The following is a 57671-nucleotide window of genomic DNA, read 5'->3' as shown; positions in this document are numbered from 1 at the left end:
CGCCACTCCTTTTCTTTTTCTATCTTAAAGTGTGATCTGCCTCGAATATCTTAACACAGATTGTAAGTATGACACAATCAATATTTTCAGGATATTATACAGTCTCTTTGAAGAAATGTGACATACTCATTTGCCTTTAACGACATAAATAACATGTACATCCAGGAAAGGAGAACAACTAATGGAGATTACTGTTCAGCACATTAAAGGCATGCACTTTCAAGGAGAAGGCGGTTCCAAGGTGATGACTCATATTGACCAAAGTGTCAAAGCTGGCGGCTCCGGCATAGGTGCCAGTCCGATGGAAATGGTTTTAATGGCTATTGCAGGGTGTAGTGGAATGGATATTGTTTCAATCCTAGAAAAAATGAGAGTGAAATTCGACCGCTTTATTATTTCCGTACAAGGGGAAAGAGCTGCCGACCATCCCAAAGTATTTACGGACATTGAAGTGGTGTATAAGTTTTGGGGTAAATCCTTGCCTGAGGATAAGCTCCAGCGTGCAGTATCCCTTTCTATGGAAAAATACTGCAGTGTCGCCAATATGATAGATAAATCTGCCAACATAACCTACAGTATCTTAGTCAATCCTAGTTAAATATGGGACTCTTAACCAAACACTAGTTAGACAAATAATGTTGATACAAGATTGAGGATTTGTTATACTTAAAGCGTTGACAGATCCTAAAAAGAGCGGCCGCACATATGAAGATATGCGGCCTTGTTTTATGCTCTACAAATTATTAATTTTTAAGGAGAAAAGTTATGTCCAAAAAAAGATTTAAACCAAAAAGTGTTCTGCTTTTTTTAGTGTTGAATGTTATACTTTCTATTTTATTGGCACCGTTTGTTCTTTTCTGGGGACCGTTCGAGTCCTTAAAAGTGGTTGCTGTAGGGGCGGTGGAGACCTCGCGCCATCCCCAGGTTGTGCGCTTTTTTCTCTCTCAGGACAAGATTAATGCTATCATTCATAGCAATGACTCCCAGGGAGTCATTTCAGGGTTGAATATTGGACGGGAGCAAGTAATATCGAATGACGGAATAACCATTGAAGATATTAAAGGGGCCAGCTTCAAGGGGAAAGTCATGCTTGTCCGTGACCCCAAAAGGGTAAAAGTTGCGATTACCAAAGATTTGGGGGTTCAGGGACAAAGGCTAACAGACATGGTTAAAGACGCCGGAGCAATCGCCGGCGTAAACGGCGGAGGCTTTTATGACCCGGATGGCAAAGGGAACGGCGGTTTTCCTTTTGGCTTGACTGTGCATAATGGAAAACTTGTGCATAACAATGTCGCTAACCAGAAAGTAGGGCTGGTAGCTCTTAATGACCAGGGAAAATTAGTTATCAAAGAGATGAGTGCCGATGAGCTCTCTAAAAATAATATTAAAGAAGCCGTGAGCTTCGGACCTAACCTGATCGAAGACGGGAAACCACTTGTGATAGGGGACGGCGGCTGGGGCTGGGCACCACGCTCAGCAATTGGACAAGCTGCGGATGGTACGATTATCTTTGTGGTCATTGACGGTCGCCAGCCGACCTGGAGTGTCGGGGCATCCTTGCGCGATGTCATGAATATTTTTCAGAAATATAACGCGATCAATGCTGTTAATCTTGATGGAGGATCTTCTTCCGAAATGGTATACAACGGCAAAATTGTCAACCACCTCTGGAACATTTTCGGTGAGCGCTATATTCCTACAGCCTTCGTAGTTATGCCATAACATGTGTGACAAAGGGGTGACAAAGTGAAAAAGAAAGTACGCATCTTTATTACCTGGATAGTTATTTCCCTGTTGATTCAGTTTGCCATATATTCCTTTTTGGACAGCAAGATAGCTAAGGTTCTGGCCCCGCCGTCAAATGCTCCCATTACAGCCAGTTTGACCGCTCAGATACCAGAGACTGGCTTGCAAAATCCCCAGCTTTCTTACGATAAAAAATATCTGGCATATATGGAGAACGGGATATTTAAGGTTTTTAATTTGAAAAACGAGAAACTGGTGTTTAGTAAGGCTCCTGCCCAGGGAAGCACGAAAGATATGGGGGTAATCTCCTATAAATGGCTGCCTGACCGCAACACCCTAATTTATTTTTACGCCCGGAAAAATACGGCACCAAAAAATCCTACATCTCAAACCAATTCAGTACCGTCAAAAACCACTACGCCTGCAAGTAATTCTACACCGGCGACAAGTTCTGCCACTCAGCCAAGTTCTGGCACATCAAACAATTCCGGAACAGCGAAGATTACCACGCCGCCAAGTAATACTACCCCGCCGGTTGTTAATAAAGAAGACCCTGCAGAATCCACGGTACCCACAAAACCTGCCCAGGACCCGTCCAAGCCTTCCACATCCGCGCCCAGCCAAACTCAGCCAACCAAGCCTTATAACCCGCAAATCACTGAGCTTTATACCCTGGAGTTTTTGGATGAAGAGGGAATGCAGCCGGAAGACCGCAAAAATGACGTTGAATCCTTAGACAGCTATTTTCCGGCGGGCGGAGAAATCCTACACATGGACTTCTCAACCTCCACTAATCTTATTTATCTCACTGTGAAAAGCGGAAACTCTATGAAATTGCTTGAAATCGATGTTATGAAAGATGGTAGCAACCTTACCAAAGCCGGTGAAACAATTACTAATTTAGCAGTATCAGACCAGTATGGAACATTATATATCGACAGCAAGCAGGGAACTTCGAAACAGGTACTCGCTGTTAAAGGATGGCAGCGTTATGCACTATCGAAACAAGACAATCAGTATTTACTAGGAGCAGGGAATGGCCTGGTTTATCTTGGGGAAGTAAAAGATAACAATCTGGTAAAAATTCTGACAGTCAAAGACAGCTCCGATCTCAAAAATATCAGCGGAAGCATTGAGACCTATTGGGAAGGATCTATCCTTTATAAAAACAGTAAAACTGTGATTGGTGCCCATGGGCAAGTTATCATTTACAATCAGGCTCAAGCGTATGTAATTAGAGACGGGAAAGTTAAAAATCTTGAGTTAGCAGGGGAACAAGGGGAAACTACCTTTATTACCGGTGATGGAGCGGAATTATTTCAACTTCGCCCTGTGGGAAACTCCACAGTTGTTGAATTAAAGCCTCTAGATCAGTGAGCCTGCTCGAATTCTGCTGCGGCCCAGCGCGAAATTAACTTGTGCTAACCCAAAAAGAGAGTGACTCCCAATGGGGAGTCACTCTACTCGATAGCGGTGGCCACTCTCTTTCCTCTAAATCGTACCTATGCTCCCTCTGTGGCAGGCATAAAGCACTGTATACGCCCTTTAGTACATGCGTTTGGCTCCAATATAGGCGTTAGTCCAATAAGGATTAAATGAGTAAATAGTTACTCCTTTGCTGGTAGTGGCACTTATGAACTGATTGTTGCCGAGATAGATGCCAACGTGACTGATTTCGCGGCTGGCAGTAAAGGTGAAAAATACTAAATCCCCGGCTTGCAGTTGGGAAAACTCTACACTTGTACCTATCTTATACTGATCTCTGCTCACTCGGGGCAAAGAGATACCATGGGCGGCAAACACATATTGAGTATAACCAGAACAGTCAAAACCAGAAGTTGTACTTCCACCCCATTGATACGGCACCCGTAATAAGCTTTTAGCAGTAGAGAGTATCCCTTGTGTCTTCTGTGCGCGTACCAGAGCGCCACTTGTTAATGGTCCAACCATTCCATCAGGTTTAAGATTCATCTTAGTCTGAAAAGCTTGCACAGCGGCTTTTGTCCGTGAACCGAATATCCCGTCCGCCGGGCCTGGATCATAGCCCAGTTGTTTTAGATCTACCTGCAGGGCTTGAACCTCGCTGCCGGAAGAACCATATTTGAGAATAGTCGATGCTTGGGCCAATGGTGCTGAGACCAGAAGGGAGACTAAAACAAATACTAAAATCATGGATATTTTTGTGCGCACCACTCGTTCTCCTTTCTCTTTTGTGTATTTTGTAGCAAGCTTAGTAAAAGTATAATGCCTGACCACTCGAAAAAACAGGACAAGTTGTTTCCAAGTATGGGAGAACATGAAAGATGAGCGAATCATAGGTCATTAATACCTGTGACTCGCTCACAGCATCATCTTATAAATTTTACTAAGTTATCTTAATTAAATTAAGTTAAGTTAAAGCCCAAGTTTGGCGTAAGAAATTTCCAGTACTAGGCGCAGCAAGGCTTTGAGCCATACCTAAATAATATTTTTGTCACTACAACGTATTTCCCAAGGATTTTGTTATCTGTTTTAATGCCTTTGGTTTTAATAAGTTTTCACAGTTGAAGAGTTTTGTCCATTCTAATTGTTGCTCTGTCATTTCTGTTACGGTAAGAGAATAACCGGGTGAGCCTTTGATACCTACTTGATTTAACTGGCAGCTTTGCACTTGTTTCAAAACGTCTATGGGGGATATTGAATGTCCAGCCTTCTTTAGCATCATCTCCATCGTATTTACCAGTAAGTAGGCCAAAATGCAAACACTGACATGGGCCTTGACTCGGTCGGGACGCGTTAAATGAATCGGCCTCAGGGCCAACTGGGACTTCATTTCCCGAAATGCCTCTTCTATTTTGTTCTTTTCTCTGTATCTCTGAATGATCTCGGCTTGAGGAATCGTTACATCATTGGTGATAAAACAAGTCATACCATCCAATCGTCTAAGTTCCGTTTCCCTAGTCTTATCAATCATCGCAGATAACTGGAAAGAATGGGCTATTCGTATCGAGCCATCCTTTTTAGTGACTTTTACCTCGATAGGCGTAACGGTTACCTTCATCAATGACTTGAGTCTTCGTTTGGAGATTATTTTTTGCACATCTCGCTCGACAGCTTCCTTCTGGCGAGATTTCTTAGCTACAGCTAATTTTGCATTTTGTTCGGCAATCCAAGCCATGGTTTTCGTGATCCGTCTCTCTCGTGTAGCAATATCTTCAAAAAACCGGGTCACGTCAAATGAGAAAATAAACCGTCGTTGTCCCACCCGGCCTTCCCGGGTATAAAAAAACTGATGATCGTCGGTGGGTACGAATTCATGAAGAGCCAGGATCTGCTCATAATCCTCTTTTAGGGCAGGCTCCGGAACAAACTCCTGAAACAACGGATGGCAGGCCATTTCATCCTTGTCCATAGCAGACAGATAGGTAAGTCCCTGTGCTTCAAGTAAATCCAGATGATCGCTGGATACCATCCCGCGATCAAACACAAGATGACACGTTTTTAAGCCGAATCGCGCTTTAAGATCGTTAACCACGCCAGGTAAGGTGGTGATGTCCTGAGTTTTGCCTTCAAGCACTTTCCAATAAAATGGCGAACCCTGTGGGGTAACCATAAGAGCAATTACAATTTGCTCAAGGTCGGGGCGGTGGTCACGGGAATACCCCAGTTTAGCAATCACGCATTGACTGCCTTCCATGTACGTAGAAGTAATGTCATAGAAAAATCCTTCTCCAACACTAGGATCAAGACGCGTAAGCTGAGTATAGAGATGGGTTTGTAAAGCGTTTTCCTGTTTGTTCAGGAAATCCAATTCCCGGTATACAGCGTAATCATCCGGTAACCGGGAAGAACCAGACAGTGCCGGTAGCACAGTACCCTGCATCCATTCTACAACGTGGATTTTACTCAGGGGTTCAATACAGCGATTAAGTACCATAGCTTCTACCAATAAGCCATCCGGGAAAAACCGATGTAACTGAAAGGTTTCCCAAAGAGCATGCAACAGAATGATGGGTAGAAACAGCCAATGCTTTATGACTACAATATCGGAACTTTTTGCCAATACCAGATCCGGATCTTGTTGTGCTTTAAGGATTAACCTCATTCGTTCGGCATCAGCTTCAGACAAGACACCGAGGTTCTGGATGAGGCGGTGCTTGGGTTTTCCGTCTTTATCCCTATAAGAAGCGACTATTTTATAGTAATTGTAGGTCTTACCTTCTTGCTTGATGGTGACTTTTTTCAGAAACATTGTAGCCCTCCAATTCGAATGTATTAGGACTACAATAAGTATACCACACAACACGTTTAATTCATAGGATTCTTGGTATATTTTATCCATTTATTTAGGTCTACAATATCGGGGTTGGTGCCCTGGAAGCCTTGGTATATAAGGATTTGGCAAAATATGTCGCCAAACTTGGGTTAAAGATTAATTAACTTGACTCAGCGGGATTGGCTTGCAAAGATTTTACCTGGGATTCGAGGCTGTCTAAGAGGGTGCGCACCTGCTCGATTTGTTCGATGATAGAGTCAACATTTCCTTGAGTCGTTGGAACTGAAGGAGCAGGGAGAGATGGAGACGGAGCAGGTGCATTTTGCGCGGGAGTTGTAGATTGAAGCACATCTTCCCCAAACACCTGAGTAAGAGCCAAACTCAGGTTCTCAGCCATTATCAGCCGATCCTGATAGGCGACTACGACCCGCTTCATTTCCGGAATGCTTCCGCCCTTATCTGACTGGAGATAAATCGGCTCCACATACAAGAAGTTCCCTCCGACTGGGAGAGCCAGGAGATTACCTCTGATCACGCTTGAACCTTTTTGGTTCCAGAGTGAAAGTTGTTTGGAGATCTCCGTATCCTGGTCAATGCGGGATTCTATCTGCAGGGGGCCATCAACCTCGATGTTTTTAGGCATTTTATAAACTAATAGTTGTCCGTAATTTCCTTTGTCCATGCGCGCAGCCAACCAGGCAACCATGTTGTTGCGGGTGTTGGTCGCGCTTGAGGCTGGAGTAAAAGGGAGCATCAGGACGAACTCTTCCTTGGAACTGCCGGGGATTTTCATAACGGTGTAATAGGGATCAACATTTTGCGGTTTGGCCTCATACAGTTCTTTTGCAATGTCCCAGGCATCCTCTTTATTATAAAAAACAGCTGGATTTGTCATGTGGAAAGTTTTTAACATTTCACTCTGCATACTAAACAGGGTTTCGGGATAGCGTAAGTGAGCCTGCAGCCCGGGTGGCATAAGGCTGAAATCTTTGAAGACACCAGGAAATATCTTGCGGTAAGTCTGAAGGATAGGATCCTCATTATCAACGGCATAAAAATCCACATTACCATTGTAAGCATCTACAATTACTTTCACCGAGTTGCGAATATAGTTAAAATCCTGTTCAGGGAAGGTGTTGGCATAGGGTAATGAGTCCGAGAAGGTGTAAGAATCAATTATCCAGTATAAGCGTCCACCGTCAACGACTAAATAAGGATCATTATCGAATCTTAGGAAAGGTGCCAGCTTTTCTACACGTTCCTTAATGTTGCGGTGTAAAAGCATGCGGCTTTGGCTTGTTATTTCGTTATTCAGATAGAGGCGTGCAGTACCGTGATGAAGAGAAAGCATCAGCTTATTAAATGCACTCAAAGAGATGCCTTTCTCCCCTTCGTAAGCGTTTTCTGCATTGGCACTTCCTTGAGGATAATCAAATTCCTTGAGTTTGGTGTTAACAATGACCCAATCGTTAGTTAGTTCCCCATAATAAATCCGCGGCTCTGTTAATTTAAATTCTGCAAAATCAGTGGCTGGGGGGACATCTTTAACTGCAAAAGAGGGCAACCCTTCTGTTGTGACAGCATTGGCAAAAGAGGCAGCTATCCCGAAACCGTGGGTATATTTGAAACGGGTGTTAATAAAAGTTTTAGCCTTGGGATCTAAATCCGGGGTGGATATTTCGCGGGGGGCAAGCAACACTTGGCGGTATTCTCCATTAACAGTGTAACGGTCAACATCGATATCGTGGAATTTATAATATAGTCTAATACCCTGTTTTTGAGTGTAAGTTTGTAAGAGTGGGCGCGTATCGTTAAGCCTGATATTATTGAGAGTGGCTTGTTCAGCCTTTAACACTGCAGGAGTAAGGGGGGTGTTGCCAGGATAATCAAGTTCCTGGATACGGTCAAGACCGTACCCAAAGCGCGTAAGTTTTATTTCGTTTGTAATATACGGGGCTTCCTTGTCAAGTTCATTCGGAACAACAATGAGAGACTGGATCAGAGCTGGGAAAAGAGCGTAAAAAACAGTGCTGAAAAGAAAGAGTCCCGTTACCGGCAACGTAAGGAAACGCGTCTCACGCATAAAAAGTGCCATTAGCGCAGCCATAAAACCAAGAATACTGATGACTGTCAATACTTTCAGCACGGGCAGAGTGGCCTGCAAGTCTGTATAACCGGCACCAACAACATGTCCATGCTGCGAATATAATAGTTGATAGATATCAAGGTAATAGCCAAAAGCCTTGAAGGCGAAAAGAAAGCCGACCAACAAGGCTAAATGGCGGCGGGCCGCGCTGTTAATATCCACAGCCCCACGACGCCATAATCTGAGGGAATTAAAACGCAATACCCCTGTGATCGTGTAGAAAACTGCGGTAAAGAATGTAAGGAGGAAGATCGGCCCAAAAAAGGCATTATATAAAGTTTGCATAAAGGGCAAACGGAAGAAATAAAATGAGAGATCTTGCCCGAAGACAGGGTCAACTTGCCCAAAAGAAGTAGGGTTCATGAAAGCGAGCACTTCAAGCCACCCGGTAAAGCCGGCCACAAAACTGATTGTAAAACTGATAATCGCAGAGGCCAGAAGGAGCCAGAGCGTAACCCGGCGCTGGCTAAAACTAAAAACAGATCCATCCATCTCCTGCACAAGCCTTAGCCGCCGACGCAGACGTTCATTAATAAAAGTGAGAATGGCGTGGCGGACTGACAATAAGGTTCCAGCGATAAAGATAAAAAGAATCGTTCCGTTTACCGCCTGTATCAGCCATTTACTTAAGAGAGGAGTCCAAAAAAGGGTAAGATACCCCAAATCTTTATACCAAAGATAATCTACATAAAGTCCGCTCATCCCTGCCAAGATGGCAATAAGTATAATCATTACGATCAAAGGTTTTAGTATACGGCGCAAAGCAATTTCCTCCTTAGCTAGGTTACCAAAGTATTCCGCATTATATATTCTTTCCAAATGGGAAAAATACCTGCACATATTTTTTCTAGCCGCGAAGAAAAGTTTCTTTATTTACAGAGCGGATATGCTATACTATATTTGAATACCCTTAAGGGGTATCCCATTTAATAAAGTGAGGTGTTTATTTTATGTATGATGTAATTATTGTCGGCGCAGGGCCCGCCGGTCTAACTGCCGGAATATACGCGGCACGGGGAGGGCTTAAGACTGCTATTGTGGAGATGGGAATGCCTGGCGGGCAGGCCGCTTCCACGGAAAAAATCGAAAATTTTCCTGGCTTTAGTGAGGGAATCGGCGGCTATGAGTTAATGAACGCTTTTCATCAACAAGCCGTGTCTTTCGGGGCCGAGTTTATCTTTGAGCAAGTTCAAAAACTTCATCTCAAGGGTGAGATAAAAAAAGTTGAAACTGACGGCCAGACTTTAGAGGGAAAAACAGTGATCATTGCGGCAGGATCAAAACCACGCCCTTTGGCTGTGCCTGGCGAAGATATTTTTCATGGACGGGGCGTATCATACTGTGCAACGTGTGACGGAGCCTTTTTCCGCGGCAGGAAAGTGGTGGTCGTAGGGGGAGGAGATGCAGCCCTTGAGGAAGGTACATACTTGACCAAATTTGCGGATCAAGTTATTATCGTGCACCGCCGCCAAGGATTCCGGGCTGCGCAAATAGCAATCAAGCGTGCCCAGGATAATTCCAAGATCAGTTTTGAGCTTGATGCGGTGGTGGAAGAGATTCACGGTTCTGATCATGTTGAAGGCGTCCGGATCAAAAATGTCAAAAACGGAGAAGAGAGAAAAATACCCGTAGACGGAGTTTTTGTCTATGTCGGTACTGAGCCAAATGCTCAGTTTCTCGATGGGGATCTCGACACGGATGAACGCGGCTATATTAAGACTGATGCTTTGCTAAGGACTAATATCCCTGGTGTTTATGCTGCCGGTGACATCCGCACCACTCCTCTGCGCCAAGTAGCTACGGCAGTTGGAGACGGGGCGTTGGCCGCAGTAGAAGTTGAGAAATTCTTAACAGACCTGGAACATATGCACTAATACAAATGAACTTTTAAGGGCATGCACGTAGGGGCATGCCTATTTGCTTATTGACTTTGCATGCAGTACGAATTAGCATCTTGATTAAGAGATAGAAGCTATATATAGAATCTATAAATAGAAAATATTCTTACTGTATAAATCGAAAGTATTCTTCTTTTTCTTGTAATTTATAGATGTTTGTACTATCATGTACATGTGTGTGACTATGCTTAGGGTGGCAATATAAGTAACTTACTAATAGAGGAGGGAATCCATTGTGCATTTCTTGGTCTGTTTAAAGCAAGTTCCGGATACTTCAGAAGTCCGGATTGACCCAGCGACCAATACACTCATGCGGGAAGGAGTGCCATCCATCATAAACCCGTATGATGCTCACGCTTTGGAAGAAGCGATTCGCCTGAAAGAGAAGGTTGGCGGCAAGGTAACAATTATCAGCATGGGACCCCCGCAAGCCAAAGAAGCTTTGAAAAAGGCCATGTCTTTTGGTGCTGACAGGGCTATCCTTTTGAGTGACCGCGCGTTTGCCGGTTCGGATTCTTTGGCCACAGCGTATGTCTTAACAGTGGCCATTCAAAAAGTTCATGAAAGTGATCCCGTTGACCTTGTCTTCACGGGCAAGGAAGCAATTGACGGGGACACTGCTCAAACCGGCCCCGGAATTGCTCAGCGTCTTGGTTTTCCCCAACTAACTTATGCCATTAAAGTTCGCGATTTGAATGATGGCTGGGTCACGGTGGAGCGTAAAACAGAGGCTGGCCGGGAGGTTGCTAAGGCTATGTTGCCTGCACTCATTACTGTTGAAAAAGAACTTAACGAATTGAGCTATGCCTCGCTCCCGAACATGATGAAAGCAGCCAAATACGAACCTGAATTTTGGGATGTTAAAAGCCTTCCATACGATTCTACCTTCCTTGGACTTAAAGGTTCCCCGACCAGCGTGGTTCGGATTTTCCCACCCCCGGCACGCGGAGGCGGAGATAAAGTTGATGGCACCAAAGATCCTGCAGGTGCTGCCGCCAATTTAGTTGAAAAAATGTTCCAGCAAAACATTATCATGACACATCCCCTGGCGAAGGGAGGAAAACACTAATGTCAGTGGTTGTAGATAAAGCCAAGTGTATAGGCTGTGGCGCTTGTGTTGTGGAATGCCCGGTTGAAGCCCTTGACCTTGTTGACGGTTTAGCTGTGGTTGATCCCAACAAGTGTACAAATTGCGGCAGTTGTGTGACAGTGTGCCCGGCCAATGCTCTTTCTTTGCCGGAAGGAGCAGTTAGTACCACCACCAAGAACAGTGAAGCAGACAAAGGGGAAGCAACGGAATTCAATAAATCAGAGCCCCTCCCTGACACAGTTAAAGATTATGCGAAAACAGCTGTCAAGAGAGAGCCGGTAGTAGCCGGCGGAGATGTCTGGAGCGGTGTTTGGGTTATTATTGAGTACAAGCACGGGGAAGTTGCTCCAGTTTCCTGGGAGTTGCTGGGTGAGGGCCGAAAGCTGGCTGACGCCATTGGGTGTGGACTGTGCGGTGTTATCGTCGGGCACGAAGTAGAACCTGTGATAGCGGAAGCTTTTGCTTACGGCGCAGAAAAAGTCTATATCGTAGACGACCCGGTTCTTAAATACTTCCGCACAGAGCCTTATGCCGAGGCCATGACAGATCTAATCCGCAAATACCAACCGGAAATCGTGCTCATGGGCGCTACCGCTATGGGACGGGATGTGTTCCCTGCAGTGGCCACCAGGATGCAGACCGGCCTTACCGCTGACTGCACTGTCCTAAGCGTTGACCCGGAAACCAAACTCCTCCTGCAAACCCGTCCTGCATTTGGCGGTAATATTATGGCCACCATTCAGTGCAAAAAACAGCGTCCGCAAATGTCTACCGTAAGACCGCGCGTGATGGCTATGCCTGAGCGCGTAGAAGGACGCCAGGGAGAAGTTATTCGCCAAGAGCTTGGCATCACTGAAGATCAAGTCCGCACTAAGGTTGTGGAATTTATTAAAGGAGATGCCAAGAGTATCTTCCTCGATAAAGCGGAAATCATTGTGGCGGTAGGTTTAGGAATCGGTTCTAAGAAAAATATGGAGATAGCCCAAGAACTGGCTGATGCTCTCGGCGCTACGATAGCCGGTACCCGGGGTGCGGTAGAAGCCGGCTGGCTTTCTCATGACCAGCAGGTAGGGCAAACCGGTGTCACCGTGCGCCCAAAAGTGTATATAGCACTTGGAATTTCCGGTGCCATTCAGCACTTGGTAGGTATGGAGACATCTGACTTCATTATCGCCGTTAATAATGACCCAGATGCTGGAATTTTTCGGGTTGCCAACTATGGAATTGTCGGCGATCTCTTCCAGATCGTTCCGGCCATGACTCAGGAATTTAAGAAACGTCTTCAGCACGGCGTGGCCAAGTAAGGAGGGACAAAAGTGGAAAACTTTGATGTGATCGTCGTTGGCGGCGGTCCGGCCGGCTTGGCTGCCGCAATCAGTGCTGCCAGAGCAGGCATGAAAACGGTTGTTATCGAGCGTGGAGAATATCCTGGAACTAAAAACGTCATGGGCGGTGTCCTCTATAGCAGAGCTACTGAAGCTATCATTCCCGAGTTCTGGAAAGAAGCTCCGGTAGAGCGTCCGGTGATTGAACAGCGCTATGGTTTCTTAAGCGGAGATGAGATCTTTGCCGCAGCCTATCGCGACCCTGCCTGGGGTGAACCACCTTATAACGCCCATACTGTGCTTAGGGTTAAGTTCGACAAGTGGCTTGGTCAGCAAGCAGAAAAAGCCGGTGTGATGATCATCACCGAAACCGTCGTGGAAGACCTCCTCTACAAAGGGGATAATGTGGTCGGCGTGCGCACCGGTCGGGCTGAAGGGGATTTGGGAGCGAAGGTTGTAATTTTGGCCGAAGGCGTTAATGCTTTCATTGCCAAAAAAGCCGGGTTGGCTCCCCAAATGCGCCCTGATACTGTAGCCATAGCAGTCAAAGAGATTATCCAACTCCCGCAAGAGAAACTCGAAGACCGTTTCTGTCTTGAACCCGGACAAGGCGCGACAATTGAACTTTTTGGGGATTCTACGGACGGTATGTTGGGAACGGCTTTTATCTATACCAATAAGGACTCTTTGTCTGTGGGTGTTGGAGCTTTGCTTGAACCCCTTACCCGCAAAAAATGGACTCCCAACGACCTGTTAGAGTCTTTCAAAGCTAAACCATACGTCAAACGCCTCATTCAAGGCGGAGAAACAAAAGAGTACCTAGGGCACTTGATTCCTGAGGGCGGCTATAACGCAATGCCAAAGCTTCACCGCCAAGGGGTTATGGTAGTCGGGGATACAGCTATGCTCGTTAATGGCCTCCACCGCGAAGGGTCAAACTTAGCTATGACTTCCGGTAAGATTGCCGGGGAAGTGGCAGCTCAGGCGATTCAAGCAGGAGATGTGAGCGCTCAGGCTATGAGCGTGTACGACACTCGTCTGCGCGATTCCTTTGTCGTGAAAGACCTGCACAAGTATCGCAAGGTTACCGGCTTTTTTGAGGACAATCCGCACTTCTTCAAAGTGTATCCGGAAGTCATGATGAATGCGGCCAGAATGTTCTTCACTGCAGATGAAACATCGAAGAAAGAGCGTCAAAAACAAATCATGAAGATGGTCTTTGAGCATCGCTCCAAGAGTGCGTTAATTGGAGACCTCTTCGGGGCATGGAGGGCGCTGAAATGAAATTAGATGATAAATTATATTTAGTCCGGTTTAACACAGACAAGTTAAACCACATTAAAATTGCTGATCCGGAGGTCTGCCTCAAGCAATGTCAGGATAAGCCTTGCACCCGCATCTGTCCGGCTCATGTCTATGACTGGGATGAAGAAGAAAAACGCATCGCTGTCGGATATGAGGGCTGTTTGGAATGTGGCACCTGCCGTATCGGCTGTCCGTTTGGCAACATTTTATGGGGATATCCACGGGGGGGCTTCGGAGTCTCCTGGAAAAACGGTTAATTCAACCGCATTGAACTTAATTGGAAATTACACTAAGGGACAGGGCTTAGGCTCTGTCTCTTCTCGTCTACCTTGAAACATATTAATCATCCCACCGATTAAATCCATGTTGGTGACGCATTCATGCTGCATGGGGTATACTGGATTTTGACTGTGTGCTTTTGTTTGGGTAGAATGGTGCTATACTTGAGAGGAAGTGGGCAGAGTGCAAGCTGATAAAGCTGATATCACAGCGGCTTTGGGTAAAGAGAAAAAACTTATTGAAATCTTAAAGAGCTTGGGCAAAGTCGCAGTTGCCTATTCCGGAGGAGTGGATTCAACTTATTTGATGGCAGTTGCCAAAGAAACCTTAGGAGAGAACTCTTTAGCTCTTTTTGTCAAAGGAGCAATGCTGGCGGCAGCAGAGGAAAAAGAGGCGCAGGAATTTGCAGCCGGGCTGGACTTTGCGTTTAGGGTTCTGGAATTTGATATTTTTGCTGAAAACGATTTTGTGGAAAACTCACCCCAGCGCTGCTACTACTGTAAACGCGCATTATTCTCTCTCCTTAAAGGTAAAGCAGACAGGCTCGGCTACCGCATTGTGGAAGGTTCAAATATGTCAGACCAGGGAGATTTTCGCCCTGGCTTACAAGCGTTGCGTGAACTTGGAGTTACCAGCCCAATGCTGGCGGTAGGCTTAACTAAAGATGAAATCAGGCTATTGGCACACAGACGTGGTTTACCTAATTGGGACAAACCTGCCCAAGCCTGTCTGGCTTCCAGAGTTCCTTTCGGGGACAGAATTACTCCGGAAATTCTGACAAAAGTGGCTGTGGCTGAACAAGTTCTTACTCTCCTTGGTTTTACAGAGCGCCGGGTGCGCTTTCATGGTAATGTTGCCCGTATTGAAATCCCGTCTGCACAGTTTGCTCTACTATTGGAACACAGAGAAGAAATAGTTAAGGAACTAAACAAACTGGGTTTGCGCTATATTACCCTGGACTTGGAGAGTATCCGGTCAGGCAGTTTAAACCCATAGGAAGGGTGTTTTATGAACGAAGAGAGGCTCGCAGAAATTCTAATTTCAGTGCAGCAGGGAGTAGATTCGATCGAAGATGCCTTAGCCAAGCTCAAGGATTTTCCCGCTGAAAATATTGGCTTTGCCCGGCTTGATCACCACCGGACCCTGCGGACCGGCCAGCCTGAAGTGATCTTTTGCCAGGGGAAAACCCCTGCCCAGATAGTAAGTATTATTGAACGCTTAGGAGCAGCTGCTCCGAATGTCCTGGCTACCAGACTGGATCCCGCCAAAGCGGAAGTTGTACTCGCTCATTTCCCGGAAGGTTATTATGACCCTATGGCCCGTTGTTTTCTGCTCCATCCACCTTCAGACCCTATGCACAACGGTAAGATACTTGTGATTACAGCCGGTACCGCCGATTTGCCGGTGGCACAAGAGGCTGTCCTGACTGCCCGGTATCTGGGATTTAAGGTTTCAACTCTGTTCGATGTTGGGGTTGCAGGTTTGCACAGAATTCTTGATACCAGGGATCAATTACATGAAGCAGATGTCATTATAGTAGTCGCGGGTATGGAAGGGGCTTTGGCCAGTGTTGTCGGAGGGCTGGTGGAACAGCCGGTAGTAGCAGTACCTACAAGTGTCGGTTACGGCGCTAATTTTCAAGGCCTGGCTGCTCTGTTAAGCATGCTAAACAGTTGTGCTTCCGGAATCGGCGTGGTGAATATTGACAATGGTTTTGGCGCTGCTTCCCTGGCCGCAGCAATCCTGAGACGTCTCAATCTTTATTACAGGAAGGGGAAATAACTTTTGCGCGTATTATATTGGGATGCTTTTGCAGGGATGAGCGGGGATATGGCTCTTGGCTCCCTACTGGCCTTAGGAGTTGATCCCGGAGAATTGCAAGACAAACTAGCATCATGCGGGCTGTCCGGTTTTGAGCTTAAGACAGAGAGGGTAGAGGTGGAAGGGATTGATTCTGTACACCTTGAGGTCAAGGTTACAGAAGATGTCAGCCACCGCCACCTCGTTGATATTGAACACATGATTGTTAAAGGAGCTTTAAGCGACAAGGTGAAGGAAACCTCTGTAAGTGTTTTCCGGGCTCTGGCTGAGGCTGAGGCCTGTGTCCACGGGATTACGAGGGAAGAAGTACATTTCCATGAAGTCGGTGCTGTGGATTCGATAATTGATATTGTCGGCACTTGCATCGCACTAGACAGCTTAGAAATTGAACAAATCGTCGTACCGGTCCTGCCCTGGTCGCGCGGTTTTGTGAAATGTGCCCACGGAATCCTGCCTGTACCTGCGCCGGCTGCTCTAGAACTTTTATCCGGCTTTGAATTTATGGATTCTGGGATTACCGGAGAATTAATAACCCCAACCGGGGCTGCTCTGATTAAAGTCTTAACCAAACAGGGTTCTTTCCCCGCGATGAAGCTTTTGGCAACAGGGTATGGAGCAGGGAGCAATTTCTACGGGCTTCCGAATATTTTGCGTTCCGTGTTGGGGGAGATTAAGAAAAATTACTAAAATACGGATCGTACAGGCACGATCATCCTTATTTTCCATAATTTGATATCAGAAAAGGGATCTTCTACCTTGCACTAGAGATCAATGTCTTATGGAGTTAAGGAGGAATAAAGATATGTTTTTCGGAAAGCGCCAGCCAGTTAATGCTTTTGCTGCTCACGCTTTTATGCCGCAACAGATGCCACAAGGCCAAATGATGCCGGAAGGCCAAATGATGATGCAGGGACCGGCTGCCGGTGAGGCTGCAGGTTATGTCCCGACACCTGGGCATTTTATGCACGTTGGACCGACAATGCCTGGTTTTGAAGTAAGCGGTTACGCTGGCCCTGGCATGGCTGAAACGATTCATGCTACCAGAACAGAATATGGGGCTCCCTTCATGCCCGGCCATTTTGAGCAAACTGAATTTGATGTAGACATCGAGCCCCGGCCCCGGCGTATGGTTCACGTTGTCCGCAAAGGAGAAACCGTGTATAAAATTGCAAAATGTCATGGCCTTGACTGGAGAGAATTAGCCGGTTATAACCGCTTAGGTAATCCTAATCTTATTTATCCCGGACAACGTTTGGAAATTCCACCCCGTTACTAAGGCATCTTCATCTTAATCTTCTCTTAATCTTATGAGTGCTTGACATCTCGAAATCTTAAGATACAAATGATTAACAGTATTTTAGAGAAAAGCTGCAGCATCCCTGTGGCTTTTCCATTTTTACATAAAAATACATTAAAATGAACTGCATGCTTTTAGAGTGACAGGAAATAATAAGAGTAAACCCACGTATTTCTTAGCAAGGTGGCTCAACAAGTGCCATCGATAGTTAAGAAAAACGTGGGTTCATAATTTAGTTACTATGTAGATCCTGCTTAGTTCTTACTCATTGGTCTTTTGCACCGAGCGGTGAATTTCTATGAAAAACTCACTTACTTCTTTAGAAGTAGGCACATGCTGCTCTACATGACCCAACTCCTTGGTAATGACTGCAAATGCATGAAGCCAGGCAATGGTTATGCGGGTAGCGATTTCCTGAGGAGTATTCATCTTTGTCACCTCCTTCTTGCATACCAATTTATGAAGCTTAAGTGCAAAAGGTGACCTAACGGATGCCTGTCCATTCATGTACTGAAGATGTTATAATAAGATGAACGTCCATAAGGAAGAAGGGTCGATTTGAAGAGTAGCGGGATACAAGGGAGTTTTTCCAAGGAGTACTTGGTTTACATAGTGTTATTCGTGATTGCGCTCATAGTGCTGGGAAGACTGTTCTGGCTGCAGGTTGTTCAGTCTTCTGATCTAAAGATGCTTGGGGTTGAGCGTAGAACTTCAGCCAAAAGTATTCTCCCCCAGAGGGGGGCAATTCTTGATGCCCAAGGGAATGTTCTGGCTCAAAGTATACCTGTTAAACTTGTTTTTGCCGATCCGAATATGCTTACAGAATTAGCAAGTAAGAATCAACTTAATAATGCCAAAGGGGAACCTTCTTCGAAAGCAGAAATAGCTAAGGAATTGGGGGAAATCTTAAACCTTGACCCGAATGAAGTCTTAGTTAAGTTAAATAAAAATCTCTCCTGGGTAAGCCTGGCGCGCCAGGTAGACGTAGCTAAAGCTGAGGAAATCGCTCTACTTAAAATCCCCGGTGTTGGTTTTGAAGATGAGGAACAAAGAGTTTATCCGATGGATAGTTTAGGCGCTTCCGTTTTAGGAATTGTAAATATGACCGGCCATGGGGTTGAAGGACTTGAGTCTTATTATGATACCGAGCTTTTTGGCAAACCCGGTTATCTGGCTCAGGAGCAGGCGGTAAGTTCAAATGCAAATGTTTCCCAGCCGAACAAGCCTGCGCTGGCGGGCAACAGTCTCGTGCTAACCCTTGATTCAACAATCCAACATTTAATTGAACAACAGTTAGACGACTTAATGCAAACGACCAAAGCTAAAAGTGTCACTATCTTGGCTATGGATCCTATGAGCGGAAAAATCTTAGGCATGGGCTCCCGTCCTACCTTTAACCCGAATACTTACACTGAAAGCAATCCTGAAGACAGGCGCCCTTTAGGTATCAGCTTAGTTTACGAGCCCGGCTCAACTTTCAAAAGTATTACCGGTGCTGCCGCTCTGGAAGAAGGTGTAATCAACCCGGATGATCTCTTTGATGATCCGGGATATCTCAAGATAAAAAACCGCATAATTATGAACTGGGACTCAGATCTAAAACCGCATGGCAGTGTTACTTTCACCGAAGGCATGAAGCTTTCCTCCAATGTGGTATTGGCTCAAGTAGGTATGAAACTGGGTCTTGATAATTTTTACACCTTCCTTAAAGCTTTCGGCTTTGGAACTAAAACCGGGGTCGACATTACCGGGGAAGAAAGCGGTCTGCTTCTGCCCAGGGATCGGGCGCGTGACATTGATCTGGCAACAATGTCTTTCGGACAAACAAATCTTGTGACCCCGATACAATTGTTGAACGCAGTCGGAGCCATTGCCAACGGCGGTACTCTTTATAAACCGTATATTGTAGAAAAAATACTTTCCCCGATGAACTCCGTTGTTCAACAGAACAAGCCCCAAGTTGTAAGACAGGCTGTTTCCAAAGCCACGGCTGAGCAAATGAATGAAATCATGACCAAAGTAGTGGATGAGGGCACAGGCGGCTTAGCTAAGATCCCCGGAGTTAAAGTGGCGGGTAAGACCGGGACTGCGCAAAAGGTCGATCCGCAAACCGGGGAGTATTCCAAAACAGATTTTGTGGCATCCTTTGTCGCTTTTGCCCCTGCAGACAATCCTAAGATTTCTGTGCTCATAGTAATTGATACCCCTAAGGGAGAAGTGCACCAAGGAGGAACCTTAGCAGGACCCCGGGCGCAAAAAATACTGGAAGGCGCCCTCCAGTATTATGGAATTCCTGTCGCCAAAGACACTCCCAGCACCGTTAATCTTTCCCCCACAGATCCTCCTGTCAGGACAACACCCGAACTTGCAGTTCCCGAGCGGCCTCCTGCCGCAAATGAAGTTGTAGTGCCGAATCTAACAGGGGTTACCGTCAGGCAGGCAGGAGAGATGTTAGGCAAACTCGAATTGCGCTTTGAGTTTGAGGGCAGTGGTTTAGCTGTAAAACAAAGCCTGACCCCCGGTAAAGTTGTAAACAAGGGTTCAACCGTAAAGGTTACTTTTGTCCCGCCTTAAATAATTACAACTTAGGGAGCTAAGTTGGGTATGCTAGGATAGATAAGCTTATAAAATTAAGGAATGGATGTGTAAGGATTTTCTTAGAAAATGTTTTTAGCACAAGGAGGGAAGAATTCATGCGTTTGCAGCGGGAAATTGATCTTCTCCAGAGCGACCTCGTTCAGGCTGTTCAGGCATGCATTAGAATTCAAAGCGTTAAAGACCGGGCCGAAACAGGAGCGCCTTTTGGTTTAGGAATTAAACAAGCTTTGGCTTGGACTTTGTCCTTAGGGCACGATTTAGGGTTTAAGGTCAAAAACATCGACGGTTATGCCGGACATATTGAGCTGGGACACGGGGAAGAGATAATAGGAATTCTCGGACACCTTGACGTAGTTCCGGCAGGGGAAGGCTGGACTTTCCCTCCTTACGGCGGAAACCTGCACGAAGGCCGCATTTATGGGAGGGGAGCTCTGGACGACAAAGGTCCTACTTTAGCTGCCCTTTTCGCCATGAAGGCCATACTTGATTCTAAGTATTCCCTAAGGAAAAAAGTCCGTTTAATTTTAGGCACGAGCGAAGAATCTGGCGAATGGGAAGACCTTAAGCACTACGAAGCGCAAGAAGGGCTGCCGCAAGCCGGATTCGCCCCTGACGCTGAATTTCCGCTGATTCATGCTGAGAAAGGGATCTTGCATCTCGAATTGAGCAAACCTGCTCCTGAACTAAAGTACATACAAGAAATGCGTGGGGGAGAGCGGCCTAATATCGTCCCTGACTCCTGTAAAGTGAATTTACAAGGAATTCCGTTAAATATAATTGAAGAAAAGATTAACAGTTACAGTTTTCCGGAGGAAGTGTCAGCTAGTGCCCAAGAGACAGCCGGAGAGATTCAATTAACAGTACGCGGAATCGGTGCCCATGGCAGTCTGCCCCAGAAAGGGAAAAACGCAGTTAACTATGCCCTACAGTTTTTAAGAACTATGCCCTTGGAGTCTTCAGAGCAGGAGTTGATACGCTGGCTCCTTGAACACCCCGGTAAGTCTTTCTATGGGGAAGGGTTGGACCTAGCCCTTGAAGATGAAATTTCGGGGAAGCTAACCCTCAATCTCGGTATCTTTGAGCTATCCCCTGCCGGAATGCGTGTTGTGCTTGATATTCGCTACCCTGTGAGCACAAACGGAGAGGAATTAATTAAATTTGTTAAGACTAAAATAGAGAGTGCGGGCTTGAGTCTAAGGGTTTTAAGCCATCAAAAAGCACATCATGTTCCTAAGGACAGCCCGCTTGTTAAGTCTCTGTTAAAGGCGTATGCAGATGTAACCGGGTTCGAGCCTTATGCGTTTGCCATCGGGGGTGGTACTTATGCGAAAGCCTTAGCCCAGGGAGTTGCGTTTGGCCCTGTCTTGCCCGGGGAACCGGAATTGATTCATTGTGCCGATGAAAATATTACAGTGGACAACTTGATGTTAACAGCGCGCATTTATGCTGAAGGAATTCTTAATCTGGCGCTGTAAGGAGGGTTCGATTCATGTCCAATTCACAATTGCAGCGGACCAAAGAATTTATTAGAAAAATTTCCGAGGGGTATGGGGTTTCCGGATATGAGTTTTCCCTAGCTCCCCTTGTCATAGAAAAGTTCCGGGAATTGTCTGATGAAGTACGCTCTGATCGCTTTGGTAATGTTTATTCCTTAAAAAAGGGAACAAGCCGCCGATTTAAAGTGATGTTGTCTGCTCATATGGACGAAATCGGTCTGATGGTCAAAGAAATCGACCGTAGCGGGTTTCTGCGTTTCACCACTATCGGCGGGGTCGATCCGCGCACTCTTGTCGGGCAAGAAGTGATAATTCACGGCCAAGAAGATATCTTAGGGATAATCGGAGCCATTCCCCCGCACATTCAAACAGGCAGCAGTGAGGAAGCTTTTAAGCTCGATGATCTCGGCATTGATGTAGGGATCTCTTTCTCTAAAGCCAACAGCTTGATCCAGATAGGAGATACTGTAACATTACGCCGTCAGGGATATGATCTCTTAAATAATCTTTTTGCCGGGAAATCTCTCGATGACCGGGCAGGAGTAGCGGTAATGGCTGTCTGCCTGGAAGAACTCAACTCACTTTACCATGTGCACGATGTGATTGCTGTCACCACGGCCCAAGAGGAAGTCGGAATCCGCGGCGCTTTGACAAGTGCGTACACCATTAATCCTGACTTGGCGATCGCGATCGATGTTACACATGGCAGTACCCCGGATACGAAGGGTGTGGTTAATATTGAGCTGGGGAAAGGGCCGGCAGTGGCTCTCGGGCCTAATATTCACCCTGCAATTTACAAAGGCTTGACCGAGGCCGCTAAAGAACACCGCTTGCCCTGTCAGCCTGAGCCGGTTCCCGGCCCTTCTGGAACAGATGCTTGGGCTATTCAGGTCACACAGGCAGGGGTTCCTACCGGACTCGTTTCTATTCCGTTGCGTTATATGCACACTTCTGTTGAAACGCTGGACTTGCATGATGTCGTGAATTCCGGGAAACTCTTGGCCTATTTTATCGCAAGTTTACCGGAAGATCTGGAGGGTTACCTATGCTATTAAAGAAACTCAGTGAACTAAACGGAGCCTCTGGTGCGGAAAAAGCGGTGCGGGAAGCACTCAAAGAAATGATAAGTCCGTACGTAGATTCGGTGTTCGTTGATAAAATAGGGAACCTGATTGCCGAGAAGAAAGGCCGCTTGCAGGGGCCGCGTGTGCTCCTGGCCGCTCATATGGATGAAATTGCTTTGATGGTTACGGATATTACAGGGGACGGATTTCTCAAATTTAAGCCGGTAGGAGGAATAGACGCCCGTATTTTAGTCTCGAAGGCGGTAAAAATAAATGAAAATATAACTGGGGTTATCGGAGCCAAAGCAATACACCTTCAAAAAGCAGGGGAGCGGCACAAAGCCTTAACCTATGAACAGCTATACATAGACATCGGGGCCAAGTCCCGGGACGAGGCTTCCCAACGGGTCAACCTCGGGGATTATGCATATTTCATAACTTCGTTTGCTGCGTTTGGAGACGGGCTTTGGAAAGGGAAGGCTCTCGATGATCGAGTAGGATGCGCAGCCCTGGTTGAGATTTTGCAAAATGAGTATGATTTCCCAATTATCGCAGCTTTTACGGTGCAGGAAGAGATCGGATTAAGGGGTGCACGGGTTGCGGCTTATCACACAGAGCCGGATTTCGCCATTGTGGTCGAGACCACGGTAGCTGCTGATACCCTTGACCGACAAGAGAATGAGTGGGTGACTGAAGTGGGAAAAGGCCCAGCTTGTTCGGTTATGGACAGATCAACTTTGTATAACCCTAAATTAGTGCGCTTGGTAACTGAATTGGCCGCGCACAAAGGGATTCCGCTTCAGCTTAGGCGGGGGGGCAGTGGAGGAAATGACGCCGGTCGCATTCATCTGAGCAAATCCGGAGTAACAACGATTGCCTTGAGTGTGCCTTGCCGCTATATCCATGCTCCGGTTTCTGTGATCTCAGATAAAGACTACCAGGGATTAATATCCCTGATAGATCAGATTTTACGGGAAATTCCGGCAAATCCGTTCTTTAGGAAGCAACACTGACTTCGGTAATAACGACACTTTAGTAATATGTTAGCCGCTGGCAATCAGCAGATGATGATATCTTAGGACTAAGGACTTCGATACGAGGAGGTTATGAGGATGACAAGAACTTATGCGACGCTTGACTTTAATTTTCTTGAACGTCTAACCCAAGGATTTGGTCCTTCCGGTTCTGAGGAAGGAATTACAGAATTTATAACGGACGAGATCCGTCCATATTGTGATGAAATATTTAGTGATACCCTCGGCAACTTAATTGCCGTAAAGAATGGGACTGGCAAGAAAATCATGATTGCCGCGCATATGGATGAAATCGGGATCATGATTACTCACATCGATGAGGATGGGTTTCTTAGATTTACAACGATCGGGGGAGTACATGTCACTGAATTGCCGCACCGCCGTGTCCGATTTAAAAATGACCGTCTGGGTACGATCGGGGTGGAGAAACTCGACAAGCCTTCAGATCTTAAGCTTGAAAAGCTGTACATAGATATCGGGGCCTCTGCACGCACCAGCGCTAAAGAATGGGTCGAAGTCGGGGATACGGCAGTGTTTGCCGGGGAGTTTGAGCAATCCGGAAAAAGATTCACTTCAAAAGCCATGGATGACCGTATCGGTTGTTTCGTAGCTATTGAAGCGCTTAAACGCACGAAATCCACTTATCAGCTGGCTTTTGTCTTTACCGTGCAAGAAGAAGTGGGGTTAAGGGGTGCACAAACCGCTGCCTATGCCCTTGATCCGGATCTGGCTCTGGCAGTGGATGTGACCCTTACCGGGGATACTCCCAAGGCTCACCGGATGGAGGTAAAGCTCGGGCAAGGGGCAGCAATTAAAGTTTATGACCGTTCCATGGTTACTTCCCCCAAGATAAAACGCTGGATGGCCGAAGTGGCTGCGCGCGAGAACATCCCTTATCAATGGGAAGTCTTAGAAGCGGGCGGCACAGATTCCGGAGCAATTCACCTAACCAAAGGAGGAATCCCAGCCGGAGTTATTTCCATACCTGCTCGCTATGTCCACAGCCCAGCCGAAATGGTAGACGGGGAGGATGTCGCAGCTGCTGTCGATCTTCTGGCAGCTTTGCTGGAAGACGGCGGCCCCGAATTATTAGACAATGGAAACATCTAAAGGCGGAAAGAAGGTAAACTTGGTTAGATAATCCTGCTTAATTTAAGATTTGACTCCAAAATCCTTAAATTTAATTAAAAACAGTACTTGATCATATTAAATAAATTAGGTAAACTATATTATGTTGTTTATGTGCGCCACTAGCTCAGCTGGTAGAGCATCCGACTCTTAATCGGCAGGTCCTGGGTTCGAATCCCTGGTGGCGCACCATACAATTTGGATCCTTGTGTAGCAAGCGTTTCAGATTCCTGAGGCGCTTCTTTTAAATATAACTAATATCTGAGAAAATATATTCTAAACCAAACTCATTTATTTTCTAAATAACTATGGTTAAAAACATCTAACTCCACTTGTTGATATTTCTATTATAATAGAGATAGCGATAGAAAAACTAAAAAATCTATAAGAGCAGGAGGGAACAGTGGTGGAGGATCTCAAAAATTTAAGCCGCCAAGATTTAGAGAGACGGCTAAACGCCCTGGAAGAAGAATTAGAGGAACTTGAAGAAGAAAAGAGCTTTGTTCTCAAGCAAACCGGCCTTCACGTTGGCGGTGGTAAAGTAAAGCAGTATGAAGCTCAAACACAGGCTCTGCAACAGTCAATTTCCGAACTTAAGTCTGAACTTGCCAAGCGTTAAGTTGAGCCTTTTTCTTACCGGGAAGAGACATTTTATTTTTAACTTTTGGCGGCTTTTAAGCCGTTTTTTTATGTTTATTTTAATAGTCAAAACAGACTTAATGGGGGTAAGTTAAATGGCTTCATTTACAGAAAAGATGTTAATCTTCAAAGGAGAGGGAATAGGGGACGGGGACCCTGGTTTAGCCCGCAAGATGATGAAAGGGTTTATTAAAAGACTAAGTAAAGAGACTGTAAAACCGAAGGCAATTTTCTTCTTAGGGGAGAGTGTCCGCCTCTTGCTCAAGGAATCCCCGGTACTGGAGTATTTGCAGGTGCTTGAACAGGAGGGAGTTGACCTTTTGGTATGCCGCGCTGCGGTCGAATGGTATGATCTTGAACAAAAACTGCAGGCCGGGCGTATCATTTCTACCGGACATTGGCTCAAATACATGCAGGAGTATGAGACTATAACTCTTTAATGTCTGTGCATTTATTCGAAATGTCGTCGGTTTGCGGACACAATTAAGCCCTTCCAAGTGGTTTGGAAGGGCTTAATTGTGTTGAATCCTTAGGGTTACTTAACTGGGTTTAAGGGGCGACGCTTGGTACATTCGCAGTCACTCAAAAAGTCCTGGTGCCTGGAAGCGTAACGGCAGACAAAATCCGTAAAGGCTTGCATTGCTTTGTTCGGCTTTTTGTCTTTATGCCAAACCATTGAAAAATGACGTTCAAGGTTGAGGTCTGTTATGTTCAAAACCGTCAAGCGGCCACACGAGACCTCCCACTCCAAAGTAAGTTTTGATACTACGCTTAACCCTACCCCGGAAGATACCAATCTTTTGATGGCTTCCGGGCTTTCTAATTCCATGAGCACATGAATGGGGATTTCCCGTTCTGTCATGGCAGAGCGGAAGATTTTACGTGTATTGGAGCCGGGTTCCCGCAGAATAAAAGGCTGTCCGGCTAAATCAGCGGTAGTCAGCTCCCGGTCCACCAAAGGGTGGGTGGGAGAAGCTATCACCACCAACTCATCGTTAAAAAACGGCATTACACTAAGTTCAGTAGTGTGGGAGACATCTCCCTCAACAATGGCCATATCTACCGTATTACGTAAAGTTTGTTCTTCAGCCCATTCCGTATTCCCCATTTTCATCGATACTTCTAACTTCGGAAATTGAAGGCGGAATTCAGATAAAAGATCCGGAACAAAATATGTTCCTAAAGTTGAGGATGCTCCGATTACAAGTTCACCCGTGTTGAGCCCCCTAAAATCATTGAGCATGTTTTCCGCTTCGCGTTCTGAGGCGAATATTCTGCCAGCATACTCCTGCAACATTTTCCCGGGTTCTGTGAGGTATAACTTCTTCCCGATCTGCTCGATTAATTCAACCCCAACTTCTTCTTCAAGTTTACGTACCTGCACAGACACAGCGGGCTGGCTGATATGCAGTTCCTCGCTTGCTTTCGAAAAACTTAGACAACGGGCAACGTGAAAGAAAACTCTAAGCTGATGTAAATTCATTATCCAAACTCCTTATCAACACTTTTCTTTATGTTTATTGTAAGATATTTTTATAGTTTTGCAAAGGGTAAGTGTGATTAGAACCACAGCTTTATGTAAAAATTTATGGGATACTAAAATGCAAGCGACTTTATGCTCAAAACTACTTTCGGGGTGATAAACAATGGAGCAACTGACAGGATACAAACTTGAACACTGCCGCCCGCATTGTACTAAAGCGGTCCGCGCTTGGAACCCACTCAAACTAAAACTGACTCAAGCATTAGATGAATTAGGCCTTGAAGAAGGATTAAACTCCAAGTTTAAGACCTTACTTTACCATCATATCCCCAAAATATGTTTAGCTGGCTGTCTCAATAGTTGTTCGCAGCCTCAAATAAAGGATTTTGCCGTCCTGGCCTACCTTGTTCCGAAGATAACTTCTGAGGCTTGCAGGGGGTGTCAGGCGTGTGTCAGAGCCTGCCTAGAAGAAGCAGTGAACTTGAATCATGCAGGTATAAGCATTGACTCTGAGCGTTGTGTACAATGCGGAGAATGCGCACGTTCCTGTCCCTCTGGGACACTGACAGCAGGGGAGAACGGCTGGGAACTTAGACTTGGAGGAAGAGTGGGAAGGCACCCCCGCTTCGCGGTCAGGGTTGGACAGACAGCTGCGGATGACGAAGTGGTAACATGGGTAACGGAGACTTTGCGTCTTTATCTTGAACAAGGGAATAACGAGGAAAGGCTTAGCAATTTCTTGGACAGAGCCTATAAATTAACCAAGTCCTAACATGCGGAAACTCATAGTGTTCTAATCGTTCAAAATCCTTAATGTTCTGAGCGCTCGTGTATCCACTGACGCAAGCGGCCAATGTCTTGTATCCATAGTTTTCTCTTTTCCATTCCAATAATACCTGTCTCTTTCAATTCTCCCAGGATTCTGCTTACAGATTCCCGCGCCAGCCCGCACATACCGGCAAGTTCTGTAGCTGACAGCGGGATTACGATCATTATATTCTCTTGTTCTTTTCGGCCATGCGCATGGGCAAGGGCAAACAGTTTGGCTCCAAGTCGCAGGCGGGCATCCCCCAGGGAAAGGTTTTTAATTTGGCGCAAGGCCCGTCGGTGGTCAAGCGCCAAGGCATGCAGAAAGTTCCAGAGCAAGGATGGATTCTCTTCTAAAAACTTAACTAAATTTTGTCGCTCAAGTGAAAGCACATCGGTTGCTTCAAGCGTCAGGGCAGAATAAGGATATGTTTTACCGTCTAAAACAATCTCAGGAAAAATAAGGGGAGGACGGAGGACACGAAATATTTTTTCCGTAAATTCACTCATAAGTATGAGCTGAACCCGTCCCTGTAACAAAAAATAAATGTTGGTTGCCTCATCTCCGGCAAAAAAAAGATATTGCTTCGGGGCGTAATGGCGGACTCTGCCGTAAGCAAGGCAAAATTCAAGAAAAGCAGGCGGTATATTTTCCCAGAAGGGAATATGGGAGAAAGCATCTCTGATAATCTTTTCCTTAGACATTTGTTGTCTCCTCTTATCCAATTAAAATAAAATAAAACCACGGTTTTTCCTGCTTATTGAATTTCGCCCTTGTATTGGTTTTCTCCTTCTATGTTGAAAATATCTTCTACATTCTAATCCTTCAAATTCAGAATAACCCACTTACCCTGGGTTATTAAACGAAAGTCTGGATTCATCAACGTCCATGGTTAGGCTATTTTCTATTGTTTATAAGATAGATACTTTCCCGGGGTATAGGGGAATTTTAAGAAAACGCTCATGTTCATTACGATAATAAAGGACTTGCTACATAATCTCAGAAAATGACTGATTTTGTCGTTGGCAATAATTTTTAAAAACCTATATTCTCACTTTGTAAGAGAAAGTTCGAACAAAGGGGGTTTATAGGGATGAGTACAATAAAAGAACGCAATGTTGCAGCCCGCCAAAAAACCTCTTCACGTGATGTGGAGTGGGTGCCAAGCATTTGTAATTTCTGTTCTACGGTCTGTAACGTTCGTGTCGGGGTTAAGAATGTAAACGGCAAGAAAACTGCTGTGAAAATTGAGGGCAACCCCAACAGTCCACTCAACCGCGGAAAAACCTGTGCCAGAGGTCAGGCGGGCTTGCGTCAAACTTATGATGCAGCTCGTTTGACAACTCCTCTGATTCGAGTTGAAGGTTCGAAAAGAGGGGAATGGAATTTCCGCCCTGCAACGTGGGATGAGGCATTCGGTTATGTTATGCAAAAACTACAGGAACATCAGGTTCAGCCTTGGGAGATGAGCATGGTCGGCGGCTGGACTTCGTGTGTGTTCTATATGCCTTTGGCCTTGTCTTTCGTTTTTTCCACCGGTATCCCGAATATTGTGGCTTCGCCAATGCAGCAGTGCGTAGCTGCCGGCCACCTAGGCAATGATATGGTTACCGGTAACTTCAATTTCCATGATGAAGTTTTGGCCGATTTTGAAAATGCCAACTATATTCTGTTTTCCATGACCAACTCCGGGGTTGCTGCTGCTTCTACGAGCCGATTAGTTCGCTTTGCTGAAGCGAAGAAGAGGGGCGCGAAAGTGGTAGTCTTAGATCCTCGTCAATCTGAGCTGGCAGCCAAAGCTGATGAGTGGCTTCCGATTAAACCAGGTACTGATTCAGCTTTCTTCTTGGCGATGATTCACGTTATGCTGCGCAAAGGTCTTTACGACAAAGATTTTGTCATTAACCATACCAATATGCCTTTCCTGGCTGTGGAACATCAAGGCATGGTCGTGCCGATGATGGAAGCGAATGAACAAGGCTATCCAACTGCCTTCTACGTTTTGGATGAGATTTCCGGAGAAGTCCGCAAATTACCCGGATTCAGCAATACCAACACCGTCGATGTTGAAGGCAAAAAGCTGAAGCCTGTCTTAGAGCTTCCCAAAGGCTTTGAGATGAACGGGCAGAAGCCCAAGACCATCTTCCAGTATATGATGGAGCAATCTGCTAAATTCACTCCGGCATGGGCCGCTGAAGAAACCGAAATTGCGGCTGAAACGATTGAACGCATTGCGACTGAATTCGGACAAACCCGGCCGGCTTTAGTTGATCCGGGCTGGCATGGTGCCCGATATGAGAATATCTTAAATACCCGCCGCGTTCAATCGATTGTACAGGCACTGGTGGGCGGTTTAGATGTACCGGGCGGCTGGTTGATGTCCGGTGAATACCGCGAAAAACTGATGCATTTCGTACAAAACATGCAGAAAGGGGAGCAGACTAAGGTACTGAATCTGCCCGGCCTGCAGTTCCCGTTAGCCGCTGCTGGCAAATTCTTTGACCCTAGCCAATGGCCACACGGTCGTCCGTCTTTTGCCATGGCTCATTCTATGGCGGAGAAGGCAGCTGGGCGTCCCGGGGTTATTTTCCCCGCGTTCTCTGATTTCGGCTTGGAAGAAGCTGTCGAAGGCAAGCTTATGTTCAACGGCGAGCCTTATCGAATCAAAGCTTTGCTTATGAATGCCGCGAATCCGGTCCGCCACTTCTATCCTGAGTCCCGTTGGAAAAAGATACTAACACATCCCAATATGGGTGTTGTAGTGGCAATCGACATTGTCCCTTCTGATACTGCAGCTTATGCGGACGTAATTTTGCCAAACCAGAACTATATTGAGAGGGAAGAGCCCTTTATCTATGGTGCCGGACCCTCAACAGACCTGGCGATTACAACCCGCTTTAGTGCTGTTGATCCGCACCCGGAGACCAAAGGCACGGCGGATATTCTTTTTGCCTTTGCCATGGGCTTTGGCACTCTTGACAAATATATGGAGACCATCGCTAGTATCACTAGCTATGACCTTAAGGATATTCAGGAAGAAGTGGGTAAGGCCGTTAAAGGGCAACAGACTTTTACTAAAGCCCTTCGCAATGTTTCCTTCAAATATCATGCTAAAGTCGTTGGCATGACTCCTGAGAAACTGGAGCAAACCCTGCGCGAGCAAGGAGTTCTGGTTATCGAGAAGGCCGAGAAACTTCTCGAACACGCGGCCATAGCCCGCCATTTACCGGTTCCGACTCCATCAGGCAGGATTGAGATTTATTCCTTGATGCTTGCTAATTTCGTGATGCAGCAAGGATACAAAGTAAACTGGGATCCAGGTCTTGTTTACTTCCCACCGGTAGTAAACCAAGAAAGAAAACCTGACGAATTTTACTTTACCTATGGTAAAGTGCCCACAGTGTCATACGCTTCCACGAACTCGAACAACCCAATTCTCATGGCCCTTTCTAAGAACAAAGAAGATGAGTTTATGGGACTTTGGATCAACCCCCAGAAAGCAACCATGTTAAATATTAAAACCGGGGATACCGTTACCGTAGAAAACTTGCAAAGTGGGCAGAAAGCACAAATCAAGGCTTTCGTTACGGACATGGTACGCCCTGACACTGTATTTATGTCTTCCTCATTTGGAACTGAAAACCCGCTGCTTAAGAATAGCGCCGGGGTAGGAACTGCACTTAACAAACTGGTGCCATACCAAGTTGAGCCTATTGTCAGCGCGTTCCGTTCGCAAGAGTTCACTGTGCGAGTAACGAAGTAAGGGAGGGAAAAACATGGCACGCTATGGAATGGTTATAGATTTGCGCTCGTGCGTAGGCTGTCAGGCCTGCAGCGCTGCCTGCGCTTTAGAAAATCAAACCCCTTATTGGTCAGATAAATGGCGGACCAAGGTAATGGATATCCAAAAAGGTGAATATCCAAACACCTCTCGTTACTTTGTCCCCACAATCTGCATGCACTGCAATGAGCCGGCATGTATGACGGTATGTCCTTCCAAAGCAACATTCAAAAATGACGAGGGTTTTGTTTTAGTCAACTATGACACCTGCTTAGGATGTAAAGCCTGTATGGCGGCTTGTCCCTACAATGCCCGTTACGTCTATGACAAAAACGATGTGCGCCAAGCTCAGGAAATTTATGGAGACAGCGCCCAACACGGTCATGTCCACATTGATAAGTGTACTTTTTGTCAAGACCGTATCGCCCGGGGAATGGAGCCTGCGTGTGTATCAACTTGCCCCACTCTTTCGCGCATAGTAGGGGATCTTGATGATCCAACAAGCGTAGTGGCCAAAGCTGTTTCCACCGGACAGGCCAAGCCTTTGCGACCGGATTTAGATACAAACCCGCGCGTATTCTACATCTACTAAGGAGGGGATTGAATTATGGCAAAACCCATGCACTTGGAACGTCAAGAAGCGTATGAATGGCCAGTTTCCGTCTATTTGCTCTTCGGCGGCTTTGGGGGAGCGCTTATGACCTTGGCCTTCGTCTTCCACTTTTTTGCGGCAACTGCGCCCATGGTTGGTCTGTCAGTCTTAAGTGGGTTAGTAATGTTCGCCATAGCCGGAGCTTTTTTAGTATTCTTCGATTTAGAACGCCCGCTTAATGCCATTTACTCTTTGAATAACGTTGCAAAATCAGGTATATCCTGGGACGTCGTCTTAATTGCACTCAACTATGTTTTCGGTATTCTCTTTGTTTTCCCTGAATATGCGGAGCTTCTTGGTTTAAGCGGCTTTGGCTCAGCCCTTGCTCCTTATCAAGTATTCTTCGGTGCCCTTGCTGCGATTGCAGGATTCTTGTTCCCCATCATTTCCGGAGGCTTGCTGGCAGCGCCTGCTGCTATTCCGCTGTGGCACACTCCTGCACTTCCGCTTCTCTTTCTGGTAACCAGTTTCGCTCTCGCCCTCTCCTATGTAGGAAGCTTATTTAGTGAGAGCGGTACAGTTTATACCGCTCTCACAGGCGGTATCTTGGCTCTCAGCCTTCTGGTTTTCGGAATTTCCCTGGCTTACTTGGAGCATACCCATAACGGCCCAGTCGAGGCCAAAGAAGGAATGCACAGGATGCTCAAGAAAGCCCGGTTCGTTCTACTCTATCCTTTAGTCGGATTAGCTTTCCCCCTTGTTTTCAGTGTATATCTCTTTTTCGCAGGGGTCAGCTTTACCTGGGGTTTACCTGCGCTGGCCGTGGCTTTCTTCCTCGGTGGCTTCGCCTTACGCAACTGTGTTGTGAACAACGGGGTTCAGATTTATCCCTGGCCGTATTAATTTGGACTGCCGATTCCTTTAACAGTTCTATGAATCTAAATTATTTCTTAACGGGCATAATGAACAGGCTGTTGGTTACATTACTACTAAAAATAGCAAGAGGGATGAAATCCCTCTTGCTTATTTTTGATTAATTGGGATAGCTTTTTGCGTTACCCTAATGACAGAAGCGCAAAATTTCGCTAAACTATTAGGAGAAGCAGGGCTTGACCCAATTCCAGTTTGCTGTCGGGTAGGGGCTGTCGATTACTGTGATATAACTGCCGAGTGTGAAGCCCCGGTAACCACCCTCGTGGTCAAGGATCGTGTTTTAGACCATAACCCGGTACAAGCACTGCGTCAACCTAGTGGTCTACTTTCAGAGTAGAAGCTCATACCGTACGCACGCAGCACAATACTCCCGAGCCCTGGCTCCTAAAGGATTGTTCCCATGGGCCACGGCCGTTTCAGCAAACTGAAACCGGGGTATGCTTAGAAATGAGTATGCCTTCCCATTTGTAAAGGAGGACAGACAATGGAAAAAATAAGAGTAGAGGACGCAGTCGGAGCAGTTCTCGTCCACGACATGACCCAGATTATTCCCGGACAGAGCAAAGGCCCCCGCTTTCGCAAGGGCCACATTGTACAGGCAGAGGATATCCCTGTGCTGTTAAGCATGGGCAAAGAACACATTTACGTGTGGGATCAAACTAAGGGGTTGGTGCATGAGGATGATGCCGCCCAGCGCCTAGCTCAAGCCGTATCAGGCTCTGGTATTGAACTCAGTTCTCCGAAAGAGGGAAAAGTGAATTTAACTGCGGCCTATGACGGACTTTTATATGCTGATCCTGAGGGGATCTTGACCCTTAACTCCTTGGAATATATAGTTCTGGCTACTCTCCACAACCACCGGCCTGTTACAGCCGGGCAAAAACTGGCCGGCACACGGGTCGTACCTTTAATGATTGAGGAGAAGATTGTGGCTGAAGCGGAACGTCTGGCTCAGACTTTTCCTGAACCCATTATCCATGTTAAAAGACTCAAAAAGTGGAAGGTTGGGGTCGTGACCACCGGAAGTGAAATTTATCACGGGCGCATCCAGGATAAATTCGGGCCGATAGTGCGCGCTAAAGTAACTAGTTGGGGCTCAGACGTGATAGGGCAGACTTTTGCTGATGATGATGTCTTTATGATTCAGGAACGCATTCGCGAGCATTTGACCTCAGGGGCCGAAATAATCCTGGTGACCGGCGGCATGTCGGTCGACCCGGATGATGTCACTCCTACTGCGGTCAAGGAAATGGGAGCAGAATTAATAACTTACGGCTCCCCTGTTTTACCCGGCTCGATGTTCCTCTTGGCTTACCTCGGCGAAGTCCCGGTACTCGGGCTTCCCGGGTGCGTAATGTATTCTAAGACTACGGTTTTTGATCTGGTGGCTCCTCGGGTTCTCACCGGAGAACGCTTAACCAGGAGCGCGATAGCCAAGCTTGGTCACGGCGGTTTATGCTTGGAGTGTGAGGTGTGCACATATCCTCATTGTTCTTTTGGAAAATAATTATTGTCCTTTGAAGAAGTCCTTCGATTCGCGTTTATTGGCCTTAATTAACACGTGGGCAGGCTCAAGCTTCTCTGTCCAAACAGTGGTAAATCCAGCTTCTGATAAAATAGACTCCCATTCAGCCTCACTTTTTCTTTCATGAAGGGACGGCCCCATGGGGGTTTCTTTCTTTTGCCACTCAACGATCCACAGTTGCCCCTCTCGCTCAAGAATCCGCTTTGCTTCATGTAGATAAGCTCCTGGATTGTGCAACTCATGCAGGACATTCGCAATTAGGGCAGCCTCAACGCAAGCATCAGGAAGGGGGATGTTTTCACCCACAGCTAAATAAGTGGTGATTTGCGCTCCTACTTGTCTCTCAGTAGCTGCGCTCTCGAGAAAGTCCAGCCTCTCTTTTTCGATATCGACAGCTTCAATTTTTCCATGCGATCCTGTCATTTCGGCGGCCCTGAGAGTAAAGTATCCGTACCCGCATCCTAAATCAGCCAGATGCTGCCCCGGGCGCAGGCCGAAACGTTCGAGAATCCATAGTGAGGGCAACATCTTTTCCCGTTCTTCAAAGTTTTTTAAGAAATTATGCTTATGAGCCATAGTTTAATCTCTCCCTTAGTTATAATTTTTGTGTATTTTGCGGCACGTATTGTGTTCGAATGGTGGTCCTAAAATATTCTGCGCGCTATCTCCCGTAGATCATCTAAAGTGCGGCAGCGGTAAACCTTGGTGCAATAGGGAAGATAATGCGGCAAGGAGTTGTCTCGTTCTGACCATTCCGCGATGTTCAAAGGATTAAGCCAAAAAATATGGCGTACACGTTCTTGCATTTGGGCTAAGTATTCCGTTTGCGGCTGCCTGAAATTATTCTTACCATCTCCCAAAATTAAAACCGTAGCCCGGGAGGAGATCTCAGGTAATACTTCGTGCGCAAAACTCCTAAAAACCTGACCATAATCGGAAAATCCCGATGTGCCGAGGCGGCCCCAGCTTTCAATTTCCTCTTTTAGCTCGTTCATATCCTTATCCCACACTTGTCCGCTAACGTCCCAAATGCTGTCAATAAAGAAGAAAAGACGGATGCGCTGGAAACGGGCATGCAAACGCCCTACTAAGTAGAGGAAGAATTCTGAATAGGGAGCAACTGAATTAGAAACATCGCATAAGACCACTAGTTCCGGGAGTCGGGGGAGTGCCCGGCGGTGTAAAAGGTGAAAAATAAACCCGTCTTGCTGGCAAGATTTTTTGACAGTCTGGGCAAAATCAAGGCTGCCGCGGCCCTTCGCACGCCAGCGCAGACCCGGACGCACCGCCAACTTCTTGCCGAGTTGGCGGATTGCTGTCTGCACCAGTGTTTTTTCCTCAGCTGCAAGCGCCTGTAACGGCTTATGCCGCCAGTACTGGCGTTTTAACGGTAGCCAACTGTTTTCTATTTCCACTTGCTTAGCCAATAAGTTCTGGCGCACATCTCGTTGCAGAGCCAACCCTTGCTGATGAAGGAAGAGGTACTCATCTTCGATAATTTCTCCCCGCTGATAAGCGAGGTCGACTGAATTAATCCAGACATAGTAATCGAGATGAGTGAGGGCTTGCTTCAAGATTTGATCAAATTCTAAGACTTCTTCTCCTGGCCCTGTGGAAGACGGGACATACGTGAAGGAAGCGAGACCTGCGAGGGACGGAACTTTGCTGATAGAACCACTTCCATGCCCATTGCTTTGTCCGCCGCTCCCATATGGGCTATTCTCAAGTGCTGCTAAAGAATCACTTGTTTGTCTTTTTGGAGGTGGAACTGCTACAAAAGTTTCCCACACCAAATCAAAGATTGAAACATCCTGAGGACGGTGAATAAGCATCGAACGCAGCATTACCCGTTCCGGGATATCTGGAAACCTGTTTAGGCAGAGAGCTGCTTCAGCCCAATCCTGACTCGATACAGGCAAGCCTGCCGCACGCAGGGCCTTTACTAATCGCACTGTCTGCCAGCCGTTCATGTTTTCGAGCTCCGTTCAAGCACAACGGTTTCGTTTTGCCATTGTTTTATTCTTTCCTCTAATTTGGCAATATCTTTAGGGTATTTCAGCAAAATGCTTAAGGTACCAAGTAAATTATTAAGTTCAAGCCTGTCCATATTCAGAGTGTGCAAAGCCCTGGCGAACTCAAGGCTCTCAGACACGCTCGGCAATTTTTTAAGTGGTATTTTCCGTATTTTCGCCACAAATCTACATACATCCTTAACCAGAGTAGCAGAAACTTCCGGAGCTTGCTGCTCAATAATTGCAATTTCTCTTTCAAGTGAAGGATAATCAAGGTTAAGATGGACACAGCGGCGTCGGAGAGCATCACTAAAGTCACGCGTATTATTGCTGGTCAAGATAACAACCGGCTTGGTGTGAGCGGAAATTGTTCCAAGTTCCGGAATCGTAACCTGAAATTCAGCTAAAAGTTCAAGTAAAAAACTTTCAAATTCCTCATCACTTTTATCCAATTCATCAATTAATAATAGAACCGGATCAGGAAAAAGTAATGCTTGTAACAGCGGTCGTGCGAGCAAAAACTCCTCTGAGAAAAGATTTATTTTAATGTCATCCCAGTTCCCGCTTTTAGCCATTTGCAAACGCAGAAGTTGTTTGGCATAATCCCAATCATAGAGAGCTTTGCTTGGATCGAGTCCTTCATAACATTGTAAACGAATCAAAGTGCGTCCACTCGCGCGCGCGAGCGCTAAGGCAAGTTGAGTCTTGCCCACTCCGGCAGGTCCTTCTAAAAGACATGGCTTTTCTAAAGCCAGTGCCAGAAAGAGGGTGATCCCGGCTTCGGGATCTAAAAGATAACCTTCTTGTTTCAATGACTCAGTTAATGAGCTAGGTGAGTTCCACATACAGCAGCCTCCGAACTATAATCAGTGTTCAAATGAATATTATATTTTCTTCGAGCAAAGTGTCCTTTTTTATTTTAACATGAATTTCCTCTTAGCCGAAACACGAAAATCAATTAACCTAGTTGACAAGTCGATTACGGTCGAGTTATAGTAAATTTGCAAACACCCCCTAGGGGTATTTTGCTTGTCGCACCTTGGGAGGGATAAATGTTGAGAAAGATTGGAATACTAAGATGTCAAAAACTCGAACCAATTTGTCCAATGGCTGATTGTCTAAATTCCTATTTTCATAAAACAGATGCTTTTGGAACTCATGCTCAAGCTGTCAGAGATGATCTGCAATTAATTGGTGTGTCTACCTGCGGAGGGTGTGTCGGCAATAAAGAGGCTGACAAGGCTTCGACCATCATCGAGCATATGGTACAGCACGGAGTAGAAACTCTCTTTCTCTCGAGCTGTCTCATTCGTCATGAGTTCTTTCCTCCCGGACTTGAGCATAAACCTTTGGATGAGGTGGAAGGAACTGTCCGCTGTTTCTTCGCCGCTGATAACCCGAATGCTGAAGCTCAGGCTCATGATGTGGCGTGCGCCCTCTGTGCAGGGAGTCTTGAAGGAGCTTGTCCCAATAAATTAGCCTTCCAAATCGTGGAGAAATATAAAGAGAAGTTAGAAATTGTCACTGGCACACATTATGAACATTTTCAGAGCCAAAATAGTGTGCCTAAGGAAACAGCCGGAAAGTAAGGAAATATTACAAATAAAGTAAAGGAGTGATACGTTTTGGCTAAAAAAATTGCTGTCCCAAGCGCCGGAGAAATTGTCAATGCCCATTTTGGAAGAAGCCAGGCTTTTACCGTTTTTAGTATTGAAAATGGAAAAGTGGTAGGGGAGGAGATTCTCGATACCAGAGGTTTGGAACACCAACATGCCGGCATCTCCCAAATGCTTCAATCCAAAGGAGTAAAGACTGTGATCGCCGGAGGGATCGGCCCTGGTGCTATTCAAGGATTAGAATTCGCAGGTCTTGAAGTGTTGAGAGGAGCGAGCGGGTTAACCCGTGAGGTAGCTGAAGCTTATGCCAACGGCACCTTTACCGGAACTGATGCGGTCTGTGATCACTCTCACGGTCATGACCATCATCACCATCACTAAGAACTCGAATAAAAGTTGAGCGTGTAAGAGATTGCTGACTTTTTGAGATTGCACAGTTTCCAGAAACGCTTTTTAGACTGCATAGCTTTTCTTTCAGAAGGAAAACTAACCTTAGCTGTTTGATTAACAGGCAATTTAGATGTTTTACCCACTGAAAGGAAGAGAGCTATGGGAAGCAGGAAAAAGGTATCTAGGCCCAAATCCCCAGTGACAGTAACAGACCCTCATTACACGGAATATGACATCCAAAAAGAACGCAATATTCAAGCCCTTAATCCACGCCCGACTAAAAAATGAAAGGAAGTGCTGCGCAAGCAGCACTTCCTTTCATTATCTTTACTATGGTTTATAACTTCTCCCGAATTATCTTCGATTTTATATAATTCCTACTGAATTCCGAGCCTTTTTAATTTTTTCCATAAGCCGGTACGCGTAATTCCCAGGTAATGAGCAAGAGCGGTTTTATTGCCGCCAAATTCTAGCAGCAGGCTTTCCATTCTATCTTTGTCAGATTCGAGCGAGCCTTTAACTGGGATATTACGGATATCCGGCGGCAAATCATTAAGATTGATGGTCAAACCCTCAACAAAAACGAAGAGCCGATTAATAACGTTTTGTAGCTGGCGTACATTGCCAGGCCAGGGGTATTTTCCCAAATACTGTTTGGCCTCAGGAGACAAGCGTTTAAGCGGGGTGCCGTGGCTTACGGAGAGATGGTTTAACATATGATCAGCCAGTTCAAAAACATCCTGGCCGCGTTCTCTTAAAGGGGGGAGTCGAACCTCAATCGCGTTCAAACGATAGAGTAGGTCTTCGCGGAATTCCCCGTTTTTCACCATTTGGTTAAGATCCCGATGTGTCGCGGAAATAAAACGCACATTAATCGGAATTGGTTTAACCGCGCCCAGCGGTTCAACTTCCTGCTCCTGAATTACGCGTAGAAGCTTGGCCTGCAAGTCAGGAGACAGCTCTCCGATCTCGTCCAAGAAAAGGGTTCCCTGGTCAGCCAATAAAATTTTACCTTTCTTCCCACCTTTGATCCCGCCGGTAAAAGCACCCTCCTGATAACCGAAGAGTTCGGATTCAAGGAGATTTGCGGGAATGGCAGCAGAGTTGACTACAATAAAGGGTCCAGGACCAGGGACACTGAACTCATGAATTGCTTTAGCGAACAATTCTTTACCCGTCCCAGTTTCTCCGGTGATTAAGATGGGAAAATTGTATTTAGAAGCAGTTGCGGCCCGGTGAATCGTATCTTTCATAATTTGAGAAGAGCCGATTATGCTATGGAATCCTCGCGGGGTTCGATCTCCCTGGGGTTGTGCCGGTTTAATCCGTAAGTGGGAGCTTGAACGCGAGATGATTTGCCCCAGCTGCTCGGACGCGGACTTAAAGATACCGGCTGTAGGGAAAGATAAGGCCTGTTCATCTGAACTCACACCTGTGAGACAGGCGATGATCCCTCCTTCATTGTTTTCGATTGGAACATACACAATCGCCGTAAACCCGCTTCCCTTAAGGCTGTCTTCCACATGCTGGTAACGAGGATCAGCCAAGTTAAAGGATACAACACTCTTGGAACGCAGCATTTCGGCTACACCGCCGGAAACATTAATGGGAATCCATTCTCCAAACCCTATCAGCTCTTTACCAGCCTCGGCAATACAAAGACGCTTTGTTTGCGGGGGGTCAATCAGAAAAACCCCGACGCGGTCAAGCTTCGAGTTTTCGCGTAGTTGATTACAGTACTCTTTTAGAAATAATTCGAGATCTGACTCGGGCATAGCGTTAATAACGGTATTCAGAAGAGCAGCAGAGGCCAGGGTTTGATATTCGTGCTGAAGGGTTATCCCTGCGTGATAAAATGGCTGAGCTATAAGTTTACTGATAAGATCAACTAACATCGCATCTTCAATTTGAAATTCGCCGGGGCAGGAACTTGCTAAAAGAATAGCACCCACAGCACCGTGATCAAACATAATCGGTACCCTGAGTATTGACTTAAATCCAGTTTGATAAAGTCTAGGATCTTCGTTCAAGAAAAAGGAATCCGGGGTTAAGTGTTCTACCAAAATAGGTGCTTCATGTTGGACAATCCAACCTAAACCGTTATTAGTAATGTTTGCATAGGCAGTATGGAGTGTGCCTACGATATCTATCCCAATCGAATATTCATAGGTATATTTACGCAGGCTGGGGTCAACGCGCAGAAGGTCAAAACGTTCAAAAGTGAGAGCACTTTGGATAAGGTCGACGATTTTTTGCGTAACTACGTAAGGGTCAGCTGTAAAATCTTCTGATTTTTCTTCAAGAGAGGCTGGAAGGGCATTTAATAATTCAGGCTCATCCGCAACCAAAATCAAGGAGTGTTTATCTCCCTCAACACAGAAAGTCTGAATAAAGAAAACCTGTCCCAGGGAGTTAACCCAAGACTTAATTGTTCCCCACTGTTTGGCTTCCCGAGTAACCTCCCAGAACCTAGAATTAACTTGAGTGAGTAAATTCTCGGCGAATTTATTCACCTGGATGACATTGTCGTCCGAATCTATCCGAATCAAGGCGTAAGGGAAACTGTCTAAAAGCTCTTTTTCCATAAATTCGCTCCTTCCTGAAAGAGAGCGGGCTAGTCTAATGTTAACTAAAACCGAGTTAACACCTAGGTTTAGTTAACACATTCATTAATAAGTTTTATGTTAACATAAAGTATACGGTTTCAGCAATTAAATTACAACTTGTTACATTAGTATTATTAGGCTTGCGCGCATTTAATACCACGGTAGCTTAAGTGAAACTTGGAACGAGAGTATATGTACAATAGTTAACGATGTTAACAGGGATATGTGAAAGTTAACACTATGTCATGTAGTAAAACCCTAATAATAGTGGGTTTTAGAGATGGCACGGTTTTTGCTATTAATTTATCTTAGTACTTCCATACTGGAAAATACAAAAGGTGCTCGTTATCCACCTTATTGTATGCCAGTGTAAATGATATCCGGGTTGCTTGAGCTTGCACTAGTAATTTTTATAACAATAGAGCAACCAGATATCAAAAAAATATTACGAGGGGGGGATAATTTAAGAAACCTAAGTTATTCAGTCATCAGGCTTATCACGTGTCTTTATTTTAACTAAAGTTTCAAAATAATATTAATAAGGAGGTTTTGTATTTATGACTGCTTATTTTGATGCAGTAAAAGCAGAATTAAAGGATTGGAAAGCGGCCCTTCTAGTAATTATCTTCACAGTAGCAAGACTGATTTATGGATGGTCATGGGTTGAAGCTGGATTTCACAAGTTAGCATGGTTTAGTGATGGTAAACTCAATTCAGCTGGACTGATTAAAGGGCTAATTGCGAATTTAGCAGGTGAAAAAGTTACTAAGTTTGATCCACTTGGTATTAACAAAGCATTTGCTTGGATCGCGGACAATATCTTTTTAACTATGCCAGGGTTGACTGATACCCTAGTCGTTATTTTGGAAATTTTAGTTGGGGTAGTAATGATTCTAGGGTTTAGAGTATTCTGGGCTGCTTTAATTGCCTTCTTTATGAATGTTCAGTTTATGGCTGCCGGATCATTTAATAACTTCGGTTATATTTGGACGAACTTAGCAATGTTAAAATTTGCAAAATATGCTGAGCTTATTGGAATAGATGGATTCCTTAGATTTAAAAAAAGTAAGCAATTATTACAGACCGGGGATAAGCAGCAAACTGTATAGTTTCCTTTAACTAATTAAATTTTTGACATAGAAAAGCCTTAGAAATGAACTATCTAAGGCTTTTCTTATATTTCTGCCGGGTTTTTTTCTTCGTCCGTGATTTTCGGTTCGACAATGTTTTCCTTCACATAAGGTTCCTTAAGGAAGGATTCTTCGCAAATACAGAGAATAAAAGGATGATGGTTAATGAACAATAGGACCAGATTTCTTGAAAATCCAAGGTAATGGGAAGGATAAACATGACAGCAAAAGATCGGCATCAATGGCGCGAGGGATATACCACCGGGAGCAGCGCAGCGGCAGCGACTAAAGCAGCATGCCTGCAGCTTCAAAGCATCCTCAGCCAAAATCTTAAGAACGCTCCGGGTACAGGAACACTCATCACTCACGTTAGTATTCCTTTACCAAACATGGCGCGCCTAACGATTCCTATTCACACGTGCCAAGGGGATGGCGTTAAAGCGCATGCGTCCGTACTTAAAGACGGCGGCGATGATCCGGATGTAACCAATGGCCTTGAAATTAAGTCGGAAGTTAAGTTCTTATCCCCACACGGACCGGTTCACATCACAGGCGGTCACGGAGTTGGAACTGTGACCAAAAAAGGATTAGCGCTGCCTGTGGGAACAAGTGCGATTAATCCGACACCGCGCCTGATGATAGAACAAGCAGTACGCGAAGTTTTTCCCACGGAAGAACTTGAAGTGGTAATCGAGGTGCCACAAGGGGAAAAAATTGCACAGCACACTCTCAATCCACGCCTAGGCATTGTGGGCGGGATCTCCATCCTTGGAACCACCGGGATCGTGAGGCCTATGTCGGAAGAAGCATTCAAATCTTCGATTCTGCCGGAGATAGATCAGGCAGTTGCTTACGGTTACCGGACAGTGGTGCTTACTCCTGGGAATTATGGGTTCCGAACGGCAGTCGAAAAGATGCAAGTTCAGCCTGAAGCGGTTATTCAGATGAGTAATTTTGTCGGCTATATTCTGGAGGAAGCTGCCTACCGGGGGATCAAACAGGTATTATTACTAGGGCATGTCGGCAAACTAATTAAGATTGCGGGTGGGATTTTTCATACCCACAACCGAGTAGCTGATGCCCGTTCTGAAATCTTACTCGCGCATAGTGCGCTGGCCGGGATCAAGCAATCTGTCTTGAGTGAACTCGTTCAAATCCCTACAGTTGAGGGAGCAGTTAAAGAACTTTTGTTGCTTGGACATCAGGGATTAGTACATAAACTGGCTGCCTTGGCCAGTTCCAGAGCGCAGGCATTTGTGCATCAGGAAATGACTGTTGGTACGGTCTTAACCCTGCTTGATGGCACGTTTGTGGGCTGGGATGAGGAAGCACGAAAGGTTGCTGCCGCTGAGAAGTGGACGTGGCCTTCTGGAACGTGAGTGATTAAATTTATTTAACGAAGCAGGATTTTAGTCTTAGATCACGAATAGTAATATACTGCATCTAATTTTGATAGACTGTATTCCATCTGTTGCGAACATTCAACGGTTGTTGGCAGATGTAATATGGATTACGGCAGTTAATTAAATTCTTAGAATAATTTTCTTAAGGTCCCTCACTGAGAGGGGTAATAGGGAAGCCGGTGTAAATCCGGCGCGGTCCCGCCACTGTGAACAGGGAGTTTCCCCAAAACGGCCACTGGCGCAAGCTGGGAAGGATGGGGAAAACGATGATCTGAAGCCAGGAGACCTACCTTAAGATATTTCCACAGACCTACGCGTGATAGGTGATGTGTCACTCAACCATTGCGAGCCGGTCTAGGCTCTTTTTATTTTTAAAATATTCCAAGGAGATTAAACTTATGATTTACGTAATTGGAACCGGCCCGGGAACAGCGGAGTGGGTAGCACCGGCGATTAAACAGACCGTTGCGCGTTGTGATGTTTTAGTAGGAAGTGAGCGCCTGCAGGTGTTATTCCCGGAGTTTAGCAGAGAGCGGCATCTTCTCTCCTCAAATCTTGGGCAAACCTATAACAGGATTGCTGATTTGCTGGCACAAAGCTTAACGATCGGGGTGCTTGTTTCCGGAGACCCAGGGTTTTACAGCATCTTGTCCGGATTAAAACGCGAATTCCCCGCTGCAGAGATTGCTGTTCTCCCGGGGATTAGTTCCCTGCAACTGGCTTTTGCTAAGGCAGGTCTGCCTTGGCAGGAAGCCTCCTTCTGCAGTGTACATGGGAGAGACCTTAACACTTTGCCCCGAGTAATTTCCAGTCCGTTAGCGGTACTAACCGGGGGGGCGAATACTCCTCAGAAAGTTGCGCAGTTGCTTTTAGACAGAGGGCAAGATCCTGAGATAGCTGTCGGCAATGCCCTTGGCTATGCGGATGAAGTCTGGGAGCTTACTCGCGCCAGCGCACTTGCTGTGTCAGAACAAGCACTGGATAACGCGATTCTCATCATATTTCCCACCGGAGATTTGGAGCGGAATCAGCAGGAACGCGCAAGTAGACAATTTTTTATGGGTATTTCTGATGATGAGTTCATTCGGGATCATGTGCCCATGACCAAAGCGGAAGTGCGCGTACAAGTCTTAGCTAAGGCCCATATATCCCTTGCAGATAGTGTAGTGGATGTGGGAGCAGGTACCGGAAGTATAAGTATAGAAGCTGCCTTGCTCGCTCAGCGTGGTATGGTTTATGCCGTGGAAAACAACTCTACGGCCCAAGAATTGATCCAGCGCAACTGTGAGCACTTTCAGGTATCAAACGTAGTTCTGGTTCCCGAAAGTGCACCGGAAGCCTTTACCCAAATCCCTGCAGTCAATGTTTGCATTATCGGCGGCAGCAAAGGGCATTTGCGGGAGATTATAACGCAGGTTCCACTGATAGCTGGTGGCAGGCTGGTGATGACCGCCGTTACTTTGGAAAATGCGGCTGAAGGGCTTGCTCTTTTGCAGGAACATAATTATTGTGAGATTGAAGCGATATCCCTGCAGGTGGTACGCTGGCAGGAAGCGGGTGATCTTCATATGGCTAATTCATTAAATCAGGTTTTTATCATTTCCGCAACGAAAGGTGGCAAAGCATGAATAAGGGTAAATTTTACGGAGTAGGTGTGGGACCGGGTGATCCCCGTCTTTTAACATTGCGGGCAGTGGAGGTATTGCAGTCCGTAGATATCGTAGCGATTCCTAAATCGCGTCATGACCGGGAAAGTGTAGCCTGGGAGATCGCGCGCAGGCATTACCGCACGCAGACGGAACTTCTGGAACTAGAAATGCCGATGACATCAGACCAGGAAGTATTGCAGGAAGCATGGCAGACCGGTGCCCAGGCAATCTTATCCCGGCTTAACTCAGGTTTGGATGTAGCTTTTATCACGATTGGTGATCCGTCGTTATACAGCACTTACAGTTATTTGCTTACTTACCTGAGTCCTCATCTCTCTCCTGAGCAAATTGAAACGGTTCCGGGAATAAGCGCGATGTCAGCGGCTGCCGCCCGTATCAATGTGCCCTTGGCACTGGGAGACGAACCACTCCTTGTTTTGCCGGGAACGGATGACATCGGGCGCTTTCTTGATCTGCCCAATCTGGTGATCTTAAAACTTTCCCGCAATCTACCGGATGTTGCACAGTCGCTTACCGGTTCTGAGCACGAAGCGGTATTATTCACGAGAATCGGACAAGATGGAGAAGAAATTCGTGCGCTTAAAGAGTTATCCGAAACGGAGAAAGTCGATTATTTGAGCCTGTTGTTAATAAAGATGGGGGGAAAACAATGAAGGGAGAAGTTATTTTTGTCGGTGCAGGTCCGGGCGATCCAGAACTGATTACAGTCAAGGGACTGAAGGCTTTGGAGAAGGCTGACCGGGTAATATTTGCCGGTTCTTTAGTTAACCCTGAACTGCTGCATAAATGTAAAGCTAACACTTCAATTCATGATAGTGCCAATCTTACACTGGAAGAGGTTCTTAAACTCATGCAGGAAGGAGTGCAACGAGGGGAATGTGTGGTTCGTTTACACACCGGGGATCCCTCTGTGTATGGGGCAATACAAGAACAAATAGATGCTCTTATTGGGCTTAATATCTCATATGCGATAATTCCGGGAGTTAGTTCTGTTTTTGCTGCGGCAGCCGCGGTTAAACGGGAGTTTACTTTGCCTGAAGTCAGTCAAACCCTTATTCTGACCCGGATGGCCGGGAGAACTCCAGTCCCGGACAAAGAGAACCTTTCAGCCCTGGCTCAACACCAGGCGAGTATGGCCATTTTTTTAAGTGTGCAGGACATTGGGTCGGTTGTTCAGGAATTGCTCACCGGCTATACACCGTCCACTCCGATTGCAGTGGTGTATAAAGCAAGCTGGCCTGAAGAACGGGTGATTTTTGGCACTTTGAAGGATATCGAGGACAAGGTGCGTCAGGCAGGCATCCGTAAAACAGCCCAGATTCTGGTGGGAGATTTTTTGTATACGGATTATGCCCGCTCTAAACTCTATGATCCCGAATTTACACACGAATACCGTCAAGGGAGCACCAAGCAGTGAGCGTAAAGATTGCTGTACTGGCCCTGACCGCTCAGGGTGTAAAAACCGCAGAGCGTATCGCCGATATTTTGGCGCGACCGACAGAGAATAATTTGATTCCAGTGGTAGAAATTTTTAGCCATAATCATTGCGAGACTGAATACCATTCATTTTCACGTCTGCAAGATTTAATGCCCCAGTTATGGAGCAAATACCCGGTCTTGATATTTGTTATGGCGACCGGAATTGTGGTGAGGCAAGTTAGCCCGATGCTTAAGCGCAAGGATCTTGACCCCGCAGTTCTGGTGATCGACGAACACGCGCAATTCGTAATCCCGCTTGTGTCCGGACATCTCGGCGGTGCGAATGCCTGGGCCCGGCATCTGTCTCCAATGTTAGGAGCCACAGCGGTAATAACGACCGCCACCGATGGACAAGGATTGATTGCGCCTGATGAGTACGCTCGGCGCTTGGGCTGGGCAATAACTCCCTTAAAAAAGCTGCCGCGTCTTAACCGCTTGCTCTTGGAACGCAAATACCTAAGAGTGTGGACTGAACACATCCTGGCACCTGATCACCTCTTAGCTGCGGATGAAAGTTATTTGTTTGTTCAGGAACGGGATCAGGCTGAATTAATTATTTCTGCTTTTCCAAGTCATGAGGATAGTCTGGAGGACAAAGTATTTCTGATCCCGCGCCTTCTGAGCTTGGGTATAGGGTGCCGCCAAGGAATTCCTGTGCAGACGGTCAGAGAGGGGATCGCCCAGGCTCTTGCGGAGATTAAAGCACCTGCCAGTGCGCTTAAAGGAATTTACAGTATTGATCTTAAAGCCCAGGAGAGCGGTCTTATCCAGGCGGCCTTGGAGCTTGGAATTCCCTTTGGAACTTTTAGCCAAGACAAAATTCAAGACGCGAACGATCAATATGGGTTAAGTAAATCAGAGTTTGTAAAAAGGAAAATAGGAGTGGATGGGGTATGCGAACCAGCGAGCCTGCTCGGAACCCGGGACGGGACTTTAATCTTGCCCAAGCTCAAGCTGAACGGAGTGAGCCTTGCGATCAGCCAGGAAAAATTTATATCATCGGCATTGGACCAGGAAATCCTGCTCACATGACAGCAAGGGTGAAAGAAGTTTGGCAGGAAGTTGATACTGTCGCAGGATATCGGACTTATATCGAACTAATTTGCCCGTTTTTAGGCAACCAGGAAGTCGTAGCAACTGCGATGCGCCAAGAAATAGAACGTTGTCAGGAAGTAGTACGTTTAGCTGTCTTGGGGCGAAAGGTAGCCCTAGTCAGCAGCGGGGATGCAGGAATCTATGGCATGGCTGGGATTTTGATTGAGTGTCTGGAACAAGCCGGACGCCTGGACATCGAAGTTGAGATCATTCCTGGGATCACGGCAGCCAATGCCGCAGCTTCTCTATTGGGCGCTCCCCTCATGCATGACTTTGCCGTTATTAGTTTAAGTGACCTCCTTACTCCTTGGGAGATTATCGAACGCCGTGTACATCTGGCAGCCGAAGGGGATTTCGTGATAGCCTTGTACAACCCCAAAAGCAAAGGGCGCACTTCCCAAATTGAGAGGGTTAGAGAAATTATCTTAGCACACCGCGAACCTAACACCCCTGTCGGGATTGTACGGGAAGCATTGCGTGGAACTGAGACCTTAATCACAATCAGTACCTTGGCGGACTTTACCAAGCAAGATATTGATATGCTGAGTACCGTGATTATTGGGAATTCCCAGACCAGAAAAATCGGACCGTACTTAGTGACTCCCAGGGGCTATCATCTATGAAACTTTTGGTTCTCGCCGGAACCCAGGATGGACGTGAATTGGGGGAAGAGCTACACAAAGCAGGGTATGAAGTCGTTCTCTCGACCTTAACGGCATACGGTGCCGAACTGGCACAGGCCCAAGGTTTGTCTGCACGCTTCGGGGCTTTCAGTAAGGAATCCTTAAGGTTGTTCCTGGAACAGGAGTCGATCAGGGCTGTAGTAGATGCCACACATCCGTACGCCCAAGTTATTCAGAAACTTGCGCACGCACTATGCACAGAACGCAGTCTTCCGTACGTGCGCTGGGAACGGCCCGGGGTTACGTTTCAAGAACACCCTCTTGTTCATTGGGCCCAAGATCTAACAGAAGCTGGTGCCATGGCTGCAGTTTTAGGCCAGAGAATTCTCCTCACCACCGGCAGCAATTCCCTGCCTGAATTCCTGAACATGCCGTGTTTGCGGGACAAAACTTTGTTTGTACGGGTTTTGCCGACGGCGAGTGTGCTCGCACGCTGTGAATCCCTGAGGTTAAAACCTAGGCAAATAATCGCAGCTCAAGGTCCTTTCTCAAAGGCTTTCAACAAAGCGCTCTTTGAACAGTTACAAGCTGAGGTAGTGATTGCTAAAGACAGCGGCCCCACCGGAGGAACCCAGGAAAAGATCGAAGCCTGTCTCGAAACTGGCATACCGATAATTTTGCTTAAACGTCCAAACCCATTTGGAGAACACGCCAATTTATTAGAATTTGTAAGTAGACTGGAGGAAAAGTTATGTCAGCTGAAATAATTCTCTTAGGGCACGGGAGCCGGCGTGAGGAAGCGAATCAGGGTTTGCTGCAGGTGGCCCGTAAAGTTAGCGCCATTGTCGGTCGGGAAGTAACGCCCGCATTTATGGGGCATGCTGAACCTAGCTTGCCTACTGCGGTTACGGATAAAATCCGGCAAGGAGCGCGTACAATTATTGTGATGCCTCTTTTCCTCTTTCGCGGTATTCATGTGAGTATTGATATTCATGAAGAATTAAAAGAAATTCGGACTGAGTACCCTGAGGTCGATATAATTTTCACGACAGAACTGGGGGCAGATGACCTGATCGCGCAATTGGCCAGTTCTCGAATTAAGGAGGCTATGGGGGGATGAATTTTATCACGAATCCCGGCCTGATTGAAAGCGAAAGTATGCGCTATATCCGAAGCATGCTGCACAAAACGTGGCATGAAACTGAGCTGCCGGTCGTTGAACGCCTAATTCATACAACCGGTGACTTGGCACTCGAATCTGATATTCTCATCCATCCTCAGGCTGTGGCAGTCGGATTGAAAGCCTTGACCGCCGGCGCATCGGTTATCACCGATGTTGAAATGGTTCGTTCCGGGGTTGCCAAACAGAGCCTGCAACTCTTGGGCGGGAAAGCACTTTGTTTCCTGAATGACCCCAGGGTTCGAGCCAAGGCCAAAGAATGGGGTCTTACCCGGACGATGACCGCTCTGCGCCTAAATAAAGAAACCTTGGCCGGTTCCATCATTGCCGTCGGAAATGCTCCCACAGCTTTGATAGAAATTTTGGAGCTCGCGCAAGACCCTTCTTGCCGCCCCGCCTTAATTGTCGGGATGCCTGTTGGCTTTGTCGGTGCCAAAGAATCAAAGGAACTGTTATGGGAAAGAAAGGAACTCATATCAATTACAGTGCGCGGAACCCGTGGCGGCAGCCCCTTGGCTGCCGCTGCAGTGAACGCCCTAATCTATACGGCTGTAGGCCGCACGCCTTAGTTTTCACAAGTTTCCTGGATATTTGCAAAGAGCAAAGAATAACACATGCACAAGAAAGTTGGGTAGAGGATGAATAATCGAGCAGCAGCCTTGATGATTCAAGGGACTTCCTCCAGTGTTGGCAAAAGTGTGTTAGCGGCAGCTTTCTGCCGCATTTTCTACCAGGAGGGATTTGTTGTCAGCCCCTTTAAGGCCCAAAACATGGCCTTAAACTCCTTTGTAACCTTGGCAGGCGGAGAAATGGGACGGGCGCAGGTAGTCCAGGCTCAGGCAGCAGGCACAGAACCTGACGTACTCATGAATCCGATTCTATTAAAACCCAGCGGACAAGCGAGTTCTCAAGTAGTAATCCTTGGTAAACCTCAGGGTAACTTATCCGCACTCCGCTATCACGGGGAATACCAGCAGAAGACATGGCCGGTCGTGCGTGCTTCCCTTACCCAGCTTATGCATGAGAATGAAATCCTCATTATTGAAGGTGCTGGCAGCCCGGCTGAAGTGAACCTTAAACAAAACGACATTGTTAACATGAGAGTGGCTCTGGAAATTCAAGCACCGGTCCTGCTGGCGGCGGATATAGACCGGGGTGGGGCGTTGGCGTCAATAGTGGGTACGCTTGAGTTGCTAGAGCCAGAAGAAAAGGCTCTGGTAAAAGGAATTATCCTCAATAAATTTCGCGGTGATTTGGCTCTCCTGCAGCCAGCCCTGGATTTCTTGGAAGAAAAGACGGGGATACCGGTCGTAGGAGTAGTACCGTATTTTTCCGATTTTAGAATTCCAGAAGAAGATTCTGTTGTTTTAGATATGGAATCTGGACAACAGGAACGTTCGGAAAGACAACTTGACATAGTTGTTATTCACTTGCCGTATATATCTAACTTTACGGACTTTGACGCTTTAAAAGATGAACCGGATGTTTCAGTAAGATACGTGGGTAAAGTATCTGAACTAGGGGAACCGGATCTAATAATCTTGCCCGGAAGCAAAAATACCCTGGGAGACCTTCAGTTTCTGCATCAAAGTGCCTTAGCGCCGCTGCTTAGAGAATGGTGGGAAAACTCCGGACCTATGATCGGGATCTGTGGGGGCTATCAGATGATGGGGAAGGTCGTACGCGACCCGCATCACACTGAATCAGACCTTGAAGAAATACCCGGACTTGGGATCTTGCCCCTGGAAACGGAGTTTTCCCTTGGCAAATATACGGTACAAACTCAGGGTGTTGTAGTCGGAAGCGGAATGTTCCTGGACCGCTGTAACGGGGCAGAAATATCCGGGTATGAAATTCACATGGGCCGTTCCGTCCCCGCTCCTGACAGTCAGCCGCTCTTCCGTCTGCAGGCAGAAAACAGAGTCTACCCGGACGGCCTTCAAGACAAAATGGCTTTTGGGACTTATCTTCACGGGATTTTTGACAACGATTCCCTGCGCCAAGCCTTGCTCGAATGGCTGTGGGAACGGCGCGGACTGGCACGACCGGTAGAAGGTTCTTCATCCCAAGCCGCCCTGCGCGAAGTTGCGTTCAACCAATTGGCGGAATTAGTGCGCCGCAGTGTTGACATGCCCAAGATCCGTGAAATCATGGGGTTATAAGAGGTATAATATGGAGCAATGTAAGATGGAGCTATTAGAATGAGTCGTGCCATTGCCGTTTTCTTAGCGTTTATTTTAGACCAGTTTATCGGAGATCCTCCGCGTCTTCCCCATCCGGTAGTATTGATGGGGAAGACAATCTCTTGGCTTGAAGCCAGACTGAATCATGGCCGACCGGAGAGGCGCAAGCTTAAAGGTGTTTTCTTGGCTCTTGGTTTAACTTCTGGCACGTTTTTTATAACCTGGGGCTTGCTTGAACTGACCGGAATGTCTTCTTTAACCGCCTCCAAGGTTATAGAAGTGTATTTAATCGCAACGACTATCGCCAGTAAATCCCTACGCGCAGCCGGGCGCTCTGTGCTCATTTCACTTGAGGCCCACAGCCTTACCAAAGCCCGCACACGCCTATCCTGGCTGGTAAGCCGCGATACTTCGAATCTAAGTTCGGCGGAGATTGTGCGTGGGACTGTGGAAACATTAGCCGAAAACTTTGTGGATGGCATTCTTTCTCCTCTTTTTTATGCGGCTATAGGCGGGGCACCGTTGGCCTTAGCGTTCAAGGCCATTAGCACGCTTGACTCGATGGTGGGATATAAGAATGACCGCTACCGGGATTTTGGCTGGTTTTCCGCCCGCAGTGATGACGTGGCCAACTATCTGCCCGCCAGGCTTTCCGTTCCCATTCTCCTTCTGGCCGGAGCACTTTTCCGCCTGCCTGTAAAACAGGCTTTTCTAATCTGGCAGCGCGATTCCGGACTCCATCCCAGTCCGAACGGCGGGAATCCGGAAAGTGTGGTTGCCGGACTGCTTAAGGTTCAACTGGGTGGGATAAATGTTTACCATGGGCAAGTTCATCACCGGGCGGAAATGGGAGATCCTGCCCGTCCGCTTGAACCTCCTGTGATCGAGGAATGCCTGAAGCTGCTGAGGGCTGCGGAATGGCTGGCGCTGGTTCCGGTTCTAGGACTGGCCTGGATGTGGAGGGCATTCGTTTAACGTACATACCGCCTAAATGTGTCCCCCACAGAGGATGAAAGGCGAGATGAATAGTCTGGTAATTTTCCAAGGGAGAGAGAACGGGAGGGAATTGACATGGATATACCCCGCATAGTCCTGGCTGGAACCCACAGCGGCGTAGGCAAGACCACTATCGCCACCGGAATAATGGCTGCTTTGCGCCAGGAGGGGACTTCTGTGCAAGGTTACAAAGTGGGACCGGACTACATTGATCCGACATATCATACTTTGGCTACCGGGAGACCTTCCCGCAACCTCGACCGCTGGCTACTTTCCTCCCACTTGCATGAGATCTTTGCCCGCAGTGCTTACGGCAATTGGGCTGTAATCGAAGGGGTCATGGGCATGTTTGACGGGATGAACGGTACTCCTGGCCTTGGTAGCACAGCGGATATAGCCAAGGAATTAAAAGTCCCGATCATTCTCGTAGTCGACGGAGGGTCTATGGCGCGCAGTGCCGCAGCCCTGGTTTACGGCTATCAGAATTTTGAACCTGGGCTGGAAGTGTCCGGGGTAATTTTCAACCGGGTTAAATCTAAGATGCAGGAAAAAATCCTGCGCGCTGCCATCAGTGAATTAGAAATTCCGGTTATAGGCTGTCTGCCTGCTGAAGCCCGCTTACAACTACCAGAGCGGCACTTGGGCTTGGTTCCGGTGGGGGAACAAAAACCCAGGGAAGATTATATAGAAGATTTAGCCGTGACCGTACGGGAATTCTTAGATCTAGATTTACTAAAGGAAATAATGCAAAAAGCGCCTGCATACTCTGGTGATAATAACGACGAAGAGATACAGGGCAGTGGCACCATTCCGTTCCGCCTAGGATACGCCTGGGACGAAGCGTTTTTGTTTTATTACCGCGATGCCCTCGAAATAATGGAAAGCCGGGGATTTGCGCTCATTCCATTTAGCCCGCTGCATGACCCGTCCCTGCCTCAGGATGTTGACGGCATTATGATCGGAGGAGGATTTCCGGAACTGTTCCTGGAACAATTAAGTCAGAACACTTCGATGCTGGCTTCCATTCGCAGATTTGCGGCTGAGGGCAAGCCTGTTTATGCAGAGTGCGGGGGCTACATGTATCTGGGAGAATCTATCACCGACTTTAACGGGAATTCCTATCCGCTTGCCGGGATAATCCCCATGTACTCGGAAATGACTTCCCGCCTGCAGGGAATTGGCTACCGCCGGGCGGAATTAGGGGCAGACTGTTTTTTAGGTGAAGAGGGTACAGCCGTTCACGGACATGAGTTTCATTACTCCAAAGTTTCTTTTAAGAGCGGGCATAAGCAAGCGTACCGCCTGGTCAAAGGAGACAGCGAGTTTTTAGAAGGTTATGTCGAGGGAAATGTTTTTGCTTCTTATTTGCATCTAAACTTTGCCGGACATCCTGAACTTGTTGATTATTGGCACAAGAGCAGACGAGGTTAAATCAATGATTACAGTCTACACCGGAAGTGGGAAAGGCAAGACCACATCCGCTCTGGGTGAGAGCTTATCAGCCTTAAGCCACGGGCAAAAAGTAGTAATAGTACAGTTTTTGAAGGGAAGCACATATTCAGGAGAACTAACGGGACTCTACCGCTTAGGTATTCACTTAGTTCAATTTGGAGTGGGCTGCGTTTGGTCTGGGATGATCCGCACCGGGTTAAAACATTGCACCGGCTGTGGGGAATGTTTCCGCCACAACCGCGATCCCAACATTGCCAAACCCCTCATCGAACAAGCAATTTCTTATCTCAAAGATTGCTTGCAGGTAAACTCCTTTGATCTCTTCATTCTCGATGAGATAAGCCATGCGCTTAACCATGAGTTCATGTCCCTTTCTGAGTTAAGGGAATTGTTGACAACTGGCAAAGCAGACTGGATTTTGACCGGGCGTAAGATGCCTGAATCACTCCGACCGTTGGTCGATTGCTGGTGGGAGTTGAACATGGAGAAACATCCATTTCAACAAGGCAAGAAAAGTCGGAGGGGGATAGAATACTAATGGAGCCAGTTGTTGGAGTAGCCCGTTGCCCGGGAACTTGCGGGGAATGGGTTCAGGGAGCTCAGAACGGGCTTCCGTTTCTAGTAGACTGTCCAATTGATCGGTATGCTGAAGTTAAAGTCACGATTAAGCAGGATACCGGGGAGTGGCAGATTCCCTCTGCCAAAGACAAGGTCGGTCGAGCCCTGGGCTTGATTCTGAAAGAACGTGGAATTGAGGCTGCCGGGGAACTTAGGTTTAATTCTCAACTCCCGGTTGGCAAAGGGATGGCTAGTTCTACTGCCGATATTGTGGCTGCTTCCGCCGCTACCTTGCTCGCCTTAGGAGAGACTCCTGAAGCTTCAGAATTGGCCCGTTGGGCTTTGCGCATCGAGCCCAGTGATAGTGTAATGTTTCCCGGAATTACTGAGATTAATCATATTCACGGCAAATATTACAAAGTACTGGGAACCTCAGTGCCTGCCCAGTTTCTTGCACTTGACTGGGGTGGAATAATTGACACTGTTGCTTTTAACGCACGCCGCGAGTTAGCAGCACATTACCGCAAGTACGAACTTAAGATACGCACAGCGCTGCACCTGGTAAGAAGCGGGATTGATTCCTCTGATTTAGAAAAGCTGGCCCAGGGAGGGACAATCAGCGCCCTCTGCAATCTTGAGCTTAACCCCAAACCGTATTTTGAAGAATTTGAGGGTTGGGTTCTTAAAAACGGCGGCCTCGGGGTTATCACTGCCCACAGCGGTACCTTGCTCGCAGGAGTTTTTGAAAGCGGGCGGTCTTTGCCTGAACTCTTAGAAGATGCCAGAGAACGGTTTCAACCTGTATATATAGATTGTTTTCAAGCCCAGGACGGGGGAGTACAATGGAAACAGTCTTAACTAAAAATGCATGAGGTGTAATAATGCACGGTGGAAATTTACGCTGGGCCCAAGAGACTTACGGGCATAAGAACTTCATAGACCTATCGGCCAACATTAATTCTTTTGGCCCGCCTGCTTCGGTCTGGACCGCTTTAACTCAAGCTCTGCCCGATATTGTAAATTATCCGGACCCTGCAAGCAAACTACTGCGCACCACGCTTGCACGCACACTAGAAGTTCCGGTGGAACAAATATTGGTAGGAAATGGAGCCGGAGAACTTATCTATACTGTGGTTAATGCCTTAAAGCCTAAGAAAGTGGCGGTTCCTGTACCTGCCTTCAGTGAATATGAACGGGCTGCCCGCGCCGTCCAGGCTGAAATAGTAAATATCCCACTGGGAGCGTACGGGTGGGGATCTCTTCCTCCTTTAAACTCGCCGCAGGAACAAGATGTTTTCGTCCGCGCGTGGCAGAATTACTTAACAGGCTGTGACCTGCTCTTTCTTTGTTCCCCCCATAATCCCACCGCCAGTGTGCTTCCACACAGGTATTTCAGCTTGCTCTTGGATATTGCCTATGAAAACGAGTGCCAAGTAATACTGGATGAATCATTTTTAGATTTTGTCCCTGATTCCATAAGGTGGTCCGGGCGTACCGAATTAAACCGCTATCCTAACCTGATAATTCTCTACTCCTTAACTAAATTTTACAGCCTTCCCGGCTTGCGCTTAGGTATCCTAATGGCAAAAGAGAATTACGTTTCATTATTCAAAGAACAGCGTGATCCGTGGTCAGTGAATGTATTGGCGCAAAAGGCAGGGGGTGCCGCGCTTGAGGAGGCAGACTTTGCAGCTGAAACCAGGGAAAAAGTTGCGCAAGCCAGGGCATATTTGTACTCAGAATTCGCACGCCAAGTATTCCCGTCCCTAGAGATTCTGCCTTCTGTAGTTAACTTTGCTCTTATCAAAATACTTGACCGCCAAGCCTCACTGTTAGTGCGCCAGTTAGGGGAACGCGGGATCCTGGTGCGCGATTGTACGAACTTCAAAGGCCTTACTGGGGAGTTTATCAGGATAGCGATTAAAGATATTCCGCTGATGCAGGAACTTATACAGGCTTTGGCCGACATTTACGGCGCTAGATTCCTCTGAGAAAAGTCCTACATCGTTCGATATTTCCGAGCGGATTTACCCTTGCGTAGTCTGGAGAAAGTTGCTAAAATCAACTTATCCTGCATTTCCAGGAAATAGTTAAATGAACAGGTGAAATAAGATGAAGGCAATGCGCCTATTTTTTGTTCTCGTGTTAGTGTTGGCACTTGCTGCCGGCTGTGCCCCTTCCGTGCCTGAGCAATCTAACAACGCGCCTGGCCAAGTATCAGCCGACTCATCTAAGCCAACATCCGAGCAGAAGCAGCCAGTTATCGGCCTCAATATCGGGAATCTGGCCCCGGATTTCACGCTCACACTGGATGACGGCAAAAGTATCAAGCTGTCAGACCTTAGGGGGAAACCCGTGTTTTTAAACTTTTGGGCTACTTGGTGCCCGTGGTGCAAACTCGAAATGCCTGATATCCAAAAAATTTATGATGAAAAACATAATGTCGAAATAATTGCCATTGATGTTAAAGAATCTCCCATGAAAGTCCGAAGCTTTATTGAACCAAGAGAGTTTACTTTTCCGATTGGATATGACTCAACAGGGGACATCGCTACGCTGTACATGGCAACCGGGCTTCCGACTTCTTATGCTATTGACGCGAAAGGGATTATCCGTTATCAGATTCAGGGTGCCACTAATTACGCGCAACTGCGTCAGTGGTTCGCCGGTCTAGAGGAAAGTACAAAATAAATGGGGCTTAAATTATGAATCCGATTTTTTGGCGTTATGGGAGCTTTGTAATCCGCTACAGCCATTTAATTTTCCTTGGGGCCGTGTTATTAAGTTACAATTTGAGTTTCCGCAAAGCTAAGTCCTGGGGGATAGCTCCTGAACAATGGGAGAAATCTCTCAGCTTTTTCATCGTGGGCGGCGTGTTAATGTCACGTTTAAGCTACGTTCTGACGCATATAAGCTATTTTGAAGGAAACCTGCGCGGGGTTGTTACCCTTTGGCACGGAGCTTTTACCGTCTGGGGAGCAACAATAGGATTTGCCCTGACCGCGATTAGCTGCCGTTATCTGTGCCGGAATCAG

At 46.6% G+C, this 57671-nt stretch carries 55 protein-coding genes, 1 tRNA gene and 2 riboswitches (1 of these 58 cut by a window edge); of the genes, 46 read left to right on the top strand and 10 right to left on the bottom strand.

Annotation, left to right across the window (positions count from 1 at the left end):
* Positions 1–181: 181 nt before the first annotated feature.
* From ACYQ2N_RS21190 to ACYQ2N_RS21180, 3 genes are all read left to right on the top strand, one after another.
* Positions 182–598, top strand: coding sequence for an OsmC family protein (locus ACYQ2N_RS21190; protein ID WP_460001424.1), 417 nt, complete (start codon positions 182–184; stop codon positions 596–598).
* A gap of 167 nt (positions 599–765) precedes the next feature.
* Positions 766–1722: a phosphodiester glycosidase family protein gene (locus tag ACYQ2N_RS21185; protein WP_460001423.1), complete on the top strand. Its 957-nt coding sequence runs from the start codon at positions 766–768 to the stop codon at positions 1720–1722.
* A gap of 24 nt (positions 1723–1746) precedes the next feature.
* A complete protein-coding gene (locus tag ACYQ2N_RS21180; protein WP_460001422.1) occupies positions 1747–3123 on the top strand; it encodes a hypothetical protein in 1377 nt (458 codons plus the stop codon).
* Positions 3124–3291: 168 nt separating this feature from the next.
* Here ACYQ2N_RS21180 and ACYQ2N_RS21175 read toward each other — a convergent pair whose 3' ends face one another.
* The 3 genes from ACYQ2N_RS21175 to ACYQ2N_RS21165 all read right to left on the bottom strand — a co-directional run bounded on the left by ACYQ2N_RS21175 (position 3292) and on the right by ACYQ2N_RS21165 (position 8909).
* The gene (locus ACYQ2N_RS21175; RefSeq protein WP_460001421.1) at positions 3292–3936 is read right to left on the bottom strand and encodes a C40 family peptidase; all 645 of its coding nucleotides are present in this window, start codon (positions 3934–3936) and stop codon (positions 3292–3294) included.
* Positions 3937–4222: 286 nt separating this feature from the next.
* Entirely contained in the window at positions 4223–5977 is a 1755-nt protein-coding gene (locus ACYQ2N_RS21170) for an IS1634 family transposase (protein WP_459999573.1), read from the bottom strand.
* A gap of 184 nt (positions 5978–6161) precedes the next feature.
* Entirely contained in the window at positions 6162–8909 is a 2748-nt protein-coding gene (locus tag ACYQ2N_RS21165) for a UPF0182 family membrane protein (protein ID WP_460001420.1), read from the bottom strand.
* Between the two features lie 188 nt (positions 8910–9097).
* On the opposite strand from ACYQ2N_RS21165, the gene trxB reads away from it, so the two are divergent.
* From trxB to ACYQ2N_RS21120, 9 genes are all read left to right on the top strand, one after another.
* Entirely contained in the window at positions 9098–10021 is a 924-nt protein-coding gene (gene trxB, locus ACYQ2N_RS21160) for a thioredoxin-disulfide reductase (RefSeq protein ID WP_460001418.1), read from the top strand.
* 259 nt (positions 10022–10280) lie between these two features.
* Complete coding sequence (locus ACYQ2N_RS21155) at positions 10281–11114, top strand: electron transfer flavoprotein subunit beta/FixA family protein (protein WP_460001417.1); 834 nt, start codon at positions 10281–10283, stop codon at positions 11112–11114.
* On the top strand, positions 11114–12439 hold the full coding sequence (locus ACYQ2N_RS21150; protein WP_460001416.1) for an FAD-binding protein: 1326 nt from the start codon (positions 11114–11116) through the stop codon (positions 12437–12439). The genes ACYQ2N_RS21155 and ACYQ2N_RS21150 overlap by 1 nt, the downstream gene beginning before the upstream one ends.
* A gap of 12 nt (positions 12440–12451) precedes the next feature.
* Positions 12452–13744: an FAD-dependent oxidoreductase gene (locus ACYQ2N_RS21145; RefSeq protein WP_460001415.1), complete on the top strand. Its 1293-nt coding sequence runs from the start codon at positions 12452–12454 to the stop codon at positions 13742–13744.
* Positions 13741–14022, top strand: coding sequence for a ferredoxin family protein (locus ACYQ2N_RS21140; protein ID WP_460001414.1), 282 nt, complete (start codon positions 13741–13743; stop codon positions 14020–14022). The genes ACYQ2N_RS21145 and ACYQ2N_RS21140 overlap by 4 nt, the downstream gene beginning before the upstream one ends.
* Before the next feature lie 205 nt (positions 14023–14227).
* Complete coding sequence (gene larE, locus ACYQ2N_RS21135; RefSeq protein WP_460001413.1) at positions 14228–15040, top strand: ATP-dependent sacrificial sulfur transferase LarE; 813 nt, start codon at positions 14228–14230, stop codon at positions 15038–15040.
* A 12-nt stretch (positions 15041–15052) separates the two neighbouring features.
* Entirely contained in the window at positions 15053–15826 is a 774-nt protein-coding gene (gene larB, locus ACYQ2N_RS21130; protein WP_460001412.1) for a nickel pincer cofactor biosynthesis protein LarB, read from the top strand.
* A gap of 3 nt (positions 15827–15829) precedes the next feature.
* Positions 15830–16552, top strand: coding sequence for a nickel pincer cofactor biosynthesis protein LarC (larC, locus tag ACYQ2N_RS21125; protein ID WP_460001411.1), 723 nt, complete (start codon positions 15830–15832; stop codon positions 16550–16552).
* Positions 16553–16667: 115 nt separating this feature from the next.
* Positions 16668–17141: a LysM peptidoglycan-binding domain-containing protein gene (locus ACYQ2N_RS21120; RefSeq protein ID WP_460001410.1), complete on the top strand. Its 474-nt coding sequence runs from the start codon at positions 16668–16670 to the stop codon at positions 17139–17141.
* Between the two features lie 282 nt (positions 17142–17423).
* On the opposite strand, the gene ACYQ2N_RS21115 is transcribed toward ACYQ2N_RS21120, so the two are convergent.
* The gene (locus ACYQ2N_RS21115; protein ID WP_460001409.1) at positions 17424–17591 is read right to left on the bottom strand and encodes a hypothetical protein; all 168 of its coding nucleotides are present in this window, start codon (positions 17589–17591) and stop codon (positions 17424–17426) included.
* Positions 17592–17762: 171 nt separating this feature from the next.
* Between ACYQ2N_RS21115 and ACYQ2N_RS21110 the strand changes: the two genes are divergently transcribed.
* The 8 genes from ACYQ2N_RS21110 (at position 17763) to ACYQ2N_RS21075 (ending at position 25561) form a co-directional block, all read left to right on the top strand.
* Positions 17763–19736 carry a penicillin-binding protein gene (locus ACYQ2N_RS21110; protein WP_460001407.1) on the top strand — a complete coding sequence of 658 codons (1974 nt, stop codon included), beginning with the start codon at positions 17763–17765 and terminating at the stop codon, positions 19734–19736.
* A gap of 119 nt (positions 19737–19855) precedes the next feature.
* A complete protein-coding gene (gene pepV / locus ACYQ2N_RS21105; RefSeq protein WP_460001406.1) occupies positions 19856–21235 on the top strand; it encodes a dipeptidase PepV in 1380 nt (459 codons plus the stop codon).
* 14 nt (positions 21236–21249) lie between these two features.
* On the top strand, positions 21250–22311 hold the full coding sequence (locus ACYQ2N_RS21100) for a zinc-binding metallopeptidase family protein (RefSeq protein ID WP_460001405.1): 1062 nt from the start codon (positions 21250–21252) through the stop codon (positions 22309–22311).
* Entirely contained in the window at positions 22302–23333 is a 1032-nt protein-coding gene (locus ACYQ2N_RS21095) for a M42 family metallopeptidase (RefSeq protein WP_460001404.1), read from the top strand. Before ACYQ2N_RS21100 ends, ACYQ2N_RS21095 begins: the two co-directional genes overlap by 10 nt.
* Before the next feature lie 99 nt (positions 23334–23432).
* Positions 23433–24464 carry a M42 family metallopeptidase gene (locus ACYQ2N_RS21090; protein WP_460001403.1) on the top strand — a complete coding sequence of 344 codons (1032 nt, stop codon included), beginning with the start codon at positions 23433–23435 and terminating at the stop codon, positions 24462–24464.
* Positions 24465–24598: 134 nt separating this feature from the next.
* Positions 24599–24674: transfer RNA gene (locus tag ACYQ2N_RS21085), tRNA-Lys, on the top strand.
* Positions 24675–24888: 214 nt separating this feature from the next.
* On the top strand, positions 24889–25101 hold the full coding sequence (locus ACYQ2N_RS21080) for a hypothetical protein (RefSeq protein WP_460001402.1): 213 nt from the start codon (positions 24889–24891) through the stop codon (positions 25099–25101).
* A gap of 115 nt (positions 25102–25216) precedes the next feature.
* On the top strand, positions 25217–25561 hold the full coding sequence (locus ACYQ2N_RS21075) for a DsrE family protein (protein ID WP_460001401.1): 345 nt from the start codon (positions 25217–25219) through the stop codon (positions 25559–25561).
* Positions 25562–25656: 95 nt separating this feature from the next.
* Here the strand turns inward: ACYQ2N_RS21075 and ACYQ2N_RS21070 are convergent, their stop codons facing one another.
* Positions 25657–26604, bottom strand: a complete 948-nt coding sequence (locus ACYQ2N_RS21070; RefSeq protein WP_460001400.1) for a LysR family transcriptional regulator — start codon at positions 26602–26604, stop codon at positions 25657–25659.
* A gap of 163 nt (positions 26605–26767) precedes the next feature.
* Here ACYQ2N_RS21070 and ACYQ2N_RS21065 point away from each other — a divergent pair, with 163 nt between their 5' ends.
* Positions 26768–27376, top strand: a complete 609-nt coding sequence (locus tag ACYQ2N_RS21065) for a 4Fe-4S binding protein (protein ID WP_460001399.1) — start codon at positions 26768–26770, stop codon at positions 27374–27376.
* 38 nt (positions 27377–27414) lie between these two features.
* Here the strand turns inward: ACYQ2N_RS21065 and ACYQ2N_RS21060 are convergent, their stop codons facing one another.
* Positions 27415–28116: a Crp/Fnr family transcriptional regulator gene (locus ACYQ2N_RS21060; protein WP_460001398.1), complete on the bottom strand. Its 702-nt coding sequence runs from the start codon at positions 28114–28116 to the stop codon at positions 27415–27417.
* Positions 28117–28505: 389 nt separating this feature from the next.
* On the opposite strand from ACYQ2N_RS21060, the gene ACYQ2N_RS21055 reads away from it, so the two are divergent.
* The 5 genes from ACYQ2N_RS21055 (at position 28506) to ACYQ2N_RS21035 (ending at position 34225) form a co-directional block, all read left to right on the top strand.
* A complete protein-coding gene (locus ACYQ2N_RS21055; protein ID WP_460001397.1) occupies positions 28506–31175 on the top strand; it encodes a molybdopterin-dependent oxidoreductase in 2670 nt (889 codons plus the stop codon).
* 13 nt (positions 31176–31188) lie between these two features.
* Complete coding sequence (locus ACYQ2N_RS21050) at positions 31189–31785, top strand: 4Fe-4S dicluster domain-containing protein (protein WP_460001396.1); 597 nt, start codon at positions 31189–31191, stop codon at positions 31783–31785.
* A gap of 15 nt (positions 31786–31800) precedes the next feature.
* Positions 31801–32688: an NrfD/PsrC family molybdoenzyme membrane anchor subunit gene (nrfD, locus tag ACYQ2N_RS21045; RefSeq protein WP_460001395.1), complete on the top strand. Its 888-nt coding sequence runs from the start codon at positions 31801–31803 to the stop codon at positions 32686–32688.
* 133 nt (positions 32689–32821) lie between these two features.
* Complete coding sequence (locus ACYQ2N_RS21040) at positions 32822–33055, top strand: DUF1847 domain-containing protein (protein ID WP_460001771.1); 234 nt, start codon at positions 32822–32824, stop codon at positions 33053–33055.
* Positions 33056–33074: 19 nt separating this feature from the next.
* A riboswitch (molybdenum cofactor riboswitch) is annotated at positions 33075–33210 on the top strand.
* Complete coding sequence (locus ACYQ2N_RS21035) at positions 33203–34225, top strand: molybdopterin-binding protein (RefSeq protein WP_460001394.1); 1023 nt, start codon at positions 33203–33205, stop codon at positions 34223–34225. Its footprint overlaps the riboswitch before it by 8 nt.
* Here the strand turns inward: ACYQ2N_RS21035 and ACYQ2N_RS21030 are convergent, their stop codons facing one another.
* The 3 genes from ACYQ2N_RS21030 to ACYQ2N_RS21020 all read right to left on the bottom strand — a co-directional run bounded on the left by ACYQ2N_RS21030 (position 34226) and on the right by ACYQ2N_RS21020 (position 37100).
* Complete coding sequence (locus ACYQ2N_RS21030; RefSeq protein WP_460001393.1) at positions 34226–34819, bottom strand: class I SAM-dependent methyltransferase; 594 nt, start codon at positions 34817–34819, stop codon at positions 34226–34228.
* A 68-nt stretch (positions 34820–34887) separates the two neighbouring features.
* Complete coding sequence (locus ACYQ2N_RS21025) at positions 34888–36213, bottom strand: VWA domain-containing protein (protein WP_460001392.1); 1326 nt, start codon at positions 36211–36213, stop codon at positions 34888–34890.
* Positions 36210–37100 (bottom strand): AAA family ATPase, encoded by an 891-nt coding sequence (locus ACYQ2N_RS21020; protein WP_460001391.1) that lies wholly within the window; start codon positions 37098–37100, stop codon positions 36210–36212. Before ACYQ2N_RS21020 ends, ACYQ2N_RS21025 begins: the two co-directional genes overlap by 4 nt.
* 207 nt (positions 37101–37307) lie before the next feature.
* On the opposite strand from ACYQ2N_RS21020, the gene ACYQ2N_RS21015 reads away from it, so the two are divergent.
* Together ACYQ2N_RS21015 and ACYQ2N_RS21010 are read left to right on the top strand one after the other, a co-directional pair.
* A complete protein-coding gene (locus tag ACYQ2N_RS21015; RefSeq protein WP_460001390.1) occupies positions 37308–37844 on the top strand; it encodes a CGGC domain-containing protein in 537 nt (178 codons plus the stop codon).
* A gap of 36 nt (positions 37845–37880) precedes the next feature.
* Positions 37881–38252: a NifB/NifX family molybdenum-iron cluster-binding protein gene (locus ACYQ2N_RS21010; protein WP_460001389.1), complete on the top strand. Its 372-nt coding sequence runs from the start codon at positions 37881–37883 to the stop codon at positions 38250–38252.
* A 386-nt stretch (positions 38253–38638) separates the two neighbouring features.
* Here the strand turns inward: ACYQ2N_RS21010 and ACYQ2N_RS21005 are convergent, their stop codons facing one another.
* Entirely contained in the window at positions 38639–40846 is a 2208-nt protein-coding gene (locus ACYQ2N_RS21005; RefSeq protein ID WP_460001388.1) for a sigma 54-interacting transcriptional regulator, read from the bottom strand.
* A 578-nt stretch (positions 40847–41424) separates the two neighbouring features.
* On the opposite strand from ACYQ2N_RS21005, the gene ACYQ2N_RS21000 reads away from it, so the two are divergent.
* The 18 genes from ACYQ2N_RS21000 to ACYQ2N_RS20915 form a co-directional block, all read left to right on the top strand.
* Entirely contained in the window at positions 41425–41976 is a 552-nt protein-coding gene (locus tag ACYQ2N_RS21000) for a DoxX family protein (protein ID WP_460001386.1), read from the top strand.
* 239 nt (positions 41977–42215) lie between these two features.
* The gene (gene cbiD / locus ACYQ2N_RS20995; protein ID WP_460001385.1) at positions 42216–43376 is read left to right on the top strand and encodes a cobalt-precorrin-5B (C(1))-methyltransferase CbiD; all 1161 of its coding nucleotides are present in this window, start codon (positions 42216–42218) and stop codon (positions 43374–43376) included.
* 152 nt (positions 43377–43528) lie between these two features.
* A riboswitch (cobalamin riboswitch) is annotated at positions 43529–43708 on the top strand.
* Positions 43709–43798: 90 nt separating this feature from the next.
* Positions 43799–45028: a precorrin-6y C5,15-methyltransferase (decarboxylating) subunit CbiE gene (cbiE, locus tag ACYQ2N_RS20990; protein ID WP_460001383.1), complete on the top strand. Its 1230-nt coding sequence runs from the start codon at positions 43799–43801 to the stop codon at positions 45026–45028.
* The gene (gene cobI, locus ACYQ2N_RS20985; RefSeq protein ID WP_460001382.1) at positions 45025–45723 is read left to right on the top strand and encodes a precorrin-2 C(20)-methyltransferase; all 699 of its coding nucleotides are present in this window, start codon (positions 45025–45027) and stop codon (positions 45721–45723) included. The genes cbiE and cobI overlap by 4 nt, the downstream gene beginning before the upstream one ends.
* Positions 45720–46487, top strand: coding sequence for a precorrin-4 C(11)-methyltransferase (gene cobM / locus ACYQ2N_RS20980; RefSeq protein ID WP_460001381.1), 768 nt, complete (start codon positions 45720–45722; stop codon positions 46485–46487). The genes cobI and cobM overlap by 4 nt, the downstream gene beginning before the upstream one ends.
* A complete protein-coding gene (locus ACYQ2N_RS20975) occupies positions 46484–47581 on the top strand; it encodes a cobalt-precorrin 5A hydrolase (RefSeq protein ID WP_460001380.1) in 1098 nt (365 codons plus the stop codon). Before cobM ends, ACYQ2N_RS20975 begins: the two co-directional genes overlap by 4 nt.
* A complete protein-coding gene (gene cobJ / locus ACYQ2N_RS20970; RefSeq protein ID WP_460001379.1) occupies positions 47578–48267 on the top strand; it encodes a precorrin-3B C(17)-methyltransferase in 690 nt (229 codons plus the stop codon). The genes ACYQ2N_RS20975 and cobJ overlap by 4 nt, the downstream gene beginning before the upstream one ends.
* Positions 48264–49034, top strand: coding sequence for a precorrin-6A reductase (cobK, locus tag ACYQ2N_RS20965; RefSeq protein ID WP_460001377.1), 771 nt, complete (start codon positions 48264–48266; stop codon positions 49032–49034). The genes cobJ and cobK overlap by 4 nt, the downstream gene beginning before the upstream one ends.
* Positions 49019–49387, top strand: coding sequence for a sirohydrochlorin chelatase (locus ACYQ2N_RS20960; protein ID WP_460001376.1), 369 nt, complete (start codon positions 49019–49021; stop codon positions 49385–49387). Before cobK ends, ACYQ2N_RS20960 begins: the two co-directional genes overlap by 16 nt.
* Positions 49384–50016, top strand: coding sequence for a precorrin-8X methylmutase (locus ACYQ2N_RS20955; protein WP_460001375.1), 633 nt, complete (start codon positions 49384–49386; stop codon positions 50014–50016). Before ACYQ2N_RS20960 ends, ACYQ2N_RS20955 begins: the two co-directional genes overlap by 4 nt.
* A gap of 69 nt (positions 50017–50085) precedes the next feature.
* Positions 50086–51609, top strand: a complete 1524-nt coding sequence (locus ACYQ2N_RS20950) for a cobyric acid synthase (RefSeq protein WP_460001374.1) — start codon at positions 50086–50088, stop codon at positions 51607–51609.
* A gap of 39 nt (positions 51610–51648) precedes the next feature.
* A complete protein-coding gene (gene cbiB, locus ACYQ2N_RS20945) occupies positions 51649–52605 on the top strand; it encodes an adenosylcobinamide-phosphate synthase CbiB (RefSeq protein ID WP_460001373.1) in 957 nt (318 codons plus the stop codon).
* Positions 52606–52701: 96 nt separating this feature from the next.
* The gene (locus ACYQ2N_RS20940) at positions 52702–54057 is read left to right on the top strand and encodes a cobyrinic acid a,c-diamide synthase CobB (RefSeq protein WP_460001371.1); all 1356 of its coding nucleotides are present in this window, start codon (positions 52702–52704) and stop codon (positions 54055–54057) included.
* A 4-nt stretch (positions 54058–54061) separates the two neighbouring features.
* Entirely contained in the window at positions 54062–54616 is a 555-nt protein-coding gene (locus ACYQ2N_RS20935) for a cob(I)yrinic acid a,c-diamide adenosyltransferase (protein ID WP_460001370.1), read from the top strand.
* Entirely contained in the window at positions 54616–55494 is an 879-nt protein-coding gene (locus ACYQ2N_RS20930) for a GHMP family kinase ATP-binding protein (RefSeq protein ID WP_460001369.1), read from the top strand. Before ACYQ2N_RS20935 ends, ACYQ2N_RS20930 begins: the two co-directional genes overlap by 1 nt.
* 23 nt (positions 55495–55517) lie before the next feature.
* Positions 55518–56627, top strand: a complete 1110-nt coding sequence (locus tag ACYQ2N_RS20925) for a pyridoxal phosphate-dependent aminotransferase (protein ID WP_460001368.1) — start codon at positions 55518–55520, stop codon at positions 56625–56627.
* Between the two features lie 121 nt (positions 56628–56748).
* Positions 56749–57327: a TlpA family protein disulfide reductase gene (locus ACYQ2N_RS20920; protein ID WP_460001367.1), complete on the top strand. Its 579-nt coding sequence runs from the start codon at positions 56749–56751 to the stop codon at positions 57325–57327.
* Between the two features lie 14 nt (positions 57328–57341).
* A protein-coding gene (locus ACYQ2N_RS20915) for a prolipoprotein diacylglyceryl transferase family protein (RefSeq protein WP_460001366.1) crosses the window boundary here: on the top strand, positions 57342–57671 show its 5' portion. The gene runs 408 nt beyond the window's last position; the window shows 330 of its 738 coding nt (coding positions 1–330); it begins with the start codon at positions 57342–57344; the stop codon falls past the right edge of the window.

The organism is Paradesulfitobacterium aromaticivorans (assembly GCF_054657415.1).
Note: the sequence above shows the minus strand (reverse complement) of the source record. Positions and strands in the feature narration are given on the sequence as shown.

Coding starts and splice junctions, on each gene's coding strand:
- pepV (WP_460001406.1), top strand. CDS start 19,856: ATGCGTTTGCAGCGGGAAATTGATCTTCTCCAGAGCGACCTCGTTCAG.
- ACYQ2N_RS21035 (WP_460001394.1), top strand. CDS start 33,203: ATGGAAAAAATAAGAGTAGAGGACGCAGTCGGAGCAGTTCTCGTCCAC.
- cobM (WP_460001381.1), top strand. CDS start 45,720: ATGAAGGGAGAAGTTATTTTTGTCGGTGCAGGTCCGGGCGATCCAGAA.
- ACYQ2N_RS21050 (WP_460001396.1), top strand. CDS start 31,189: ATGGCACGCTATGGAATGGTTATAGATTTGCGCTCGTGCGTAGGCTGT.
- ACYQ2N_RS21090 (WP_460001403.1), top strand. CDS start 23,433: ATGACAAGAACTTATGCGACGCTTGACTTTAATTTTCTTGAACGTCTA.
- ACYQ2N_RS21170 (WP_459999573.1), bottom strand. CDS start 5,977: ATGTTTCTGAAAAAAGTCACCATCAAGCAAGAAGGTAAGACCTACAAT.
- ACYQ2N_RS21005 (WP_460001388.1), bottom strand. CDS start 40,846: ATGGAAAAAGAGCTTTTAGACAGTTTCCCTTACGCCTTGATTCGGATA.
- cbiB (WP_460001373.1), top strand. CDS start 51,649: ATGAGTCGTGCCATTGCCGTTTTCTTAGCGTTTATTTTAGACCAGTTT.
- ACYQ2N_RS20935 (WP_460001370.1), top strand. CDS start 54,062: ATGATTACAGTCTACACCGGAAGTGGGAAAGGCAAGACCACATCCGCT.
- ACYQ2N_RS21055 (WP_460001397.1), top strand. CDS start 28,506: ATGAGTACAATAAAAGAACGCAATGTTGCAGCCCGCCAAAAAACCTCT.
- ACYQ2N_RS21000 (WP_460001386.1), top strand. CDS start 41,425: ATGACTGCTTATTTTGATGCAGTAAAAGCAGAATTAAAGGATTGGAAA.
- ACYQ2N_RS21140 (WP_460001414.1), top strand. CDS start 13,741: ATGAAATTAGATGATAAATTATATTTAGTCCGGTTTAACACAGACAAG.
- ACYQ2N_RS21065 (WP_460001399.1), top strand. CDS start 26,768: ATGGAGCAACTGACAGGATACAAACTTGAACACTGCCGCCCGCATTGT.
- ACYQ2N_RS21025 (WP_460001392.1), bottom strand. CDS start 36,213: ATGAACGGCTGGCAGACAGTGCGATTAGTAAAGGCCCTGCGTGCGGCA.
- ACYQ2N_RS21020 (WP_460001391.1), bottom strand. CDS start 37,100: ATGTGGAACTCACCTAGCTCATTAACTGAGTCATTGAAACAAGAAGGT.
- ACYQ2N_RS21030 (WP_460001393.1), bottom strand. CDS start 34,819: ATGGCTCATAAGCATAATTTCTTAAAAAACTTTGAAGAACGGGAAAAG.
- ACYQ2N_RS21070 (WP_460001400.1), bottom strand. CDS start 26,604: ATGAATTTACATCAGCTTAGAGTTTTCTTTCACGTTGCCCGTTGTCTA.
- ACYQ2N_RS21060 (WP_460001398.1), bottom strand. CDS start 28,116: ATGTCTAAGGAAAAGATTATCAGAGATGCTTTCTCCCATATTCCCTTC.
- ACYQ2N_RS20950 (WP_460001374.1), top strand. CDS start 50,086: ATGAATAATCGAGCAGCAGCCTTGATGATTCAAGGGACTTCCTCCAGT.
- ACYQ2N_RS20955 (WP_460001375.1), top strand. CDS start 49,384: ATGAATTTTATCACGAATCCCGGCCTGATTGAAAGCGAAAGTATGCGC.
- ACYQ2N_RS21075 (WP_460001401.1), top strand. CDS start 25,217: ATGGCTTCATTTACAGAAAAGATGTTAATCTTCAAAGGAGAGGGAATA.
- ACYQ2N_RS21100 (WP_460001405.1), top strand. CDS start 21,250: ATGTCCAATTCACAATTGCAGCGGACCAAAGAATTTATTAGAAAAATT.
- ACYQ2N_RS20925 (WP_460001368.1), top strand. CDS start 55,518: ATGCACGGTGGAAATTTACGCTGGGCCCAAGAGACTTACGGGCATAAG.
- cbiE (WP_460001383.1), top strand. CDS start 43,799: ATGATTTACGTAATTGGAACCGGCCCGGGAACAGCGGAGTGGGTAGCA.
- ACYQ2N_RS20930 (WP_460001369.1), top strand. CDS start 54,616: ATGGAGCCAGTTGTTGGAGTAGCCCGTTGCCCGGGAACTTGCGGGGAA.
- ACYQ2N_RS21015 (WP_460001390.1), top strand. CDS start 37,308: ATGTTGAGAAAGATTGGAATACTAAGATGTCAAAAACTCGAACCAATT.
- cbiD (WP_460001385.1), top strand. CDS start 42,216: ATGACAGCAAAAGATCGGCATCAATGGCGCGAGGGATATACCACCGGG.
- ACYQ2N_RS21150 (WP_460001416.1), top strand. CDS start 11,114: ATGTCAGTGGTTGTAGATAAAGCCAAGTGTATAGGCTGTGGCGCTTGT.
- cobK (WP_460001377.1), top strand. CDS start 48,264: ATGAAACTTTTGGTTCTCGCCGGAACCCAGGATGGACGTGAATTGGGG.
- nrfD (WP_460001395.1), top strand. CDS start 31,801: ATGGCAAAACCCATGCACTTGGAACGTCAAGAAGCGTATGAATGGCCA.
- ACYQ2N_RS20960 (WP_460001376.1), top strand. CDS start 49,019: ATGTCAGCTGAAATAATTCTCTTAGGGCACGGGAGCCGGCGTGAGGAA.
- ACYQ2N_RS21120 (WP_460001410.1), top strand. CDS start 16,668: ATGTTTTTCGGAAAGCGCCAGCCAGTTAATGCTTTTGCTGCTCACGCT.
- ACYQ2N_RS21115 (WP_460001409.1), bottom strand. CDS start 17,591: ATGAATACTCCTCAGGAAATCGCTACCCGCATAACCATTGCCTGGCTT.
- trxB (WP_460001418.1), top strand. CDS start 9,098: ATGTATGATGTAATTATTGTCGGCGCAGGGCCCGCCGGTCTAACTGCC.
- ACYQ2N_RS20920 (WP_460001367.1), top strand. CDS start 56,749: ATGAAGGCAATGCGCCTATTTTTTGTTCTCGTGTTAGTGTTGGCACTT.
- ACYQ2N_RS20940 (WP_460001371.1), top strand. CDS start 52,702: ATGGATATACCCCGCATAGTCCTGGCTGGAACCCACAGCGGCGTAGGC.
- ACYQ2N_RS21190 (WP_460001424.1), top strand. CDS start 182: ATGGAGATTACTGTTCAGCACATTAAAGGCATGCACTTTCAAGGAGAA.
- larB (WP_460001412.1), top strand. CDS start 15,053: ATGAACGAAGAGAGGCTCGCAGAAATTCTAATTTCAGTGCAGCAGGGA.
- ACYQ2N_RS21095 (WP_460001404.1), top strand. CDS start 22,302: ATGCTATTAAAGAAACTCAGTGAACTAAACGGAGCCTCTGGTGCGGAA.
- cobJ (WP_460001379.1), top strand. CDS start 47,578: ATGACAGCAAGGGTGAAAGAAGTTTGGCAGGAAGTTGATACTGTCGCA.
- ACYQ2N_RS21185 (WP_460001423.1), top strand. CDS start 766: ATGTCCAAAAAAAGATTTAAACCAAAAAGTGTTCTGCTTTTTTTAGTG.
- cobI (WP_460001382.1), top strand. CDS start 45,025: ATGAATAAGGGTAAATTTTACGGAGTAGGTGTGGGACCGGGTGATCCC.